We start from the raw sequence: 57,671 nt of genomic DNA, 5'->3' as shown, positions 1-57,671 counted from the left end.
CGTCAGCTGATACGGGTCCGAGGAGTCCGTCAGCTTCCCGCCCGTCGCCTGGAGCAGCGGGTCGGCGCCTTCCCGCAGCCGCAGCCGCAACCGGCCCGACTTCTTGCCCTGCTCGAAGGCGATGCCCGCCAACGCCCCCAGGGGGACGCTCAGTTCGCCCAGAGTCGCGCGCAACAGGGACACGCTCTTGTCGCGTCCGGGCACGAGGCGCAGCGTCTTCCCGTCGAAGGTCCAGGTCCCGTCGCGCTGGATGATTTCCGCCATGCAGGGATTCTCGCACCGACCTCTCGGATAACTGGTCTACACCCCTTGACCCCTTATGGGGCCCGGGTTACCAAGGAGGATCGTTCGATTGCGATGCACCACAGATGCGCCCGAAGGGACCCGCTCGTGAGATCGCACAGCAGATCGACACGCATCCTCGGCTCGCTGCTGCTCGTCGCGGCCGCCGGAATCTCCTCGTTCGCCGCGGCGCCCACCGCGAGCGAGGCGAGGGCCCCCGCCGTCACCCCGCTCGGCCAAGTCGTCCCCGCGCCCCTGGCGGCCGAGGCGGGCGGCGCCGGATACGAGATCACCGCCAAGACCCGGATCCGCGTGGGCAAGGGCAGCCCCGAGGAACGGCGCGTCGGCGAGTACCTCGCCGAGGTGCTGCGCCCCTCCACCGGCTACAAGCTGCCCGTCACCACCGGCGAGGGCCGCGACGGCATCCGGCTGCGCATCAGCGCCGAACCGGCGAACAAGGCACTCGGCGACGAGGGATACCGCGTCATCTCCGCGCGCGGCTCCCTCACCATCACCTCATGGACCGGCGCAGGGCTCTTCCACGGCGTACAGACCGTCCGCCAGCAACTGCCCGCCGCCGTCGAGAAGAAGACGAAGCAGCCGGGCCCCTGGCGCATCGCGGGCGGCACCGTCAAGGACATGCCGCGCTACGGCTACCGCTCCACGATGCTCGACGTGTCCCGGCACTTCTTCACCGTCGACCAGGTCAAGCGGACCATCGACCAGGCCGCCCTCTACAAGATGAACAAGCTCCACCTGCACCTCAGCGACGACCAGGGCTGGCGCATCGCCATCGACTCCTGGCCGCGCCTCGCCACGTACGGCGGCTCCACGCAGGTCGGCGGAGGCAAGGGCGGGTACTACACGAAGGCGCAGTACAAGGAGATCGTCGACTACGCCGCCTCGCGGTACGTGGAAGTCGTCCCCGAGATAGACATGCCGGGGCACACCAACGCCGCGCTCGCCTCGTACGCCGAACTGAACTGCGACGGCGTCGCCCCGCCGCTCTACACCGGTACCGAGGTCGGCTTCAGCTCGCTGTGCGTGAAGAAGGACGTGACGTACGACTTCGTGGACGACGTGATCCGCGAGCTCGCCGCGATGACGCCCGGCAAGTACATCCACATCGGCGGCGACGAGGCGCACTCCACCAGCCACGAGGACTTCGTCGCCTTCATGGACAAGGTGCAGCCGGTCGTCGCCAAGTACGGCAAGACGGTGATGGGCTGGCACCAGCTGGCCGGCGCCAACCCGGCCAAGGGCGCCGTCGCGCAGTACTGGGGCTACGACAGGACCGGCGCCGCCGAGCGCGAGCAGGTCGTGAACGCCGCGAAGAACGGCACCAAGCTGGTCCTCTCGCCGGCCGACCGCTCCTACCTCGACCACAAGTACACGAAGGACACGCCGCTCGGGCTGTCCTGGGCGGGCTATGTCGAGGTGCAGCGCTCCTACGACTGGGACCCGGCCACGTACCTCAAGGGCGCGCCCGCGGACTCGATCCTCGGCGTCGAGGCGCCGCTGTGGACGGAGACGCTGTCGACCTCCGCACACCTCGACTACATGGCGTTCCCGCGGCTTCCCGGCATCGCCGAGCTCGGCTGGTCGCCCGCGGCCACGCACGACTGGGAGAAGTACAAGGCGCGGCTCGCCGCGCAGGCCCCGCGCTGGGACGCGCTGGGCATCGGCTACTACAAGTCGCCGCAGGTGCCCTGGCCCGTCGAGTAGGCGGCGGACCGGGCACGTTCAGGAGCGGGGCTCCCGAGGACCGTCTCGGGAGCCCCGCTCGGTCAGGGGGCGGACAGGGCCCGCAGGTCGTACCACTCCACGAGGAACGACGGCACGCCCTCGCACAGGCCGAGGTAGGCCTCGCGGTGGCCGGAGGCCGCGATCGCCATGTAGGCGCGCTCGACGTCCGTCAGGGTGGCGTCCCGCGTCATCCAGTGCTCCGCCCGGGGGTCCGTCACCCAGGAGTGCAGCAGCTCGGAGTCGGTCAGGGGGTCGAGGGTCCGGAGCGTGAAGTCGGGGCTCCCGCGGCCGGGGCTCACACGGCCTGGGCCCACACGGCCGGGGCTCACACGGTCGAGGCGTCCGGTGGGCAGGTGGAGGTCAGCAAGCACGGTCAAGGCGCTCTCCCAGGTACCGCTCGGCGTGGCCGGCGATCAGGTCGAGGACGGCCGTGATGTCCGCGACGGTCGTCCCGGGGTCGAGGAGCGTGCACTTCAGGAACTGCCGGCCGCCCACCTCGACGCCCGCCACCACCGCGTCCCCGGAGGCACACAGGGCCTTTCGCGCGTAGAGGTTGGCGCGGTCGATCACGGAGGGGGCGCAGATCCGCGCGGGGATGTAGCGGAAGACGAGCGTGGACAGCTGCGGCTCGGCCACCACGTCGAAGCGCGGGTCGGCGACGAGCAGTTTCCAGCCGCGGGTGGCCAGGTCGCAGACCTCGTCGAAGAGGTCGCCGACGCCGTTCGCGCCCACCACGCGGAGCGTCATCCACAGTTCCAGGGCGTCGAAGCGCCGACCGGTGGCGAGGAGGGACCTGGCGCCCGGGGCACGCACCAGGACCGCCGACGAACTCGCCGGCTGGAAGAAGGCCTTGCGGTAGTCCACGGTCACGGAGTCGGCGCGCTCGATGCCGTCCAGGAGGTGCCGGTTCCTGCGCGAGGCGAGCAGCCCGCCGCCGTACGCGGCGTCCACGTGCAGCCAGGTGTCGTACTGCGCGCAGAGCGCGGCGATCTCGGGCAGCGGGTCGATGGACCCGAAGTCGTCGGTGCCCGCGGTGGCGACGACCGCCATGGGGGAGAGGTCGTCGCGCACGCAGCGCTCAAGCGCCCGGGCGAGGGCCACGATCTGCATGCGCCCGCTCCGGTCGGTGCGGACCGCCACGACGGCTTCGTCGCCGAGGCCGAGCGACCGGGCCGTCCGGCGCACGCTGGGGAGAGCGGCCTCGGAGGTGAGGATCCGCAGGGAGGCGGGGTCCCGCTCCCCGGCCGCCTCGCGAGCGAGCAGCAGCGCCTGGAGGTCTGACTCGGCGCTGTCGCCGGTGAACACCCCGTCGGCGTCCGGCCCGAAGCCGATCCGTTCGGCGGTCCAGCCGATGACGCGGCGCTCGACGGGGACGCCTTCGGTCACGGAGCTGCGGTACCGCTCCGCGGTGGTGCCGTTGAGCAGGTGCGAGCGCATGAGCTGTCCTCCGGGTGAGGGGTTGACTTAGGTAAGCCTAACCTAACTACACCCGTCTTTGGTGGCCGGGCTCGATGTGAGCGCGTAGAGCGGTGGCTTCCTATCCGCCGAGCGCGCTGTTGACGGCTGCCGTACCGGCTGCCTGCAACCACTGGGCGGCAACCGAGTCCGGGGCCCTCCCCAGCGTGCGCATGACGGCGTCGTGCGCGCGGCGCAGGGCAGCACGGTTCGGCTGCTGAGCCGACGCTTCGTCACGCAGTGCTGTGGCTTCTTCAGTGAGCTCGGCCTCGGCGGTGTCGTCGAGGCCGAGCTCCGGAATCCTCGCCAGCGCATCCTCCGCGAATTGCAGCAACGCGTCCGGCTCCAGCCCCCATGTGTTGTTCATGGTGTTCTGGCGTCCGCCTACTTGGGTGCCCCGGGCCTCGGCTTGGAACGTCGTGTTGTAGATGTCGCCCGTCGACGTGGGCCTGGGGTAGAGAAACTCCGACACGGCCATCCCGCTTTCTGCGCAGTCAAGTCCGAGGCGCGTCAGGGAAATCTTGTGCGCGGTATGGATTTCCCGATGACCTGGATCCGTCCAGTTCATCTTGTGGATCACTTCCACAAGGTCTCGTTCGGCGAGCCACTCCATGGCCTCCCGCACGTCTTCGAGCTCCAGTGGAATGCCTTCGAGCGAGGCGTCGAGAGATCCCATGAAGGCATTGCAGACCGGAGTCCGGTGACCGTGGTGGTACTGCCGATGCATCCAGTGCAGGAGAGCGTTCCGTGTGTGGACGGCACGCGCGGTCGGATCCTGAGCGGCGCGGGCGACGCGCAGCGCCTCACGTTCTGCCGCTTCCTGTCGCCTTTCCGCAGCCCGTTTCGCCTGTTCGGCCCGCGATGGGGTGGCGGCTGTGGCCGCCGCCAGCAAGATGCGGCCGATTCCGTCGAGACCTCGGCGTAGGCCGGTCGGCTGCTCGTTGGAACTGTCGCGGTCCACCGGGGCCCTCCCCCCCCCTCGGCAGTCACGTTCGCTGTCACGCCGGTCCTCGATTGTCTTCTCGCGCCTTCACTCCGCGCAGCTGTACGAACCGGGACTCACTCGAACGGGTGAGTTCGCCACAAGATCGCCGCTGTTTGCCGCCGATGGCGATCCTGCTGGCTTATTCCGTGCCCGGCGGGGCTGGCGGCTCGTTGGTCGGGACAGCAGCGGCCGTCTTGGCGATCCCGGTCGCGGGTGGGGTGTGGAATGTCGATGCGGCCGAGGCCGTGGCCGACCGTGCCTGAGCTGACCGCGCAGGTGGCGCGGGCGGTGGCGGCACAGGGCCCGTACCCGTTGGCGATGTGGGTCCGTGACGAGCTGGGCGAGTTGTTCGCGGACGCCGAGTTCGCCGAGGCGTTCGGGTCCAGAGGGAGGCCGGGCTGGTCACCGGGCCAGCTGGCGCTGGTGCCCGGGGCCTGGTGAAGGCGGGAGGCAGGCAGCGCACCGACTCCAACCCGCGTGCTGGCGGCGGTCCGCGACCTGAACAGGCTGGAGCTGGCCGGGGAAACACTGCGGGCCACGCTGGAGGCGCCGGCCCTGTGCGGCCCCGGACTGGCTGGCCGGGGCGGTGTCCGTTCGGGAATGGGCCGACCGCTACGGCCCACGGACTCACTCCCGGCATCCGTCGGCTTCCACGAGCAAGCGCGAGGAGATGGCTCTGGTCTACGGCCGGGACGGGTTCGCGCTGCTGGAGGCGGTGCATGCCCCTGATGCTCCGTCCTGGCTGCGCGAACTCCCGGCGGTGCAGGTCCTGCGCACGATGTGGGTGCAGAACTACCACCGCACCGTGTCCGAAGCCGGAGCGGAGGTGAAGCGGCGGGAGAGCAAAGATTCAGTGAGTCCTGCGACGATGCCGATGATTTGGACGCGGCTACCGGCCAGGCGACGTCCCTTGGAGCCGACGGACCGCCGCCGCGCTTGATCACCAGCATCGCGACCACCGACGCCACTGTGACCGATGCGGAAATGACCGAACCGGTCCATCACATGCTCGCCGCCCGCGATCTCCTGCCCGCCGAGCACTTCCTCGACTCCGGTTACGCCTCCGCCGAGTTGATCGTGGGCATGAAGAAGAACTTCGGAGTCACCCTGGTCACCCCGGTCCTGATGAACAGCTCACCTCAGGCGCGTGCCGGCGCCGGGTTCGACCGCACCGCGTTCACCATCGACTGGGACAAGCGGCAGGCCACCTGCCCACGCGGAGACACGAGCACCTGGTGGAGCCCCGCCACCCTGCGCGGTACCAAGGCCATCGTCATCAAGTTCGACAAGGAGACATGCCGCCCCTGCCCGGTGCGCGACCAGTGCACCCGCTCGAAGACCGGCGGCCGGACCCTCTCCCTGCAACCCCGCGAGCGCGGGCATCGAGGGAACCATCCACCAGGCCGTCGCGGTCACCGGGATGAGACGTGCCCGCTACCTCGGTCTCCAGAAGACCCACCTGGAGCACGTCTTCTCCGCCGTTGCGCTCAACCTCATCCGCCTCGATGCCTGGTGGAACGGCCACCCGCTCGAAGGGGTCTTACTGGTGTGATCGCCTAATCAACTGTCGCCGGTTTCCCGAGGAACCCAGCCAGTCGGTGACCGACTGTGGTTGCCAACGGCGTATCGGCTCCGGGTCCCACCGGCCTCGTTGCGGAGCCGGGTGGTGGTCTTGTCGTGGTAGCGAGAGCGTCTGCGGCGACGGGCGCGGGATTCGGCACGAGGTGGGAGAACAGCTGCGAACGGCGGGTGTTAACTTCCTTCCCGTGGCGGAGCACCAGGACGAGACCAGGGCGGCCTACGACGGGGTCGTCGAGCTGTATGCGTCGATGTTCGCGGACCGGCTGGAGACGCAGCCGTTCTCGCGGAACATGATCGGCACCTTCGCCGGGCTCGTGCGCGGGACGGGGAACCCGCGGGCGGCCGATGTCGGCTGCGGGCCCGGACATCTGACGGCCATGCTGCATGATCTGGGGCTGGATGCCTTCGGGCTCGACCTCTCCCCAGCCATGGTCGACCACGCCCGGCGGGCCCATCCGGCGCTGCAGTTCGACGAGGCGCGCATGGAGGCCCTGCCAGTCGAGGACGGCGCGCTCGGCGGCGTGCTGGCCCACTACTCGATGATCCACACCCCGCCTGGGGAATTGCCCGCGCTGCTCGCCGAGCAGGCGCGTGTCCTGGCACCAGGGGGCCTGCTCCTGGTGTCCTTCTTTGGGACCGAGGGGCCCGAGCCGGTCCGCTTCGACCACAAGGTGACGCCCGCCTATAGCTGGCCGGCGGACCGGTTCGCCGAGCTGCTGGCCCGGTCCGGGCTCGTCACGTTCGCGCGGCTGCTCCACGACCCGGCCTCTGAGCGGGGCTTCCTCGACGCCCACTTGCTGGCCCGCAAGTCGGAGGACACCGTCGAGGCCACCGCACAATAAGCCGGCAGGATCGATGGCGGAGTTCTTACCGGCACCCCAAAACGAAACCGCCCCCTCCGTGAGCGAAGGGGGCGGCGTGTCGACGGCGATTAAGGCGTGGGCTACTTCAGCTTCTTCGCCTTTTCGATCGCGTCCGCGAGGTTCTCCAGGATCGGTGCGCACTTGTCGTACGAGAAGATCGGCTCCGTCACGCGCGGGATGACCTGGCCGGCCTTGACCGCGGGCAGCTTCTTCCACGTCGGCTTGGACTTGTCGAGGTCGGCGGGCTGGATCGCGGAGGTGCGGTTGTCCATCATGATGATGTCCGCGTCGTACTTGTCGACGTTCTCCCAGCTGAGGTTCTCGAACCAGCCGCCGGACTCCTTCTTGGCCTTCTCCGGCGGCTCGATGATGTTCACGCCGAGCGCCTTGAAGTACTCCAGGTCGACCGAGAGGTTCGTGCCCGAGACGTAGAACAGCTCCTGGCTCGCGGAGCCGACCAGGATCTTGATGTCCTTGTGCGCCTTGGCGACCTTGCGCAGCCGCTCGGACGCGTCCTCGAAGCGCTTCTTCGCCTTGACGACCTTGTCGGACTTCACGTCCGCGCCCAGCGACTCGGCGAGTTCCAGGATGCGCTGCAGCGGGTGCGTGAGCTGCCGGTCGTAGACGCTGATGCCGACGCTCGGGGCGAGCTTGAGGATCTTGTCCTTGCTCTCCTCGGGGACGTACCAGAGGGTGCCCTGGCCGTCGAACATCGTGGAGATCAGCACGTCGGGCGCGAGGGCCGCGTACTTCTCGATCTTGAACTGACCCCATTCGTTGCCGATGATCGTCAGCTTGCTGATGTCCATGTCGCCGGCCTGGACGTCGGGCTTGCCGTCCTTGGTCTTCGTCGGGCCGAAGACGCCCTTGACCTCGATGCCGTAGTCGTAGAGGGCCGCGGCGACACCCGTGAACGCCACGATGTTCTTCGGCGTCGCGTCCTTCTCGGCCGTCTTGCCGCGGTCGTCCTTGAAGCTCCACGGGCCCGACTTGCCCGCGCCGCCCTCGGCCGTGCCGGACCCGTCCTTTTTCTCGCTGCCGCAGGCCGCCAGGACGGCGGTGAGGCCGAGGGCGCCGCCGGCGGCGAGGATGCCGCGGCGGGAAGGCTGGGGGAGGCGGGCCTGGGGCATGGGGGTCTCTGCTTTCGTGACGTACGGCGGCGGGGCCGCTGGCCGGAATTAGAGCTTAGGTTAACCTAAGCTAACTCTGGCTCGGCGGACCCCTCATGCCCGCCGTACGTCACGTCACGTCACGACCGGCTCAGCTCGCGAAGCCCAGCTCCCGGGCGATCAGCATGCGCTGCACCTCGCTCGTGCCCTCGCCGATCTCCAGGATCTTCGAGTCCCGCCACATGCGGGCGACCGGATACTCGTTCATGAAGCCGTACCCGCCGTGGATCTGGGTGGCCTCGCGGGCGTTGTCCACGGCGACCGTCGAGGAGTAGAGCTTGGCGATGGCCGCCTCCTTCTTGAAGGGCTCGCCCGCGACCAGGCGCGACGCCGCGTCGTACCACCCGACGCGGGCCATGTGCGCCCGTGTCTCCATGTCGGCGATCTTGAACTGGATCGCCTGGTTCGCGCCGATCGGCTTGCCGAAGGCGTGCCGCTCCTTGGCGTACTTCACGGACTCGTCCACGCAGCCCTGCGCGAGCCCGGTGGCGAGCGCGGAGATCGCGATCCGGCCCTCGTCGAGGATGCGCAGGAACTGCGCGTACCCCCGGCCCTCCTCGCCGAGGAGGTTCGCCGCGGGCACCCGGACGTCGGAGAAGGACAGCTCGCGGGTGTCCGATGCGTTCCACCCCACCTTCGAGTAGGGCGCGGCCACCGTGAAGCCGGGCGTCCCGGACGGCACGATGATCGAGGAGATCAGCGGGCGGCCGTCCGCCTTGCGGCCGGTGACGGCGGTGACCGTGACCAGGCCGGTGATGTCCGTGCCGGAGTTGGTGATGAAGCACTTGGAGCCGTTGATCACCCAGTCGTCGCCGTCGCGCACCGCCGTCGTGCGCGTGCCGCCCGCGTCCGAGCCGCCGTCCGGCTCGGTCAGGCCGAACGCGCCGAGCATCTCGCCCGCGCACAGCCGCGGCAGCCACTGGCGCTTCTGCTCCTCCGTGCCGAAGAGGTGCAGCGGCATCGCGCCGAGCGAGACGCCGGCCTCCAGGGTGATCGCCACGGACGAGTCGACGCGGGCGAGCTCTTCGAGGGCGATGCCCAGCGCGAAGTAGTCACCGCCCATCCCGCCGTACTCCTCGGGGAAGGGCAGGCCGAACAGGCCCATGCGGCCCATCTCGCGGACGATCTCGTAGGGGAACTCGTGGCGCTCGTAGAAGTCGCCGATCTTGGGGGCGACGACGTCGTGCGCGAACGCCTCTACCGTGCGGCGCAGTTCCTCGTGCTCGGGGCTCAGACGGTGGTCCATCGTTCTTCACTGCTCCTGGTGGGAGGCGGTCGCGGTCTGCTCGTCGTGGGAGCGGGCCGTGAGGGCGCGGACGGTGCGGGAGGGGCTGGGCCGGCCCAACTGGTCGGCCATCCAGGCGCTGGTGGCGCTGAGCCGGACGAGGTCGACCCCGGTGTCGATGCCGAGGCCGTGCAGCATCCACACGAGGTCTTCGGTGGCGAGGTTCCCGGTGGCGCTCTTCGCGTACGGGCAGCCGCCGAGGCCGCCCGCGGAGGCGTCCACCGTCGTCACGCCGTGCTGCAGGGCGGCGAGGGTGTTGGTGAGCGCCTGGCCGTACGTGTCGTGGAAGTGGACGCCGATGCGGTCGGTCGGCACCTGGACGGCGTTGAGCGCGGCGAGCATCGCGGAGACGTGGCCCGGCGTGGCCACGCCGATGGTGTCGCCGAGGCTCAGCTCGTCGCAGCCCATGTCGATCAGGGCGCGGGCGACGCGGACCACCTTGGAGATGGGCACGGCGCCCTCCCAGGGGTCGCCGAAGCACATCGAGAGATAGCCGCGGACGTGCACGCCCTGCTCACGCGCGCGGGCGACCACCGGGGCGAACATCGCGAGGGCCTCGTCCACCGTGCGGTTGAGGTTGGCCCGGGAGAACGACTCGGTGGCGCTGGCGAAGACCCCGACGCGGTGCGCGCCGAGTGCGAGGGCGCGGTCCAGGCCGCGTTCGTTCGGCACGAGGACCGGCAGGTGGACGCCCTGGAGGTCGCCGAGGAGCGGGAACAGCTGCTCGGCGTCGGCCAGTTGGGGCACCCACTTGGGGTGCACGAAGCTGGTCGCCTCGACGGTCGTGAGGCCCGCGTCGGCGAGGCGGTGGATGAACTCCGCCTTGATCTCCGTGGGGAGAGCCGTCCTCTCGTTCTGCAGGCCGTCGCGGGCGCCGACCTCGTGGATGCGGACGTGGGAGGGCAGGCCGCGGGTCGGGACGACCATGGGGAGCGGCGCGTCCCCGAGCTCCAGGGGCTCGGACTGGGGGGCCGGTTCGGTGCTGGTCATTCCTGCTCCTCCTCGGGGGTGACGACGGCGAGGACCTGGTCCATGGCGACGGTCGTGCCCGGGGTGACGTCGAGCTCCGTGACGGTGCCGGCGTGCGGGGCGGAGATGACGTGCTCCATCTTCATCGCCTCGACCACCAGCAGGCTCTGGCCCGCGTCCACCCGGTCGCCGGGGGAGACCTTCACGACGGTGACGGTGCCGGGCATGGGGGCGGTGAGCGCGTCCGCCCCGGCGTGCGCGGCGCCGGTGAGGGAGGCCGCGACGGGGTCGTGGTCCTGGATGTGCCAGGCGTCGCCGTCGCGGCCGAGCCAGTCGGCGGCGCGCCGGAAGGTGTGCCGGGTGCCGTCGACGGTGACGTGCACGCGGTCGGGGGTGACCGTGCGGTCGGTGCCCCGCAGGCGGTGGGCGACGGGTTCGAGTCCGGCTGCCCTGAGCCAGTGCGTCACGGGCGTCGGGGTGCCCCCGAGGCGCCAGCCGCTCGGCACGGAGAAGGGGTCGGTCCAGCCGTCCGCCGGGGGCCGGAGCGCGGCCTCGCGCACGGCGGCCGCCGCCTCGTACACCTCCTCGGGCACGCCGTCCGGGACGAGGGAGTCCGCCTCGCGCTCCACGAGGCCGGTGTCCAGCTCGCCCGTGACCACGGACGGGTGGGCGAGGAGCCTGCGCAGGAAGCCCGCGTTGGTCGGGACGCCGAGGGTGACCGTGTCCGCGAGGGCGGCCCGCAGCTTGCGGAGCGCCGTCGCACGGTCGGGGCCGTACGCGATGACCTTCGAGAGCATCGGGTCGTAGAGGCTGCCGACCTCGGTGCCCTCGCTCAGGCCGGAGTCGGTGCGCACACCGTCGCCCTGCGGCTCGTGCAGGGCGAGGACCGTGCCGCCGGAGGGCAGGAAGCCGCGGGAGGGGTCCTCGGCGCAGACACGGGCCTCCACGGCGTGCCCGGTGAGGGTGATGTCGTCCTGGGTGAAGGGGAGTTCCTCGCCCGCGGCGACCCGCAGCTGCCACTCCACCAGGTCGAGGCCGGTGACGAGCTCGGTGACCGGGTGCTCCACCTGGAGGCGGGTGTTCATCTCCATGAAGTAGTACGAGGAGGGGTCCTTGCCCGGCACGATGAACTCCACCGTGCCCGCGCCCGCGTACCCGCAGGAGCGGGCGGCCTGGACCGCGGCCTCGCCCATCGCCGCGCGCGTGGCCTCGTCCAGGAGGACGCTGGGCGCCTCCTCGATGATCTTCTGGTGGCGGCGCTGGAGGGAGCACTCGCGCTCGCCCAGGTGCACCACGTGCCCGTGGCCGTCGGCGAGGACCTGGATCTCGATGTGCCGGGGGCGGTCGACCCAGCGCTCCACGAGCAGGGTGTCGTCGCCGAAGGAGGCGCGGGCCTCGCGGCGGGCCGCCGCGATCTCGTCGGCGAGGAGCGTCTCGTCCCGCACCAGGCGCATGCCCTTGCCGCCGCCGCCCGCGCTGGGCTTGAGCAGCACGGGGGTGCCGATCTCGCGTGCCGCGTCGACCAGTTGGGCGTCGGTCAGGCCGCTGCCGGAGGAGCCGGGGACGACCGGCACGCCGGCCGCCTTCACGGTCTCCTTGGCGCGGATCTTGTCGCCCATGAGGGCGATGGCGGCGGCGGGCGGGCCGATGAAGGTGAGTCCGGCGTCGGCGCAGGCCTGGGCGAACTCGGCGTTCTCCGCGAGGAAGCCGTAGCCCGGGTGGACCGCCTGGGCGCCGGACTTCGCGGCCGCCTCCAGGATGCGGTCCACGCGCAGATAGCTCTCGGTGGCGGGCGCGGGGCCGATCCGCACCGCCGTGTCGGCCTCGCGCACGTGCCGGGCGTCCGCGTCCGCGTCGCTGAAGACGGCGACCGAGCGGACGCCGAGCGCCCGCAGCGTGCGGATGACGCGGACCGCGATCTCGCCTCGGTTGGCGACAAGGACCGTGTCGAACATCGTCATTTGTTCCTCACATCCGGAAGACGCCGAAGGCGGGCGCCGCGGGGTCCTTTTCGGGAAGCGGGGCGTTCGCACACGCCGTCAGGGCCAGTCCGAGCACCTGCCGGGTGTCCAGGGGGTCGATCACGCCGTCGTCCCAGAGGCGGGCCGTGGCGTAGTACGCGTTGCCCTGTTCCTCGTACTGGGCGCGGATCGGGTCCTTGAAGGCCTCTTCGTCCTCGGCGGTCCACTGCTCGCCGCGCGCCTCCAGCTGGTCGCGCTTGACCGTGGCGAGGACGGACGCGGCCTGCTCGCCGCCCATCACGGAGATCTTGGCGTTCGGCCACATCCACAGGAAGCGGGGGCTGTAGGCCCGGCCGCACATGGAGTAGTTGCCCGCGCCGTACGAACCGCCGACGACGACGGTCAGCTTCGGCACGCGGGTGCAGGCCACGGCCGTCACCATCTTCGCGCCGTGCTTGGCGATGCCGCCCGCCTCATAGTCCCGGCCGACCATGAAGCCGGAGATGTTCTGCAGGAAGACCAGCGGGATGCCGCGCTGGTCGCAGAGCTCGATGAAGTGGGCGCCCTTCTGGGCGGACTCGGAGAACAGGATGCCGTTGTTCGCGACGATGCCGACCGGGTGGCCGTGGATGTGGGCGAAGCCGGTGACGAGGGTCGTGCCGTACTCCGCCTTGAACTCGGCGAAGCGGGAGCCGTCGACCACGCGCGCGATGACCTCGCGGACGTCGTAGGGAGTGCGGGAGTCCGTGGGCACCGCGCCGTACAGCCCCAGCGGGTCCACCTTTGGCTCCTCCACCGGCTGCACGGACCACGGCAGCGGGCCGCGCTCGGGGAGCGTGGAGACGATGGTGCGCACGATGCGCAGGGCGTGGGCGTCGTCCTCGGCGAGGTGGTCGGTGACTCCGGAGGTCCGCGAGTGGACCTCGCCGCCGCCGAGCTCCTCGGCGGTGACGACCTCGCCGGTGGCGGCCTTCACCAGCGGCGGGCCGCCGAGGAAGATCGTGCCCTGATTGCGCACGATCACCGCCTCGTCGCTCATCGCGGGGACGTACGCCCCGCCGGCCGTGCAGGAGCCGAGGACGGCGGCGATCTGCGGGATGCCGGCGCCCGACATCCGCGCCTGGTTGTAGAAGATCCGCCCGAAGTGCTCGCGGTCGGGGAAGACGTCGTCCTGCATCGGCAGGAAGGCGCCGCCGGAGTCGACCAGGTAGAGACACGGGAGGCGGTTCTCCAGGGCCACCTCCTGGGCGCGCAGGTGCTTCTTCACCGTCATGGGGTAGTACGTGCCGCCCTTGACGGTGGCGTCATTGGCGACGATCACGCACTCGCGGCCCGAGACGCGGCCGATGCCGGCGATGACACCGGCGGCCGGCGCGCCGCCGCCATACAGCCCGTCGGCCGCGAGGGGGGCCAGCTCCAGGAAGGGTGAGCCGGGGTCGAGGAGCGTGTCGACCCGGTCGCGGGGCAGCAGCTTGCCGCGCGCCACATGGCGGTCCCGCGCCCGCTCGCCGCCGCCGAGCGCGGCTGCCGCGAGCTTGGCCCGCAGCTCGTCGACGAGGGCGGTGTGCGCCTTCTCGTTCGCCCGCCATGCCTCGGACGCGGGGTCAGCCGCGCTCGTCAGCACTGGTGCCTGCCGCATCAGTCGAGCCCCCTTGCTCGGTCCACTCGGTTCACTCGGTCGACCTCTGATCGGTTAATGAGCGTTAACGCGTTTCCTCCAGGTTAACGAGCGCTAACGGGCCTGTCTAGAATCAATTCCATGGCCACCAGAACCGACGCCCCCACCCGTCGCGAGCAGATCCTCAAGGAAGCCGCCCGGCTCTTCGCCGAGCGGGGCTTCCACGGGGTCGGCGTGGATGAGATAGGAGCCGCCGTCGGTATCAGCGGGCCCGGTCTCTACCGGCACTTCGCGGGCAAGGACGCGATGCTCGCCGAGCTGCTCGTGGGCATCAGCGGGCAGCTCCTGACGGGCGGCAGGCACTGTGTGGCCGATGTGGACGGCTCGCCCGAGCGGGTCCTCGACGCGCTGATCCAGGGGCACATCGACTTCGCGCTCGACGACCGCTCCCTGATCACCCTGCACGACCGCGAGCTGGACCGCCTGCGGGACAGCGACCGCAAGCTGGTCCGCCAGCTCCAGCGGCAGTACGTGGAGATCTGGGTCGACGTCGTCCGCAAGGTCTACCCGGACCTCGCGGAGAACGCGGCGCGGGTGGCCGTCCACGCCGTCTTCGGCCTGCTGAACTCCACGCCGCACCTGAGCCGCCGCGACGCGCTGCCCAGCAGGGGCGCCATGGCGGAACTCCTGCACCGCCTGGCCCGGGGGGCGTTCGCGGCCGCCGCGGAGTGACACGCGTCTCTGGACGCTCTCGTGACCGCCGGGTAACCTGCCTCTGAGCAAGCGCTTAGTCGATGCAGGCAGCTGTTGGCAGAGGGAGTTCTCCGTGCGCCGTACCGTTTTCAATGAGGACCACGAGGCGTTCCGGGAGACCCTGCGCGCCTTCATCGAGGCCGAGGTCGTCCCCGTCCACGACGAGTGGTTCGCCGCGGGTCAGGTGCCGCGCGAGTTCTACTACAAGCTCGCCGAGCTCGGCCTCTTCGGCATCAACGTCCCCGAGGAGTTCGGCGGCGCCGGCCTCGACACGCACAAGTTCGAGGCCATCCAGTACGAGGAGACCGCCCGCGCGGGCGTCTCCTTCGGCGGCTCCGGCGTCCACGTGCTGCTCGCCCTGCCGTACATCAAGATGCTCGCCACCGACGAGCAGAAGAAGCGCTACCTGGAGAAGTTCGTCTCCGCCGAGGAGATGTGGGCCCTCGCGATGACCGAGCCGGGCACCGGCTCCGACGTCGCGGGCATGAAGACCACCGCCAAGCTCTCCGAGGACGGCACGCACTACGTCCTCAACGGCGCCAAGACCTTCATCACCGGCGGCGTCCACGCCGACCGCGTGATCGTCTGCGCCCGCACCTCCGCGCCCACCGCCGAGGACCGCCGCTTCGGCATCTCCCTCTTCGCCGTCGACACCAAGTCCGAGGGCTACTCCGTCGGCCGCAAGCTCGACAAGCTGGGCCTGAAGACCTCCGACACCGCCGAGCTGGCGTTCGTCGACGTCAAGGTCCCGGTCGAGGACCTCCTCGGCGAGGAGAACAAGGGCTTCTACTACCTCGGCAGCAACCTCCCCTCCGAGCGCTGGGGCATCGCCTTCGGCGCCTACGCGCAGGCCAAGGCCGCCGTCCGGTTCGCCAAGGAGTACGTCCAGGACCGCACGGTCTTCGGCAAGCCGGTCGCCTCCTTCCAGAACACCAAGTTCGAACTGGCCGCCTGCCAGGCCGAGGTGGACGCCGCCGAGGCTGTGGTGGACCGCGCCCTTGAGGCCCTGGACGCCGGTGAGCTGACCGCCGCCGAGGCCGCGTCCGCGAAACTCTTCGCCACCGAGGTCGCGCACCGCGTCATCGACAAGTGCCTCCAGCTGCACGGCGGTTACGGCTTCATGAACGAGTACCCCATCGCCCGCCTGTACGCGGACAACCGCGTCAACCGCATCTACGGCGGCACCAGCGAGGTCATGAAGATGATCATCGCCAAGAACATGGGCCTGTAGGGGCTCCCTCCGTAGAGGCCCGGTAGAACTACCTTCATGAACCAGGCACTTGAGGACCTCCTCGATCTGCTCGACCTGGAGCAGATCGAGGAGGACATCTTCCGGGGCGTGAGCCGCTCGGCGCTCGTGCCCCGCGTCTTCGGCGGCCAAGTCGCCGCACAGGCGCTCGTCGCGGCCGGACGCACCGTCCCCGATGACCGGCCTGCCCACTCCCTGCACGCGTACTTCCTGCGCCCCGGGGACCCCGGCGCGCCCATCGTGTACTCCGTGGACCGCATCCGCGACGGCCGCTCCTTCACCACGCGCCGCGTCGTCGCCGTCCAGCACGGGCAGCCGATCTTCCACCTCTCCGCGTCCTTCCAGACGTACGAGGAGGGCCTGGAGCACCAGTCCGGCATGCCGGAAGCGCCCGACCCGGAGACGCTGCCCACCGCCGCCGAGACGCTCCCGCGCCACCTCCCGCCCGAGGTCGCCGACCGGCTCCTGGAGACCCGCGCCGCCGTCGACCTGCGCTATGTGGACGACCCGCCCTGGGCCACCGTCGGACAGCCGCGCGAACCCCGCTCCCAGGTGTGGTTCCGCACCGACGGCAAGCTCGCGGACGACTCCCTGCTGCACGTCTGCCTCGCCACGTACGTGTCCGACATGACCCTGCTCGACTCCGTGCTGCTCGCGCACGGCCGGGGCGGGTGGGCCGTCGGCGACGTCGTCGGCGCTTCGCTCGACCACGCCATGTGGTTCCACCGGCCCTTCCGCGCGGACGAATGGCTGCTGTACGACCAGGAGTCGCCGTCGTCGTCCGGCGGGCGAGGGCTCGGCCAGGCGCGCATCTGGACACAGGACGGCCGGCTCGCGGTGACCGTCATCCAGGAAGGCGTCGTTCGCGTTCCCCGCTGATCGGACATACCGTCCGATACATGTCGGAGCAAGTGGAACAGAAGGACAACGGCGAGAGCACGTTCACCGTCATCGTCGCCGCCGTCGCCAACCTCGGGATCGCCCTTGCCAAGGCCGTCGCGGGAGTCATCAGCGGCTCCAGCGCGATGCTCTCCGAAGCGGCGCACTCCGTGGCCGACACCGTCACCGAGCTGATGCTGCTCGTCTCCCTGAAGGCCAGTGACAGACCGGCCGACGAGGAGCACCCGCTCGGCTACGGAGGCGCCCGCTACATCTGGGCGCTGCTCGCCTCCGTCGCCACCTTCGTCGGCGGCGGCGTCTTCGCCGTCTACGACGGCATCCACACCCTCACCCACGGGGAGGAGCCGGGCGACCCCCTCATCTCGTACATCGTGCTCGCCGTCGCCTTCCTCCTTGAGGGCTACTCCCTGCGCACCGGACTCAAGCAGGCGCGCGGCGAGGCCGACCGCTTCGGAGTCCACCTCAAGCGCTACCTGCGCCACACCCCCGACACCGCGGTCAAGGCCGTCGTGATGGAGGACTCGGCGGCGCTCGCGGGCCTCGTGCTCGCCGCGGCCGGACTGCTCGGCGGACAGCTCACCGGGTCCGGCGTGTGGGACGGCGTCGCCTCGCTCTGCATCGGCGTGCTGCTCGTGTACGTCGCCTGGGTCCTCGGGCGCGCCAACTCCGAGCTGCTCATCGGGCGTCCGCTGCCGCCGGAGATGCGGGCCGCGGTCCGCGCCGAACTGCTCGCCGACCCGCACGTCGTGGACGTACTGGAGCTGACCACGCTCCTCCAGGGGCCCAAGGAGGCCCTGGTCGCCGCGAAGATCGACTTCCGCGACGTGTCGACGGCCGGGGACATCGAGCGCGCCTGCGACCGGATGGCGCAGCGCATCCAGGAGCGGTTCCCCGCCGTCCGGCGGGTCTACCTGGACCCGACGCCGGGCCCGGCTCAGGAGGCGGGTGTCAGCCCCGCCGCGTCGAGCAGGTAGGCCGTCAGCGGGTCGTAGTGGCGCGGGCTCGTGACGTGGTCGTCGAGCGGCACCGTCACCTGCACGGTGCCCTCGGCCTCGCCGATGAACAGCGCCGGGTCGTTGCAGTCCGCGTACCCCACGGAGTCCAGGCCGCGCTGGCCCGCGCGCCCCGCCCAGCCGTGGTCGGCGACGACGAGGTCGGGCTGCGGGCGGCCCTCGCGCTCCAGGCCGTCCAGGATGGCGTTCATCGGCTCGGGGGAGTGGGTGTGCCACAGCGTCGCGCCGCGCTCGAGCACCGCCACGTCCGCGAACTGGAAGACCATGCCCTCGTCGGCCATCAGGCCCTCGGGGATCACGACGATTTCGCAGCCCGCCGCGCGCAGGGCCGCGGCCGTCGCCCGGTGCACGTCGAGCAGCCCTCCGGGGTGGCCGGTCGCGAAGAGCACGCTCTCCTTGCCGGCGGCGGCCTTGCGCAGGCGCGCCGCCATCCGCTCCAGGGCGTCGACCGTCAGCTCCGGGTCGATGGTGTCCTGGCCGTGCCGGTACTGCGGGTCGTCGATGACGCCGCAGCGCTCCGCCATCACCGCGAGGACGTCCTGCTCGTCGGTCCACCGGTCGCCGAGCTCCAGACCGAGCCAGTAGTGGCGGTCGCCGTTCGCGAGCTTCCTGTAGTGGCTGAGGTTGTTGTCACGGGGCGTGGCGACGTCACCCGCGATGCGGGTGCGGACGAGATGGTCGACGAGCGCGGCACGGCTGGGTATCGGCATGGGTCCCATTCTGCCGTCGGTGACGGTCCAGCGGTGGGCCGTCCCGAACCCCGGACCTGTGACCTCTGCCCCTTCCGCCTCAGGACACACGGCTCAGCGCGAACCACAGCTCCATGCGCACGTCGGGGTCGTCCAGGTCCGCGCCGAGCAGTGCCGCGCAGCGCGTGATCCGCTGGCGCACCGTGTTGCGGTGCACCCCGAGCGCGACCGCCGTGCGGTCCCAACTGCCGTGCAGGGAGAGCCAGGTGCGCAGGGTGGTGATCAGTGCCTCGTTTCCGGCCAGAGGGGCGAGCAGCACGCGCGCGTGGGCGTCGGCCTCCTCGGGGGCGAGCAGGGCGGCGAGGCCGTTCTCGTGGTGGCGGACGAGGGGCTGCCGGGTGGCCTCCGCGCGGCGCAGGGCGCGGGCCGCGCGGGCGTCGGCCGCGGGCAGGTCGCCGGGGGCCGCAGGGGCGGCGACGCCCAGTGTCCAGCCGTCCGTCGCGGTCACCTCTTGGCCGGCGGGGACCAGGAGGCGTACGGCGTCGTCGTCATCCCTCGGGTCGACCAGGCCGGTGCCCAGCGCCGCGGCGAGGGCGGCCGCGGCCAGCGGGGTGCGCTCCCCGCGCGCGTGCACCACGGTCCACAGCTCGCTCCCCAGGAGAGGGACGGTCTCCTCCGGGGGCGCCCCGAGGAGCAGCCGCACCAGCGCCGCCGAGCGGGCCGCCTCGGAGGCGCCCTGGTGTTCGCCGGTGAGCAGCGAGAGCAGGACGACCGCCGCCCCGGCGATGGTGTGGTCGCCCGGCTCGCGGCGCTCCGTGGCGACCCCGAGCGCGAAGCCGCGGCCACCGCCCAGGGCGTAGGCGGCCAGGTGCGTGGTCCCTGCCGTGTCGGCGGCGGACGCCGGGGCGGCGGGCGCGGGGCGGCGCACGACTTCGGTCAGCTCCCGCAGCGCGTCACGCGCGGCGTCCCGCGCCTGCCCCGCCGCCTGCAGCTCCGCCCCGTCCGGCCCGTACAGCACCGCGGACCCGCCGAGCCTGGCCGCCAGCTGGCGCAGCACGGCCGGCACCGGGTCGGGCCGTGCCGCGGCCGTGGCGAGGCCCTGCTGCGCCTCCGTCACCCGGCGCAGCTCCGCGTGCCTGGCCTCGGCCATCAGCCGCCACACGGCCCGCGCGACGCCGCTGAAGGTGGTCCGCGGCGGGACCTCGACGAGCGGCAGGCCGTACCGGTCGCAGGCCTCGGCGAGGGCGCGCGGCACCGTGTCGTGCACGGGCGCGACGCCGAAGCCGAGGGCCGCGCCGCCCGCCGCGAGGATCCGGGTCACGTAGGCGTCGAGGTACGCGGCCGGGCCCGTCGGGTCCGTGAGGTGCACGCCCGCGGTGAGGAGGAGCTCGCCGCCGAGCAGGTAGGGGTACGGGTCGGCCATCTCCGAGGTGTGCACCCACTGCACGGCCGTGCCCGCGGTCCGCGCGTCGGGGCCCGCGATCTGGCGCAGGCCGAGGTCCTCGCGGGCGAGGAGCGCGGCGAGCGGGACGGGCGGGGTGGGGGGTGCCGTGGGGTCGGCCATGGTGGACGTTCCATCCGTCTGGGGCGCGGAGAGTGGAGGAAACGTACACTTCAGCGTTGCTTTCCGGCCACTTAAGGTCGTGCCGACCGCAGGCCTCGGGTACGGGCGGATGTCCCCGCGGCCGGTCCTCACCCCCATCTGCACGACACGCCACCGAGGTGCGCGAAGGAGGCCCCCCTTATGGCCGTCGACTACACAGTGATCGTGGTCTATCTCGCCGGGATGCTGGCCATGGGCTGGTGGGGCATGCGCCGCGCCAAGTCCAAGGCCGAGTTCCTGGTCGCCGGGCGCCGCCTCGGGCCGTGGATGTACTCCGGCACCATGGCCGCCATCGTCCTCGGTGGCGCCTCCACCATCGGCGGCGTCGGCCTCGGCTACCAATACGGGCTCTCCGGCGCCTGGATGGTCTTCACCATCGGCCTCGGGCTCCTCGCGCTGAGCGTGTTCTTCTCCGCCCGCATCGCGCGCCTGAAGGTGTACACCGTCTCCGAGATGCTCGACCTGCGCTACGGAGGGCGCGCGGGCGTCATCTCCGGAGTGGTCATGTGGGCGTACACGCTGATGCTCGCGGTCACCTCGACCATCGCGTACGCCACGATCTTCGACGTCCTCTTCGACCTGAACCGCACCGTGGCGATCGTCCTCGGCGGCTCGATCGTCGTCGCCTACTCCACGCTCGGCGGCATGTGGTCCATCACGCTCACCGACATGGTGCAGTTCGTGGTGAAGACGATCGGCGTGCTGCTGCTCCTGCTGCCCATCGCGGTCGTCAAGGCCGGTGGCTTCGGCGAGATGAAGGAGAAGCTGCCCACCGAGTACTTCGACCCGCTCGGCGTCGGTGGCGAGACGATCTTCACGTACGTGCTGATCTATACGTTCGGCATGCTCATCGGGCAGGACATCTGGCAGCGCGTCTTCACCGCCCGCAGCGACAAGGTCGCCCGCTACGGAGGCACCGTCGCCGGCACGTACTGCCTGGTCTACGCGATCGCGGGCGCCGTCATCGGCACCGCCGCCAAGGTCATGTACCCGAAGCTGCCGAGCGCCGACGCGGCCTTCGCGACCATCGTCAAGGACGAACTCCCCATGGGCGTGCGCGGCCTCGTCCTCGCCGCCGCGCTCGCCGCCGTCATGTCGACGTCCTCCGGAGCGCTCATCGCCTGCGCGACCGTCGCCAACAACGACATCTGGTCGCGGCTGCGCGGCGCGGTCACCAAGGGCGGCGACGAGCCGCACGACGAGGTCAAGGGCAACCGCGCCTTCATCCTCGTCATGGGCGTCGCTGTAATCGTCATCGCCATCGCGCTCAACGACGTCGTCGAGGCCCTGACCGTCGCGTACAACCTCCTCGTCGGCGGCCTGCTCGTGCCGATCCTCGGCGGTCTGCTGTGGCGCCGCGGCACCGCGGCCGGCGCGCTCGCCGCGGTCGCCGCCGGCGGGCTGTCCGTCATCGGGCTCATGTGGGGGTACGGGATCCTCGCCAACGAGCCCGTCTACTACGGCCTGCTGACCTCACTCGCCGTCTACGTAGTGGTCTCCTTCGCGACGAAGCCCACCGACGCCGCGGTCCTCGCCGCTTGGCGCGAACGCCTCGCCGGGCGCGGCGCCGATCCCGAGCCCGAGACCGAACCGACCCCCGTACCTCAGTAAAGTCAGAAAGCGCCCACAAAGCGCATCGAAGCGTAAAAAGGAAGGCACTCCCCACCATGAGCAGCAACGAGACGCCCCGCGGCCCCGTCGACTCCTCCCGCATCCCCCGGTACGCGGGCCCGGCGACGTACGCCCGGCTGCCCCGCCTCGACGAGGTCGGCGGCAAGGCGGACATCGCGGTGGTCGGCGTGCCCTTCGACTCCGGCGTCTCGTACCGCCCCGGCGCCCGCTTCGGCGGCAACGCGATCCGCGAGGCCTCCCGCCTCCTGCGCCCCTACAACCCGGCGCAGGACGTCTCGCCCTTCGCGCTCGCCCAGGTCGCCGACGCGGGCGACATAGCGGCCAACCCGTTCAACATCAACGAGGCCGTGGAGACCATCGAGGCCGCCGCCGACGACCTCCTCGGCACCGGCGCCCGCATGATGACCCTCGGCGGCGACCACACCATCGCGCTGCCGCTGCTCCGCTCGGTCGCCAAGAAGCACGGCCCGGTCGCGCTGCTCCACTTCGACGCGCACCTGGACACCTGGGACACCTACTTCGGCGCCGAGTACACGCACGGCACGCCGTTCCGCCGCGCCGTCGAGGAGGGCATCCTCGACACCGAGGCGCTCTCCCACGTCGGCACGCGCGGCCCGCTGTACGGCAAGAAGGACCTCACCGACGACGAGAAGATGGGCTTCGGCATCGTCACCTCGGCGGACATCTACCGCCGCGGCGCCGACGAGGTCGCCGACCAGCTCCGCCAGCGCATCGGCGACCGCCCGCTCTACATCTCCATCGACATCGACTGCCTCGACCCGGCCCACGCGCCCGGCACCGGCACCCCCGAGGCGGGCGGCATGACCTCCCGCGAGCTCCTGGAGATCCTGCGCGGCCTCTCCTCCTGCAACCTCGTCTCCGCGGACGTCGTCGAGGTCGCCCCGGCCTACGACCACGCCGAGATCACGGCGGTGGCGGCCTCCCACACGGCGTACGAACTGACGACGATCATGTCCCGCCAGATCGCGGAGGCCCGCGGGACGGGGAGCACACAGTGACCCACGACCACGACCTGGTGCTGCGCCCCACGCCGCGCCAGACCGAGGCGGCCCTGAACCCGCCGCCGGGCCGCAACGGCGGCGACCTCGTCGTCGAGACCCTCGCCGGCCTCGGCGCGACCACCGTCTTCGGCCTGCCCGGCCAGCACGCGCTCGGCATGTTCGACGCGCTGCGGCGCTCCTCGCTCTCGTACGTCGGATTCCGCGTCGAGAACAACACGGGGTTCGCGGCGGACGCCTACGGCCGGATCACCGGCGAGGTCGCCCCGCTGCTGCTCTCCACCGGGCCCGGCGCGCTCACCTCGCTCGCCGCGCTCCAGGAGGCGGCGGCGGGCTCCTCGCCGGTCCTCGCGATCGGCAGCCAGGTCCCGGTCGCCGGGCTCGGCGGCGGCCGCCACGGCTATCTGCACGAGCTCCGCGACCAGCAGGCGTCCTTCCGCGACGTCGTGAAGTCCGTCCACACGGTCCGCACGGCCTCGCAGATCCCCTCCGCGATCGCGGCGGCCTGGGAGTCGGCGCTGACGGCCCCGCACGGTCCCGTCTGGGTGGAGATCCCGCAGGACGTGCTGCTCGCCGGGACGACGCTGCCGGTCGTCACGGCGATGGACGCGACCCCCGAGGAGGTCGTGCCGCGCCCCGAGCTGACCGCCGTCGCCGCCGACCTGCTGTCGCGCGCCGAGCGGCCCGCGATCATCGCGGGCGGCGGCGTCGTCCGCTCGGACGCGAGCGGCAAGCTGCTCGCGCTCGCCGAGCTGGTCAACGCCCCCGTCGTCACGACCTTCGGCGGCAAGGGCGCCTTCCCCTGGGAGCACCCGCTCTCGCTCCAGTCGTGGCTGGAGGACCGCCACACCACGGACTTCCTGGAGGACGCCGACGTCCTGCTGGTGGTCGGCTCCGGGCTCGGCGAACTCTCCTCGAACTACCACACGTTCAAGCCCCGCGGCCGGGTCATCCAGATCGAGGCGGACGCCGGGAAGCTGGAGTCCAACCACCCCGGGCTCGGCATCCACGCGGACGCCCGGATCGCCCTGTCGGCGCTCCTGGAGACGATCGAGACGCCCAGGGAGGACGCCGAGGCCCCCCAGAGGGTGGCCGCTCTCCTCGGCAAGGTCCGCGAGCGGATCGCCGCGCAGGACCTCACCCTGGAGCAGCAGGTCCTCACCGCCGTCCGCGATGCCCTGCCCGACGCGGCACCGTCCTTCTGGGACATGACGATCCTCGCGTACTGGGCGTGGTCGGCCTTCGACGCGCGGCGGCCGAACACCATGCACTCGGCGCAGGGCGCGGGCGGCCTCGGCTACGGCTTCCCCGCGGCGCTCGGCGCGGCCGTCGCGGACCCCTCGCACCCGGTCCTCGCCGTCTCCGGCGACGGCGGCGCGATGTACTCGATCGCGGAGCTGGCCACGGCGAAGCAGTACGACCTGCCGGTGACCTGGCTGATCGTCGACGACGGCGGCTACGGCATCCTGCGCGAGTACATGTCCGACGCCTTCGGCGAGGCGACCGGCACGGAGTTGGCGCGGCCCGACTTCGTGAAGCTCGCGGAGTCCTTCGGGGTGCCGGGCGTCCGGACGACCCCCGAGACGCTCCGGGACGACCTGGCGAAGGCACTGGCCGAGCCGGGGCCTTCGGTCGTGGTGCTGCCGGCGGTGCTGCGGATGTTCGCGCCGACGCATCTGGGCTGACCGACCGAGAGCTCGACCGGCCAATGGCTTAGCCGGTCGAGATTTTCATATAAGTCATACAACCCTTCACCGGTACCGGTGAGTCATGTGAAGCGAGCGCGTCGGGGGACGCGCTTGTACGGGCCCCGAGGGTCTTGTACAGACCCAAGGGGATGGGAAGAACTCCATGACTCACCCGGTATCCGGGATATCCCGGCGCGCCCGCATGCTCTCGGCCGGACTCGCCGCCGGAGTGCTCGTGCCGCTCGGCACGGCCGCGACCGCGACGCCCGCCGTCGCCGCGCCGGCACCCACGGTCACCTGCACCTCCGCGCAGGCCGGCCTGGCCGCCAAGCTCACCAAGGACATCACCGCCGCGCTGAAGAACCGCAAGGGCACCGTCGCGGTCGGCCTCCACGACCGCACCACCGACACCACCTGCACCCTGCGCGCGGGCACCTCCTTCGACTCGGCCAGCGTCGTCAAGGTGACGGTCCTCGCGGCGCTCCTGTGGGACGCGAAGAAGACCGAGCGGAAGCTGACCGAGCGCGAGTCGAACCTCGCGCACGCCATGATCACCACGTCGGACAACGCGGCGACCAGCACGCTCTGGCGCCAGCTCGGCACGGAGAAGATCAAGGGCTTCCTCAAGGCCGCCAAGATGACGAAGACCGTGCCGGGGTCCGGCGGCTACTGGGGTCTGACCCGCATCAACGCGACCGACGAGCAGAAGCTGCTCGCCCTGGTCACCGCCAAGAACACCGTCCTCAGCGACAACGCCCGCGCCTACATCCTCAAGCTCATGGGCAAGGTCGTCTCCTCGCAGCGCTGGGGCACCCCGGCGGGCGCCCCGTCCGCCGTCAAGATCCACGTCAAGAACGGCTGGCTGCAGCGGTCGACCCACGGCTGGCGCGTGCACAGCATCGGCGCGTTCAAGGGCGGCGGCCACGACTACACGATCTCCGTGCTCACGCACGGCAACAGCACGATGAACTACGGCGTCGCCACGATTCAGGGGGTGGCCAAGGCCATCCACAAGGACCTCGCGCCCGGCGTCGCCGCGGCGAACCGGTACGTGCCGACGGACACGCCCCGTGAGGCATTCGTGGCGGTGCCCGGCGCCTGAGCCCCCACAGGCCCGCGCCCCCGACGGGGCGCGGGTTTGTTGCGGCGGGATGAAAATCGCCTCCCGCCGTGTTGGGCCTCTCGGCAGGTCAGGTCGACGGGAGGCAAGTGGTGGCGGAGCAACGGGGCTGGGCCAAACGGCTGACGGGATACGCATGGCGGTATCCGAAGGACGTCGTGCTCGCGCTCGGCTCCTCGCTCGGCGGCATGGCCGTCATGGCCCTCGTGCCGCTGATCACCAAGGTGATCATCGACGACGTCATAGGCCAGGACGGCCAGGGCGGCGGCCGGTCCATGGGGCCCTGGGCCGGCGCGCTCATCGGCGCCGCCGTCGTCGTCTACGTCCTCACCTACATCCGCCGCTACTACGGCGGCCGCCTCGCCCTCGACGTCCAGCATGACCTGCGGACCGAGATGTACGGCACGATCACCAGGCTCGACGGACGGCGGCAGGACGAGCTGTCCACCGGGCAGGTCGTGGGGCGGGCGACGAGCGACCTCCAGCTCATCCAGGGGCTCCTCTTCATGCTGCCGATGACCATCGGCAACATCCTGCTCTTCGTGATCTCCCTCGTGATCATGGCGTGGCTCTCCCTGCCGCTCACCCTCGTCGCGCTCGCCGTCGCCCCCGCCCTCTGGTTCATCGCCCGCCGCTCCCGCACCCGGCTGCACCCCGCCACCTGGTACGCGCAGGCCCAGGCCGCCGCCGTCGCCGGAGTGGTCGACGGCGCCGTCAGCGGCGTACGCGTCGTGAAGGGCTTCGGGCAGGAGGACCAGGAGACCGGCAAGCTCAGGGAGGTCGGGCGCAAGCTGTTCGCCGGACGGCTGCGGACCATCCGCCTCAACTCCCGCTACACGCCCGCCCTCCAGGCCGTCCCCATGCTCGGCCAGGTCGCCATGCTCGCCGTCGGCGGCTGGCTCGCGGTCGAGGGGGACATCACCCTCGGCACGTTCGTCGCCTTCTCCACCTACCTCGCCCAGCTCGTCGGACCCGTGCGCATGCTCGCCATGGTCCTCACCGTCGGCCAGCAGGCCCGCGCCGGCGTCGAGCGCGTCCTCGAACTCATCGACACCGAGCCGAGCATGCAGGACGGGACGAAGGAGCTGCCCGCCGACGCCCCCGCCACCGTCGAGTTCGACGACGTCGGCTTCGCCTATGAAGACGACCGGCCCGTCCTCAGCGGCCTCTCCTTCGAGATCCGCCCCGGCGAGACCCTCGCCGTCGTCGGCTCCTCCGGAAGCGGCAAGTCCACCGTCTCGCTGCTCCTGCCGCGCTTCTACGACGTGACGCACGGCGCCGTCCTCATCGGCGGCCACGACGTGCGCGAGCTGACCCTCGACTCCCTGCGGTCCGCCATCGGGCTCGTCCCCGAGGACTCCTTCCTCTTCTCCGACACCGTGGGCGCCAACATCGCCTACGGCCACCCGGACGCCACCCGCGAGGAGATCGAGACCGCCGCCCGCGCCGCCCAGGCCCACGGCTTCATATCCGACCTGCCCGAGGGGTACGACACCAAGGTCGGCGAGCAGGGCCTCACCCTCTCCGGCGGTCAGCGCCAGCGCATCGCGCTCGCCCGCGCCATCCTCACCGACCCCCGCCTCCTCGTCCTCGACGACGCCACATCGGCGGTCGACGCGCGCGTGGAGCACGAGATCCACGAGGCGCTGCGCAGCGTCATGGCGGGGCGCACCACCCTCCTGATCGCCCACCGCCGCTCCACGCTCGGCCTGGCCGACCGCATCGCCGTCCTCGACGGCGGACGCCTCGCCGACCTCGGCACGCACGAGGAGCTGGAGGAGCGCTCCGCCCTCTACCGGCGGCTGCTCACCGACCCCGACGAGCTGGGCGGCGTCTCGCCCGGCCACGCGCTCCCCGCCGACCTGCCCGAGGACACCTCCGTACGCGACGAGCTCGACGCCGAGTTCGACGCGGAGCGCGGCATCACGCCCGCGCTGTGGACCGGCGACCGGGAGCCGAAGGACACCACCCTCGCCGGGATGCCGTCCACGCCCGAACTCCTCGCCCAGGTCGAGGCGCTGCCCCCGGCCACCGACACCCCCGGCATCGACGAGGCGCGGGCCGTCACGCCCGAGGAGTCGTACGGCCTGCGCAGGCTGCTCGCCGGGTTCGGGGTGCCGCTCCTGTTCAGCCTGCTGCTCGTCGCCGTCGACGCGGGCGTGGGGCTGCTCCTTCCCGTCCTGATCCGGCACGGCATCGACGAAGGCGTCAACGAACTCGCGCTCGGCGCCGTCTGGGCCGCGGCCGGGCTCGCGCTCGCCGCCGTCGTCGTGCAGTGGGTGGCGCAGACCGGCGAGATGCGGATGACGGGACGGACCGGCGAGCGGGTGCTCTACTCGCTCCGGCTGAAGATCTTCTCGCAGCTCCAGCGGCTCGGACTCGACTACTACGAACGCGAGTTGACCGGGCGCATCATGACCCGGATGACGACCGACGTCGACGCGCTCTCCACGTTCCTGCAGACCGGACTCGTCACCGCGTTCGTCTCCGTCGTCACCTTCTTCGGCATCATGGCCGCCCTGCTCGTCATCGACGTGGAGCTGGCCCTCGTCGTCTTCGCGACACTGCCGCTGCTGATCGTCGGCACGTACTTCTTCCGCAAGGCCAGCGTGAAGGCGTACGAACTGGCGCGCGAGCGCGTGTCGGTCGTCAACGCCGACCTCCAGGAGTCCGTCGCCGGACTGCGCATCGTGCAGGCCTTCCGGCGCGAGCGCGCGGGCGCCGAGCGGTTCGCGGAGAACAGCGACAGCTACCGCAAGGCCCGCATCCGCGGCCAGTGGCTGATCTCCGTGTACTTCCCCTTCGTGCAGTTCCTGTCGTCCGTCGCCGTCGTCGCCGTGCTGATCGTCGGCGCGGGCCGGGTCGAGGCGGGCACGCTCACGACCGGCGCGCTCGTCGCCTACCTCCTCTACATCGACCTGTTCTTCGCGCCCGTGCAGCAGCTGTCGCAGGTCTTCGACGGCTACCAGCAGGCGTCCGTCTCGCTGGGCCGCATCCAGGAACTGCTCCAGGAGCCCACGTCCACGGAGGCCGCGAAGGAGCCGATGGAGGTGCTCTCGCTGCGCGGCGAGATCGCCTTCGAGGACGTCGACTTCGCGTACGCGGCCACCGGCGACGGCGACCCCGAGGAGGCGCTCAGCGGCGTACGCCTGCGCATCCCCGCCGGGCAGACCGTCGCCTTCGTCGGCGAGACCGGCGCGGGCAAGTCGACGCTCGTGAAGCTCGTCGCCCGCTTCTACGACCCCACCGGCGGCCGCGTCACGGTCGACGGCACGGACCTGCGCTCCCTCGACCTCACCTCGTACCGCCACCGCCTCGGCGTCGTGCCGCAGGAGGCGTACCTCTTCGCCGGCACGGTCCGCGACGCCATCGCCTACGGCCGTCCCGACGCCACCGACGCCGAGGTCGAGGCGGCCGCCCGCGCGGTCGGCGCGCACGACATGATCGCGACCCTGGAGGGCGGCTACCTCCACGAGGTGAGCGAGCGGGGCCGCAACCTCTCCGCGGGACAGCGCCAGCTCATCGCGCTGGCCCGCGCCGAACTGGTCGACCCCGACATCCTGCTCCTCGACGAGGCGACGGCCGCGCTCGACCTCGCCACGGAGGCGCAGGTCAACCAGGCCACCGACCGCATCGCGGGCAAGCGCACGACCCTGGTCGTCGCCCACCGGCTGACCACGGCGGCCCGCGCGGACCGGGTCGTCGTCATGGACCACGGCCGGGTCGCGGAGGACGGCACGCACGAGGAGCTCCTCGCGCTCGACGGGCGGTACGCGCGGCTGTGGCGGACCTTCGTGGGGGAGCCGGTCGAAGCGGCCTGAGACCGTCGGCGGACGGCGCACGGGGGAGCGCGCCGCGAAAGCGCGGGAAAAGGCGGGGTTTCCCTGCAACCGCAAGGGGTCGGGGCTGCGTCCGTACACCAGTACGCTGAGGCAGGAGTGGCGGGAGGGGCAACCGTGAGCAGTGAGCGGAGCAGTGGCCGGATACGACGGCGGCTGACGCTCGGCACCGCCGTGCTCGCCGCCGCCGTGCTCTTCGCCCTCGCGGGCCCCGGCACCGCGTCCGCGGAGGCCGTCACCGGCCTCTGCGGCGGCCGCAAGGTGCGCACGCTCCCCTTCAGCACCGGCCGGGTCGACGTCTTCAAGACCCGCGGCTACGTCTGCGCCGTGGCCTTCGCCAAGCACACCGGCACCCGCAAGACGATGTCCGTCAGCGTCCAGGCCCGCGGCAGCAGGCCCGCGCGCGACAAGGGCCGGTACTCCCACCACGCGGGCCCGGTGACGGTCCACGCGGGCCACCGCTGCGTGTGGGTGAAGGGGAAGGTCGGCGGACACGGGGTCAGTTCGGGCTGGATTCTCTGCTGATCCCGTCGGCCGGAGCGCAACTCCCTCTGGTGCGGACCCAGTTGCTTCGTTAGGTTCCGGGGCATTGCTGTGTCGACAGGGGAGGGTGCATGCGCAAGACGCTCAGATGGGTGCTGTCGCTCGTGGTGCTGATAGGCACGGCGGGCGCGGCAGGAGCGACGTCCGGAGCGGCCACCGCCGCGGAACCGGGCAGGGCCGACAGTGCGCACAGCACTGACATCAAGGACAGGCTGCTCGCCATCCCCGGCATGAGCCTGATCGAGGAGAAGCCGTACCCCGGCTACCGCTTCTTCGTCCTCAACTACACCCAGCCGGTCGACCACCGGCACCCGTCCAAGGGCACCTTCAAGCAGCGCCTCACCGTGCTGCACAAGGACACCAGCCGCCCCACGGTCTACTACACCAGCGGCTACAGCGTCTCCACGAACCCCGGCCGCCGCGAGCCGACACAGATCGTCGACGGCAACCAGGTCTCCATGGAGTATCGATTCTTCACGCCGTCGCGCCCCGACCCCGCCGACTGGTCGAAGCTCGACATCTGGCAGGCCGCCACCGACCAGCACCGCATCTATCAGGCGCTCAAGCCCATCTACGGCAAGAAGTGGCTGGCCACCGGCATCTCCAAGGGCGGCATGACCGCGACGTACTACGAGCGCTTCTACCCGCGCGACATGGCGGGCATCGTCGCCTACGTAGCGCCCAATGACGTCGTCGACAAGGAGGACTCGGCCTACGACGAGTTCCTCGCGGGCGTCGGCACCAAGGAGTGCCGCGACCGGATCCAGGCCGTGCAGCGCGAGGCGCTGGTGCGCAGGGAACCGCTGTCGGCGAAGCTCGCGGCGTACGCGGAGGCGGAGGGCTACACCTTCAAGACCGTCGGCACGCTGGACAAGGCCTTCGAAGCCGTCGTCATGGACCTGGTGTGGGGCTTCTGGCAGTACCAGCCCGCCGCCACCGCCTGCGGAAAGATCCCGGACGCGGCCACCATGACCGACCAGGCCCTCTTCGACTACGTCGACACGGTGGGCGGCTGGTCCTCCTACACCGACCAGGGCCTCGCCCCCTACACGCCGTACTACTACCAGGCAGGCACCGAACTCGGCGCGCCCACCATCGAGCAGCCCTGGCTCGGCGACCTGAGCCGGTACGGCTACCAGCCGCCGCGGAACTTCGTGCCGCGCGAGATCCCGATGAAGTTCAAGCCGCACGCGATGCGGGACGTCGACCGCTGGGTGCGGCACAACGCGCACCGGATGATGTACGTGTACGGCGAGTACGACCCGTACGGCGCCGAGCAGTTCCGCCCCGCGCGGGGCGCCAAGCACGACAGCCACGTCTTCACGGCGCCCGGCGCCAACCACGGGGCGACCGTGGCGCAGCTGGTCGCCGACCAGAAGACGAAGGCCACGCAGCGGATCCAGGCGTGGGCCGGGGTGCCCTCCGACTCAGGCAAGCCGCTGGCCGCGTACGACAAGAAGCTCGACCGGCGTGACGTGCGGGAGGAGCGGACGCTGCGGCCGTAGGACGGCTGTGGCGGGGCGGACGGCTCAGTACGTCAGGCCGTACCCGATCGGGTACAGCACCTGCGCCGGGTCGTCCGCCCGCCGCACCGGCACGGGAAGCCGGCCCCGGGGCGCGACCCGGCCCGCGATGACCCGTGCGGCGGCGCGCAGCTCGACGTCCGTCCAGGAGTACGAGGCGAGGGCGGCGTCGACGGGGGGCAGGTGGGCGATGTCGTAGGGGTTGCGGATCGCGAGGGTGATGACGGGCAGGCCGGTGGTCTTGAGCGCTGCCACGAGGGTGGCCTGGCTGGTGTCGTCGGGGTGATCGGTGGCTCGGTGCGCCCGGGCGCGGGTGTTGTCCAGGGTCGTGTTCGCCGCCTGGGTGTTGTCCCTCGTGGTGGCGTGCGTGGTGATGTTGTACGTCGTCACGAGGACGGCGTCCGGGCCTCCCTGTGCGGCCGCCACGGCCTTCTCGACCGCCGCCTCGTCGGGGGCGGTGCCGGTCGGCAGGGCCGTGGCCCGGAAGCCCAGGGCGTCGAGGGCGTCCGCGAGGACGGTGGTCGGCGGACCCGTGGTCCCGGACGGCGAACGGGGGTCGGCGCCGACCACCAGGATGTTGGGGTGGGTGGCGGGCGACAGGGGGAGGAGCCCGTCGGTGTTGACCAGGAGGGTCGTGGTGGCTTCGGCGATGCGGTCGGCGGCGGCGAGGTGGGCGGGGGTGCCGACGGCGGGGAGTGCCGATGCCAGGTCTGCGGTGGTGGGCTCGTCGTCGCTCAGGAGGCCCACTTTCGCCTTCATGCGGAGTACGCGCAGGACCGACTCGTCGATGCGGTCCTCGGTGAGTTCGCCGCTTCTGACCGCGTCGATGACCGCGTGCCACGCGACGTCCGGGCGGGGCGGGTTCAGGAGCTGGTCGGCGCCCGCCTTGAGGGCGAGTACGGCCACGCGGTCGTCGCCGTACTTCGTACGGACACCGCGCATCGCGAGCGAGTCCGTGGCGATCACGCCGTCGAACCCGAGCTCCTCGCGCAGGACGCCGGTGAGGATCGGGTGGGAGAGCGTCGCCGGGTCGCCCGAGGGGTCGAGGGCGGGCACCACGATGTGCGCGGTCATGACGGAGTCGACGCCCGCGGCGATTGCGGCGCGGAACGGGGGCGCGTCGTAGCGGTCCCACTCCTCGCGGGTGTGGTGGATGTGCGGGAGCTCGGTGTGGCTGTCGTCCGTCGTGTCGCCGTGCCCGGGGAAGTGCTTGGCGGCTGTGGCGATGCCGGCGCTCCGATAGCCCTCGATCTGCGCGGTCACGAAGCCGGCGACGGCGTCGGGGTCGGCGCCGAAGGAGCGGACGCCGATGACGGGGTTGGCGGGGTTCACGTTCACGTCGGCGTCCGGGGCGTGGTCCTGGCGGATGCCGAGGGCGCGCAGCTCGGTGCCGGCGATGCGGGCGGCCTCGCGGGCGTGCTCGTGCGAGCCGGACGCGCCGAGGGCCATGGCGCCGGGGAGCAGGGTGGCGGGGGCGCCGACGCGGGCGACGACGCCGTGCTCCTGGTCGACGGAGATGAGGACGGGGACGGCCGGTGCCGCCTGCTGGATGCCGCGGGAGAGCTCGGCGATCTGCTGGGGGTCGCGGGTGTTGTGGGCCCAGCCGAAGTAGATGATGCCGCCGAGGCGGTAGCGGGCGATCAGCTCGGCGGCGTCGCGCACGCCGAGCTCCCGGAGGTTCGTGTCGATGTCGGCCGGGTCGGGGTCGGTCGCGCTGTGGCCGTACACGTGCATCACGAAGAGCTGGCCGACCTTGTCCTCCAGGGACATGGAGCCGACGAGGTCGCGGAGCCTGCGGTCGCTGTCGTCGGGCTGCTGCACGTGGGCTCCTGCGGTTCGGAGGAAACTTTCAGGAGTTACGGATATCCCGAAGATTTCTGCCGGTCAAGGGAGGAGCGCGGGCCGTCACCGGCGCTTGGAAGGGGGGCGCACCGGTGACGGCGGGCTGCCGACCGCGGGCGGCGGAGAGGGTGGTCAGCGTTCGCAGCCAGCAGCGATGCCGACACCGCCTCGCGGGGACTCACCGGCAGCGTGCCGGTTGGACGGCGGGGATGCCGGGCGGGTTCCCGCCGGCCCCCGAAATCCCGGAAGTCGGGGCGAGGGAGAGAAGGGGGGAGAAGGGTGCAGCGAGCGGGCTAGGACGGCCAGTGGGACTGGAGGGTGTGGACCGTCTCGGCGATGGCGGGGCGGCGGGAGGCTCCCGTGCGCCACAGGGCGTAGAGGCGGCGGACAGGAACGGGGTCGAGGGGGACCGTGACCGCGCCGGACGGGATGGGGCCGCGGCCCAGGCGGGGGATGAGCGCGATGCCGAGCCCCGCGGCGACGAGCGCGACCAGGGTCGGGTTCTCCTCGGCCTGATGGGCGATGTCGGGCTCGCACCCGGCCTCGCGGAGCGTCCGGATCAGCCACTCGTGGCAGACGAGCCCCGGAGGCTGCGTGATCCAGCGTTCCGCTTTCAGCTCCTCGCGGCGCACGGATGCGCGCCCCGCGAGCCAGTGGCCCTCGGGGACCACGAGGTCGCAGAAGTCGTCCCCGATGACGGCCTGTTCGACGCCGGGCGGCGTCGGGAGGGGCGCGATGTCCCAGTCGTGGACGACGGCCACGTCGATCGCGCCCTTGGCCACGAGGTCGACGGACAGATGCGGGTCGATCTCCGTCATGCGGGCGTCCAGGGCGGGGTGCCGGCGCGCCAGGTCGGCGAGGACGGAGGGCAGGAGCCCTCGTGCCGCCGAGGCGAACGCGGCGATCGTCAGGCGCCCGGCGGGCACTCCGCGCCGCTCCTCCAGCTCTGTCTCCGCGCGCTCGACGATGGCCATCAACTGGCGTGCCGTCTCGGCGAGATGAAGCGCTTCCTCGGTGAGGGCGACGCCTCTGCCGCGGCGTTCCAGGAGCGTCGTGCGGGTCTCCCGTTCCAGCTTGGCTATCTGCTGGGAGACCGCGGACGGCGTATAGCCGAGCGCGGTCGCGGCGGCGCCCACCGTGCCGTGCACGGAGACGGCGTGCAGCGCGCGGAGCCGGGCGAGATCGAGCACGCGGTCCTCCCTCTTCATGAGTGTCGCTCTTCGTAAGCGTCGCTCTTCGTAAAGCGTCGCCATTCGTAAGCGTTGCTTCATCCAATCATGCAGAGATCCGCGCTGGTCCTACATGGTCGGGGCGGGTGATCCTCGACGCATGCGACCTGCACACATCTGTCTGGCTGTCCTCGTTGCCGCCGTCTGGGGCGTCAACTTCGTGGTGATCGAGGTGGGGCTCGGCCACTTCCCGCCGCTGCTCTTCTCCGCCTTGCGCTTCCTCGTGGCGGCGCTGCCCGCCGTCTTCTTCGTGGGGCGGCCGAAGGTGGCGTGGAAGTGGGTGATCGGGGTGGGCCTCGTGCTGGGCGTGGCCAAGTTCGGGCTGCTCTTCATCGGGATGGACGCCGGGATGCCCGCCGGTCTGTCCTCGCTCGTGCTGCAGGTGCAGGCCGTGTTCACCGCCCTGTTCGCCTTCGTGCTGCTGGGTGAACGGCCGGGTCGTGTACGGGTGGTGGGCATGGCCGTCGCCCTCGCGGGGATCGCGGTCGCGGGCGTCGACGAGGGCGGAACCGGCCCGCTCACCGCCTTCGCGCTGCTTGTGGCCGCCGCGGCCTGCTGGGGCGTCTCCAACATCCTCACCCGCAGGGCGTCGCCGCCGGACGCCCTGAACTTCATGGTGTGGGTGAGTACGGTGCCGGTGCTGCCGCTGCTCGGCCTCTCCCTGCTCTTCGAGGGGCCGTCCCGGGATCTGGCGGCCCTGCGCTCCCTCGACTGGTCGGGCGCGGGCATCATCCTCTACGTCGCCTGGGTCACCACGGTCTTCGGCTTCGGCGCCTGGGGTTATCTGCTGCGGCGACACCCGGCGTCCACGGTCGCCCCGTTCTCCCTGCTCGTGCCGGTCTTCGGGATGTCGTCGGCCGCCCTGGTCCTGGGCGAGTCGGTGAGCGGGCTGCGGTGGTGCGCGGCGGCGCTGCTGGTGGGCGGGGTCGCGCTGACCTCGTTCGCGAGGACGGGCGGTCCGGCCCGCGCCCGGGTCGGCCGGAGCGGGTCGCCTGTCGTTGCCGACGGGGTCAGCGGGAGCGGGTCACCAGCCGTTGCCGACGGGGTCAGCCGGAGCGGGTCACCAGCCGTTGCCGACGGGATCAGCCGGAGCGGGTCACCAGGCGGGACAGGAGTTCACGGCCCGGGCCCAGCAACTCCGGCAGCGGTGCCGCCCCCTCGTACCAGCGCTTCTCGTACTCCCAGCACAGCCACCCCTCCCACTTCTCCGCGCTGAGCAGCGCCACGCACTCGGCGAGCGGCAGCGCGCCGGCGCCGAGGGCCAGCGGGGTCTTGTCGTCGGCGGACGCGATGTCCTTCACCTGGACGTAGCCGAGGTAGGGGGAGAGCGCGGCGAAGGTGTCGGTGACGGACTCGCCGCCGAGCCAGGTGTGCATCAGGTCCCACAGGGCGCCGACCTGGCGGTGCCCGACCGTTCCGAGGACGCGGGTGGCGGCGGCGCCCGTGCGGTGCGAGTCGTGGGTCTCCAGGAGGATGCGTACGCCGGCGTCGGCGGCGTGCCGGGCGGCGGTGCCGAGCCGCCGCGCGGCCGTCGCGTCGGCTTCTTCCGCGCTCTGTTCGGTGCCGCCGCCGGGGAAGACGCGGACGAAGGGGGCGCCCACGTCGCGGGCGAGGTCGACGAGGGACCGTATCTCGTCGAGGACGGGACCGTCCTCGCCGGGCGCCGCCACGCGCGCATACCCGGAGATGCCGAGGATCTCGACGCCGGCCGCCTTGAACTCGGCGGCCACGTCGGCCCGTTCGACGAGTCCGAGCCCCGGGTGCACCGGCTCCTCGGGGTGCGCGCGGAGCTCGACGCCGTGGTAGCCGTGGGCCGTGGCGAGCCGCAGCACGTCGGGGACGGGCAGGCCGGGGACGCCGAGGGTGGAGAAGGCGAATTTCATGGTCCCGACAGTAGGCGGCGCGCGGGCAAGGTCAACCCCGCCTCGGCGGGGGCGTCACGCGGGCCGCCCGTGCAGCGGAAGCAGCCAGTCCTGTCCCACGAGGTCGACGCCGAAGGAGCGGTGCGGCTTCTCGGAGACGAGGACGAAGCCGTGCCGCTGGTAGATCCCGCGGGCCGACGCGAGGACGTCGTTGGTCCATAGGGTCAGCTCGCGGTAGCCGACGCCGCGCGCGAACTCGACGCAGGCGGCGACCAGTTGGTCCCCGATGCCGAGGCCGCGCGCGTCGGGTTCGACGAGCAGGAGGCGCAGCCGGGCCGTCCCGGGCGCCTCGTCCCGTACGCACATCACGCACCCCACGGGCCGCCCGTCGAGCTCGGCGATCCACACGCGCTCCAGGTGGGGGTCGTGGTCCTCGGCGAAGTCGGCGACGATGCGGGCGACGAGGCCCTCATAGTCGGTGTTCCAGCCGAACTCGGCGGCGTACACGGCGGCGTTGCGCTGCACGATCCACCCGAGGTCGCCCGGCCCCGGCTCCCTGAGCAGGACGTCCGCGCGCTTCCCGCGGCGGTGGGGCCGTCCGCGGCCGCCCCCGAGGATCTCCCGCACCGTACGCATGGCCGCCGCGAGGCGGGCGCGGTCCGCGGCGGGCACCTCGGCGAGCAGCGAGCCGACGGCTTCCCGCGACCGCTCGTCGAGCAGCTCGGCGGCGTCGCGCCCGCGCGCGGTGAGCGTGATGCGCTGCCGTCGCGGGTCGGCCGCCGAGGGCGCCCGCTCGACGAGCCCGTCCCGCTCGAACTTGGCAAGCAGTCGGCTCAAGTACCCGGCATCGAGCGAGAGTTCGGCGCGCAGATCGGCCGCGTCGGTACGCGCCGCGTGCGCCAGTTCGTACAGGACGCGGGACTCGGTGAGGGTGTACGGGACGTACAGGTGGCGGCTGTAGTCCAGCGCGCCGATGAGGTTCGTATAGAACCGGTTGAAGGCACGCATCTCTTGGACGGGGGCACGCGACACCACGCGCGCCGGGGCTTCTCGCGGGGGCTTCGTCATGCGGATCACTCCGGGTCACCTTTGACTGAGTCAACGGTACGCCGGGCCGCCGAGGCTGGGAACCCCCGCATCGGCCGAACGGCTCACCACCCGGACGCCGACCGTCTCAGAGGAACGCCAGGCGTGCGCCCAGAGCCGCGAACGCCACGGCGAAGGTGCGGCGGAGCCAGCCGACCACGTGGGGGCGGGAGATGACGTGGTTGCGCATGGCGGCGGCGAACCGGCCGTACGCCGCGAAGACCAGGAACGTGATCAGCATGAAGTAGGCGCTCAGCTCCGTCATGCGCAGGGCGGCGTACGGCTCGTCGGTGTTCACGAACTGCGGCAGGAACGCGAAGAAGAACAGCGTCAGCTTCGGGTTGAGGATGTTGATCAGTACGCCCGTCAGGATCGTGCGGCCCGCCGAACGCGGCTCGCTCTCCTCTTCGGCGGTGAGCTCGCTCTTGTCCCGCAGCGTGCTCCACGCCATGTACAGCAGATAGGCCACGCCCAGGTACTTGAGCGTCTGGAAGGCGACGGCGCTGGTGTTCAGCAGCGCCGCGAGGCCAGTGATCGCCGCCACCATGTGCGGGACGACCCCCAGCGTGCAGCCGACGGCCGCGATCAGGGCGGCGCGGGTGCCGCGCGAGAGCCCGGCCGCGATGGTGAACAGGGCGCCGGTGCCCGGCGTCACGCAGACGACCAGGGAAGTGAGCAGAAATTCCATGCCCCCGACCCTCCCGCCACAATGGTTCCATGAACAGGTCCATTGGATCTCCTCCCCACAGGTCCATAAGTGCGGTCGGGGCAGTCGACTTCCTCCAGCTCGACATCGGTGACGCCCCCAGGGGCGGGCTCTCCGACTGGCTGGCGCGGCAGATCAGGGGCGCGATCGCCGACGGCCGCCTCGCCGTCGGCAGCAGGCTCCCCGCCACCCGCACCCTCGCCGGTGACCTGGGCGTGTCCCGCGGCGTCGTCACCGAGGCCTACCGCCGCCTCACCGAGGACGGACACGTCGCGGGGCGCGGCCGGGGCGGCACCGTCGTCGTGGCCGTGCCCCATGCGCGGGGCGTGGGCTCGCGGGCGTCGACCACCGCCGCGGACAAGGCAAAGGCGAGCGGAGCGCCTTCACCCTCCCCCTCCACCACCACCCTCTTCACCACCCCTCCCGACCTCGGCGTCTTCGACGCCATCCGTTCCGCGCCCGCCCGCATCGACCTGTCGCCCGGCCTGCCCGACCTCGCCGCCTTCCCGCGGGCGGCCTGGCTGCGCGCCGAGCGCTCCGTGCTCGCCGGGCTCTCGCCGGCGGACTTCGGATACGGCGACCCGCGCGGCACCCCCGCCCTGCGCGGCGCCGTCGCGCACTGGCTCTCCCGCAACCGCGGGATCCTCGCCGCCCCGGACGACGTGCTGATCGTCAACGGCACGGCCCAGGCGCTGCGGATGCTCGTCGACGTCCTGCGCGCCGACGGGATCACCCGTGTGGCGGTGGAGGAGCCGGGGTCGCTAGGCGTACGACAGCACCTGCGGCCGCTCGACACCCCGCCCGTGCCGGTCGACGCCCACGGCATCCGCGTCGACGCGCTGCGCGCCACGGGGGCCCCGGCCGTCCTGCTCACGCCCGCCCACCAGTTCCCCACCGGAGTCGTCCTCGGCGGCGAACGGCGCCGCGAGCTGATGGACTGGGCCCGCGACGGCGGCCTCGTCATCGAGGACGACTACGACGCCGAACACCGCTACGACCGGCCCGCCGTCCCCGCCCTGCGCGCCCTGCTCCCCGAACACGTCTGCTACGCGGGCAGCGTCTCCAAGCTCCTCGCGCCCGCCCTGCGCCTGGGCTGGCTGCTGGCCCCGCCCGCGTACCGGGAGGCACTCGTGGACGCCAAACGCCTCATCGACCTCGGCAGCCCGGCACTGCCCCAACTCGTCCTCGCCCACCTCATGGAGTCGGGCGAACTGGAACGCCACCTGCGCCTCATCCGCAGGCACCACCGCCGACGCAGGGACGCGATGATCGGGGCGATCCGGGAACACCTGCCGGGAGCGGTGGTGCACGGCGCCGCGGCGGGCCTGCACCTGATGATCACGTTCGGCACGGAGGCGCGCGGAGGCCCTTACGCCGACCTCTCCGACGCGGAGCTCGCCACCGCGGCCCTCGCCCAAGGAGTCAAGGTCCACCCCTTGTCCTGGCACACCCAACGCCCCCAGCCCCCCGGCCTGGTCCTCGGCTACGCGGCGACCGGCACCGCGGAGATCGCGGAGGGGGTGGCGGTACTGGGAGGGCTGGTGTGAGGACCTCATCCACAGCGGCTGCGCTGGCTGCTCCGGCCGCTCCAACTGCCCCGGCCCTTCCGGCCACTCCGGCCGCCCCGGCCATCCTGGCTACTTCAGCCGCTCCAGCTGGCCTAGGCACCCTTGGTGCCCTGGCAGCCACGGGCGCCACGGCCGTCCTGGCCGTCCAGGTCGCCCAGCCGCTCCGGTCGCCGGCCCCCGGGCCCCCCGGGTCGCCCCAGCCGCTTCAGTCGCCGGCCACTCGGCCCCCCGCCCGCCCAGGACCACCCCAGCCACCCCGCTAGCCCCAGCCGCCTCCGAACCCCCTACCGCGGCCCCGCCGTAGACCCCCGCACCATCAGCTCCCCGTGCACCGTCGCCACCCCGCCCGGCGGAGCCTTCTCCTTGCCCATCGCGATGCGGCCGGCGCGGGCGCCCGCCTCGTGGAGGGGGAGGCGGACCGTCGTCAGGGCGGGGACGGCGTCGATGCTGAACGGGAGGTCGTCGAAGCCCGCCACCGACACGTCGTCGGGGATGCGCAGGCCCTTGTCGCGCAGTGCCGCGCAGGCGCCGAGTGCCACCGTGTCGTTGGCGGCGACGACGGCCGTCAGGTCGGGGGCGCGGCGCAGGAGTTCGGCCGTGGCGTCGTAGCCGGACCGGCGGTCGTACGGGCCGTGGACCGTCAGCGCCGGGTCGTCCGCGATGCCGCGCGCGGCAAGGGCGGCACGGTGCCCCTCAAGACGGTGCCGGGTGGTCGTGCGCTCCTCCGGACCCGCGATGTAGCCGATACGACGGTGCCCGAGGCTCAGCAGATGTTCCGTCAGCTGCTGCCCGCCGCCCCGGTTGTCGAAGGTGAGCGCCACCGCGTCGGTGTCCGGCGAGGGCGGCCGGCCGCACAGCACCACCCGCGTGCCCGCCTCCGCGAGGCGCCGGAGCTTTCCCGCGATCGCGGCGGCGTGCTCGGCGTCCTCGATCGCGCCACCCGTGAGGATCACTGCGGCGGCGCGCTGCCGCTGGAGGAGCGTGAGGTAGGTCAGCTCGCGCTCCGGGGAGCCGCCGGTGTTGCAGACGACGGCCATCCGCTCGCCGCCCGCGCGGCCGCCGGGCCCGCCGATCTCGGACTGCACCGCGCCCGCCATGATCCCGAAGAAGGGGTCGGCGATGTCGTTGACGAGGATGCCGACCAGGTCGGAGGTGGCCGCGGCGAGCGCGCTCGCGGGACCGTTCAGGACGTAGTCGAGGTCGTCCACGGCGCGCAGGACGCGCTCGCGCGTGGCGGCCGCCACGGGGTAGTTGCCGTTCAGCACGCGAGAGACGGTGGCGGGCGACACCTGCGCGCGGGCCGCCACGTCCGCCAGGGTCACGGTCACGTCGTACTCCTCCGGTTGCCCATGCCCATGCCCATGCCCACGCCCCTGCCCATCACGTACTCCTCCGGTCGTCCCTCACACGCGCCCCTCCGGCCGCCCGGACCAGGCCCCAGCACACACCGCCCCCGGTCACCCATTTGTCCTCGCCCGGTCGTCGCTCTCCACCGGAACCCTTGTCCGAACCTTGTCCGGCAGGCTAGCTTGCCCCAAATAGAAAGCGCTTGCTACTCGCCTCGCTCCCAGCTCCCCGCTCCCCGCTCCTACGGAGGGACTTCCGTGACACGCAAGACGGTGCGCATCGCCATGAACGGCGTCACCGGACGCATGGGCCACCGCCAGCACCTGGTCCGCTCGATCCTCGCCCTCCGCGAACAGGGCGGCCTCGATCTGGGCGACGGCACCGTGCTGTGGCCCGAGCCCGTCCTGGTCGGCCGCAGGGAGCACGCGCTGCGCGCGCTCGCCGCCCAGCACGGCCTGGAGCACTTCTCGACCGACCTGGACGCCGTCCTCGCCGACCCGACCGTCGACATCTACTTCGACGCGCAGGTCACCTCCGCGCGCGAGGACGCCATCAAGCGGGCCATCGCCGCCGGCAAGCACATCTACACCGAGAAGCCGAGCGCCACCGGGCTCGACGCCGCCCTCGGGCTCGCCCGGCTCGCCGAGGCCGCCGGCATCAAGCACGGCGTCGTCCAGGACAAGCTCTTTCTGCCGGGGCTGCTGAAGCTGAAGCGGCTCATCGACGGGGGCTTCTTCGGCCGGATTCTCTCCGTCCGCGCGGAGTTCGGGTATTGGGTCTTCGAAGGCGACTGGCAGAGCGCCCAACGCCCCTCCTGGAACTACCGCGCCGAGGACGGCGGCGGCATCGTCGTCGACATGTTCCCGCACTGGGAGTACGTCCTGCACGAGCTGTTCGGCCGCGTGCGCACCGTCCAGGGCCTCACCGCCACCCACATCCCGCAGCGCTGGGACGAGCGCGACAAGCCCTACGACGCCACCGCCGACGACGCCGCGTACGGCATCTTCGAGCTGGAGGGCGGCGCCGTCGCGCAGATCAACTCCTCCTGGGCGGTGCGCGTGCACCGCGACGAGCTCGTGGAGTTCCAGGTCGACGGCACCGAGGGGTCGGCGGTCGCCGGGCTGCGCAACTGCCGCGTACAGCACCGGAGTACGACACCGAAGCCCGTCTGGAACCCGGACCTGCCCGTCACCCACTCCTTCCGCGACCAGTGGCAGGACGTGCCCGACAACCAGGCCGACGGGTTCGACAACGGCTTCAAGGCGCAGTGGGAACTCTTCCTCAGGCACGTGTACGCCGACGCGCCCTACCGCTGGGACCTCCTCGCGGGCGCGCGCGGCGTGCAACTCGCCGAACTGGGCCTGAAGTCCTCCGCCGAGGGCCGCCGCATCGAGATCCCGGAGATCGCGCTGTGACCCGCCCCCCTCAGGTGCTGCTGCCGGACGCGGGAGGCGGCACGCGCGCGTACACCCCGCGCGAGGCACCGCCGCGCATGACCGTCGGCGGGCCCCCGCTCACCTCCCGCACCGTCTTCTCGGCCGCCCACGTGGTCGCCGACCCGTACGCGGACGTCTCACCGGACGGCCCCGCCGCCGTCGACTGGGACGCCACCCTCGCCTTCCGCCGGCACCTCTGGGCGCACGGCCTGGGCGTCGCCGAGGCCATGGACACCGCCCAGCGCGGCATGGGCCTGGACTGGGCGGGCGCGGCCGAGCTGATCCGCCGCTCCGCCGCGGAGGCGAAGGCGTCCGGCGGGCGGCTCGCGTGCGGGGTGGGAACCGACCAACTCACCCTGCCCGCAAGCCTTCCGCAGGTCAGGGACGCGTACGAGGAGCAGCTCGCCCTCGTCGAGTCGGTCGGCGCCCAGCCGATCCTCATGGCGTCCCGCGCCCTCGCCGCCGCGGCCACGTCGCCGGACGACTATGTGGAGACGTACGGCCATCTCCTGCGCCAGGCCACCGAGCCCGTGATCCTGCACTGGCTCGGCCCCATGTTCGACCCCGCCCTGGAGGGCTACTGGGGGTCGGCCGACCTCGACACGGCCACGGAGACCTTCCTGGAGGTGATCGCCGCCCACCCCGAGAAGGTCGACGGCATCAAGGTCTCGCTCCTGGCCGCCGACCGCGAGATCGCCCTGCGCCGCCGACTGCCGGACGGCGTCCGCTGCTACACCGGCGACGACTTCAATTACCCCGAGCTGATCGCGGGCGACGACCACGGCTTCAGCCACGCCCTGCTCGGCATTTTCGACCCGCTGGCCCCGGTCGCCGCGGAGGCCGTACGCGTCCTGGACACCGGCGACGTGAAGGGCTTCCGCGCCCTCCTCGACCCCACCGTCGAACTGTCCCGCCACCTCTTCCAGGCCCCGACCCGCTACTACAAGACCGGTGTCGTCCTGCTGGCCTGGCTGGCCGGACACCAGACGCACTTCACCATGGTCGGCGGCCTCCAGTCGGCCCGCTCGCTGCCCCACCTCGCCCGCGCCTACGAACTCGCCGACGGCCTCGGCCTGTTCCCCGACCCGGCCCTCGCGGCCGCCCGCATGCGATCCCTGCTCACCGTCCACGGAGTCCCGCAATGAGCCCCGAGCCCGCTCCCGTGCCGCTTTCGCTGTCGCTTTCGCGGCTGAGTGTGAACCAGGAGACCATCAAGCAGTGGTCGCTCCCCGAGCTCGCCGAGGGCTGCGTCAAAGAGGGCATCGGAGCGGTCGGCCTGTGGCGGGCGCCCGTCCAGGAGTACGGGGTCGAGCGCGCCGCCCGCCTGATGCGGGACGCAGGCCTCACGGTGACGAGCCTGTGCAGGGGCGGCTTCCTCACGGACGTCGAAGAGGCGGCACGCGCGCGTGCCCTCGACGACAACCGTGCGGCCGTCGACGAGGCGGCGGCCCTCGGCACGGACACGCTGGTCCTGGTCTCGGGCGGCCTGCCGCCCGGCAGCAAGGACCTGTCCGGCGCGCGCGAGCGGATCGCGGACGCGCTCGCCGTCCTCGGGCCCTACGCCGAGGAGCGGAGCGTGCGCCTCGCGATCGAGCCGCTGCACCCGATGTTCGCGTCGGACCGCTGCGTGGTCTCCACCCTCGGCCAGGCTCTCGACATCGCGGAGCGCTTCCCCGCGCAGCAGGTCGGCGTGGTCGTCGACACGTACCACGTGTGGTGGGACGACCGGGCGCCCGAGCAGATCGCGCGGGCAGGGGCCGCCGGGCGGCTGCACGCCTTCCAACTTGCCGACTGGATCACGCCGTTGCCCGCGGGCGTCCTGCTCGGCCGTGGACAACTGGGTGACGGCAGCGTCGACTTCCGGGCCTTCCGCGGCCTCGTCGACGCCGCCGGGTACCGCGGGCCGATCGAGGTGGAGATCTTCAACGAGGGGCTGTGGGCGCGTGACGGGAGCGAGGTGCTGAGGGAGACGGCGGAACGCTTCCGCGCGTACGCGTAGCGGTCTGCTTCCCGCGCTCCCGGTCTACTTCCCGCGGCCCGCGCCCTTGGGGCCCGCGCCGCCCTTGCCCTTCGTGCGCGCGGCCCGCTTGGAGAGCACGGTCAGGACCACAGGGACGCCCACCTCGATCGCGCGCGTGACCGTCGGCACGGGAATGCCGGTCTTCTTGGAGACGGCCTTGGCCACCGGCTTGCTCAACTTCGCGAGGACACCGAACATCATTCCTCCTCAGTCATGCGTCAAACGCTACCTATGCCCCGCTTTGTCAGCACCTGGAGGCCCGCCAAAAACTTTTGGGCAACACCGTGCAACCCTTCGGGCACGACGCGTGTCGTATATGGCGTCAGAGCTTCTGAGGGGGGAAATCCAGGATCTGGGGGGATCCGGGGGATCCGGGGGGATCGCGAGGTTCTGACAGGGGAGGGGAAACCCGAAGGGGTCTGGTCCACGGGGCCAGGCCCCTTCGAAGTTGCCGCGGGCACGGACGTTGTCCACAGGCCCCCCGCCCGGCGTGCGGAAGCGTGCGGAAGTTGTCCACAGGCCCGCCGCGTTGTCGGTGCCGGGCGGTAGCGTCGGATCATGTCGAGTCCAGCTGCAGCGATGGCGGTGCTCGAGGGGGTCCTCGAGCGCATCACGTACGCCAATGAGGAGACCGGGTACACGGTCGCGCGTGTCGACACCGGCCGCGGCGCCGGTGACCTGCTCACCGTCGTCGGCGCGCTGCTCGGCGCGCAGGTCGGCGAGTCGCTGCGGATGCACGGCCGCTGGGCCTCCCACCCGCAGTACGGCAAGCAGTTCACCGTGGAGAACTACACGACGGTGCTGCCCGCCACCGTCCAGGGCATCCGCCGCTATCTCGGCTCCGGCCTCATCAAGGGCATCGGACCCGTGATGGCCGACCGGATCACCACCCACTTCGGCGTCGACACCCTCGACATCATCGAGACCGCGCCGAAGCGGCTCGTGGAGGTGCCCGGCCTCGGACCCAAGCGGACGAAGATGATCGCCGCCGCCTGGGAGGAGCAGAAGGCCATCAAGGAGGTCATGGTCTTCCTCCAGGGCGTCGGGGTCTCCACCTCCATCGCCGTCCGGATCTACAAGAAGTACGGCGACGCGTCCATCTCCGTCGTGAAGAACGAGCCCTATCGCCTCGCCGCCGACGTCTGGGGCATCGGCTTCCTCACCGCAGACCGCATCGCCCAGTCCGTCGGCATCCCGCACGACAGCCCGGAGCGCGTCAAGGCCGGTCTGCAGTACGCCCTTTCGCAATCCACCGACCAGGGCAACTGCTATCTGCCCGAGGAGCGCCTCATCGCGGACGCGGTGAAGCTGCTCCAGGTCGACACGGGCCTCGTCATCGACTGCCTCGCCGAACTGGCCGGGGAGGAAGAGGGCGTCGTCCGCGAATCCCTGCCCGACCCGGACGGCGGGGACGACATCGCGGCCGTCTACCTCGTCCCCTTCCACCGTGCCGAACTGTCCCTGGCAGGACAGCTGTTGCGGCTCCTGAAGACCACGGACGACCGCATGCCCGCCTTCCGGGACGTCGCCTGGGACAAGGCACTCGCCTGGCTCTCGGACCGCACAGGGGCCGAGCTCGCGCCCGAGCAGGAGGAGGCGGTCCGGCTCGCGCTGACCCAGAAGGTCGCCGTCCTGACCGGCGGCCCCGGCTGCGGCAAGTCCTTCACGGTCCGCTCCGTCGTCGAGCTGGCCCGCGCCAAGAAGGCCAAGGTCGTCCTCGCCGCCCCCACAGGCCGCGCCGCCAAGCGCCTCGCCGAGCTCACCGGCGCGGAGGCCTCCACCGTCCACCGCCTGCTCGAACTGCGGCCCGGCGGCGACGCGGCGTACGACAAGGACCGGCCGCTCGACGCCGATCTGGTCGTCGTCGACGAAGCCTCGATGCTCGACCTGCTGCTCGCCAACAAGCTGGTGAAGGCCGTGCCGCCCGGCGCCCACCTGCTCTTCGTGGGCGACGTGGACCAGTTGCCGAGCGTCGGCGCCGGCGAGGTGCTGCGGGACATGCTCAGCGACGAGAGCCCGATCCCCGCCGTCCGGCTCACCCGCATCTTCCGGCAGGCCCAGGAGTCGGGCGTCGTCACCAACGCCCACCGGATCAACTCCGGGGTCCCGCCCATCACCCAGGGCATGAAGGACTTCTTCCTCTTCGTCGAGGAGGAGACCGAGGACGCGGGCCGCGTGACGGTGGACGTCGCCGCGCACCGCATCCCGAAGAAGTTCGGCCTCGACCCGCGCCGTGACGTGCAGGTGCTGGCCCCCATGCACCGCGGCCCGGCCGGCGCCGGCAATCTGAACGGCCTCCTCCAGCAGGCCATCACCCCCGCCAGGCCCGACCTGCCGGAGAAGCGGTTCGGCGGCCGGGTCTTCCGCGTCGGCGACAAGGTCACCCAGATCCGCAACAACTACGAGAAGGGCCAGAACGGCGTCTTCAACGGCACGGTGGGCGTCGTCACCGCCCTCGACACCGACGAGCAGCGGCTCACCGTCCGCACCGACGAGGACGAGGAAGTCCCGTACGACTTCGACGAACTGGACGAGCTCGCCCATGCCTACGCCGTGACGATCCACCGCTCCCAGGGCAGTGAATATCCGGCCGTGGTGATCCCGGTCACCACCGGCGCCTGGATGATGCTGCAGCGGAATCTGCTCTACACCGCCGTGACACGCGCCAAGAGGCTGGTCGTCCTGGTCGGTTCGCGCAAGGCTCTGGGACAGGCAGTGCGCACGGTCTCCGCGGGAAGGCGCTGCACGGCCCTGGATTACAGGCTTTCCGGGCCTGTCGGCCGCCGCGGAGCAGGCCCTGGAACATTTTGATCGATCAAACGAGTAGGAAAGCTCACACAGTACTTCCGGAACCGGGGCGAAGGGGGCAGGATGAGCAGGTTGGCGGCACTGAGTGCCGCCAATAGGCCCAATGGTCGACCCCGAGTGCACTCTCCAGGGCCAAATGGGGGATGGTAGAGACAGTCAGGGCACCTCGAAGAAGAGGCACAACGTCGGTGAGGGATGACGTGAGCGAGAACGCTAACAACGGTGTAGTACTGCGGTACGGCGACGACGAGTACACCTACCCGGTGATCGAGTCGACCGTCGGCGACAAGGGCTTCGACATCGGGAAGCTCCGCGCCCAGACCGGTCTGGTGACCCTGGACAGCGGCTACGGCAACACCGCCGCCTATAAATCCGCCATCACCTATCTCGACGGTGAACAGGGCATCCTCCGGTACCGCGGCTACCCGATCGAGCAGCTGGCCGAGCGCTCCACCTTCACCGAGGTGGCGTACCTCCTGATCAACGGCGAGCTGCCGAAGGTCGACGAGCTGGCCACCTTCAAGAACGAGATCACGCAGCACACGCTGCTGCACGAGGACGTCAAGCGGTTCTACGACGGCTTCCCGCGCGACGCCCACCCGATGGCGATGCTGTCGTCCGTGGTCAGCGCGCTGTCGACGTTCTACCAGGACAGCCATAACCCGTTCGACGAGAAGCAGCGTCACCTCTCGACGATCCGCCTGCTCGCCAAGCTTCCGACGATCGCGGCCTACGCGTACAAGAAGTCGCAGGGCCACCCGGTCGTCTACCCGCGCAACGACCTCGGCTACGTCGAGAACTTCCTGCGCATGACCTTCTCGGTGCCCGCCGCCGAGTACGAGCTGGACCCGGTCGTCGTCGCGGCGCTCGACAAGCTCCTGATCCTGCACGCGGACCACGAGCAGAACTGTTCGACCTCCACCGTGCGTCTGGTCGGCTCCTCGCAGGCGAACATGTTCGCCTCGATCTCCGCCGGCATCTCGGCCCTGTGGGGCCCGCTGCACGGCGGCGCCAACCAGTCGGTCCTGGAGATGCTGGAAGGCATCCAGGCCTCCGGCGGCGACGTCGACACCTTCATCCGCAAGGTGAAGAACAAGGAAGACGGCGTGAAGCTCATGGGCTTCGGGCACCGCGTCTACAAGAACTTCGACCCCCGGGCGAAGATCATCAAGGCGGCGGCGCACGACGTCCTCTCGGCCCTCGGCAAGTCCGACGAGCTGCTCGACATCGCGCTGAAGCTGGAAGAGCACGCGCTGGCCGACGACTACTTCGTCGAGCGCAAGCTCTACCCGAACGTGGACTTCTACACGGGCCTCATCTACCGCGCGATGGGCTTCCCGACCGAGATGTTCACCGTCCTCTTCGCCCTCGGCCGACTGCCGGGCTGGATCGCCCAGTGGCACGAGATGATCAAGGAGCCGGGTTCCCGCATCGGCCGCCCGCGCCAGATCTACACGGGCGAGGTGCTCCGCGACTTCGTGCCGGTCGAGGGTCGCTGACCCCGGGCCGCACAAGCGGAAAGCGCCCCGCCGCCGATCCCCCCACGGGTCGACGGTCGGGGCGCTTCCCTTTTTCCCGGTGCGGATTCCCCCCACGGGATCCGGCCGGGCGTCTGTGGCGGCCCTGCGGTCTGCCGGGACGCGTACGTACGGGAGGGCCGCTCAAAGCTCCCCGGTGCACGTGCCCCGGCAACGCAATTTCCAGGAACATCCCCCAAGATGTCCCCTGATGTCAGAAGACGTCCCCCAAGACATCTTCCTGCATCGCCCCATTAGACTCTCGTCCCCCCTCAATGGTTACGTTCGGATCACTGTGATCTGCGTCTCTTGCATATGTCCAGTACATGCGCAAGGGCCCCGATATGGGGATTTCGGGACTGGCGTGAGGATGCTGAAACGACCTTGTGAAGGGGTTATGTGAACGTCCTCAGACGGAGACTGTTGGTCACCACGAAGACCGAGGAGAACGCCATCGCGGCGCCCGCGATCATCGGGTTCAGCAGACCGGCCGCCGCGAGCGGCAGCGCGGCCACGTTGTAACCGAAGGCCCAGAAGAGATTGCCCTTGATGGTGGCGAGGGTTTTTCGGGAGAGCCTGATGGCGTCGGCCGCGACCCGCAAGTCCCCGCGCACCAATGTCAGGTCGCTCGCCTCGATGGCGGCGTCCGTGCCGGTGCCCATCGCGAGCCCCAGATCGGCGGTGGCGAGCGCGGCCGCGTCGTTCACGCCGTCCCCGACCATCGCCACGACCTTGCCCTCGCCCTGCAGCCTGCGTACGACATCGACCTTGTCCTGCGGCAGGACCTCCGCGAAGACGGAGTCCGGGGCGATGCCCACCGCGCGGGCGACCGTGTCGGCGACGGCCTTGTTGTCGCCGGTCAGGAGCACCGGCGTGAGACCGAGCGCGCGCAGCTCGCGCACCGCTTCCGGGCTGGTCTCCTTCAGCGCGTCCGCGACCGCGAGGACCCCGCGCGCGGCGCCGTCCCAGGCGACCAGGACCGCCGTGCGCCCGGCGGCCTCCGCGTCGTCCCGCAGCTTGGCCACCGCGTCGAGGCCCGTCACCCCCGCGTCCGCGAGGAGCCGCTCCCGGCCGACGAGCACCTCGTGCCCGTCCACCGTGCCGCGCACCCCGGACCCGGCGACGTTCTCGAACCCCTCCGGCGCCGGCAGCTCCCCGGCCGCGATCCCGAGGCGTTCGGCGGCGCCCGCCGTGACGGCACGGGCGACCGGGTGCTCCGAGGCGTGCTCCAGGGCGCCCGCGAGCCGGAGCAGCAGCTGCTCCTGCGCGTCCCCGGCGAGGTGCACGTCCGTCAGCTCCATGCGGCCCGTCGTCACCGTGCCGGTCTTGTCGAGGACGACGGTGTCGACGCGGCGGGTGGACTCCAGGACCTCGGGGCCCTTGATGAGGATGCCGAGCTGGGCGCCGCGCCCGGTGCCGACCATCAGGGCCGTCGGCGTGGCGAGGCCGAGCGCGCAGGGGCAGGCGATGATCAGTACGGCGACGGCGGCGGTGAAGGCGGCGGTCACGTCGCCGGTGGCGCCCAGCCAGCCGCCGAGCGTGCCGATCGCGATGAGCAGCACCGCGGGCACGAAGATCCCGGCGATACGGTCGGCGAGCCGCTGCACCTGGGCCTTGCCGGTCTGCGCGTCCTCCACGAGCCGCGCCATCCGCGCCAGCGAGGTGTCCGAGCCGACGCGCGTCGCCCGCACCACGAGGCGCCCGGAGACGTTCACGGTGCCCCCGGTCACGACGGCGCCCGTCCCCACGTCCACCGGCACGGACTCGCCGGTGAGCATCGAGGCGTCGATCGCGGACGCGCCCTCGACGACGGTGCCGTCGGTGGCGACGGTCTCCCCGGGGCGTACGACGAAGTGGTCCCCGACGGCCAGTCGCCCGACCGGCACCCGCTGCTCCGTGCCGTCCCGCAGCACCGCCACGTCCTTGGCGCCCAGTTCCAGCAGGGCGCGCAGCGCGGAGCCCGCCTTCCGCTTGGAGCGGGCCTCCAGCCAGCGGCCGAGCAGGATGAACGTGATGACGCCGGAGGCGACTTCGAGATAGATGGTGGAGGCCCCGTCACCGGGCGAGGCCGTGAAGTCGAAGCCGTGCCGCATCCCCGGCATCCCGGCGTCCCCGACGAACAGCGCCCACAGTGACCAGCCGAAGGCGGCGAGCGTGCCGACGGAGACGAGGGTGTCCATGGTCGCGGCGGCGTGCCGCAGGTTGGTGAACGCCGCCCGGTGGAAGGGCAGACCGCCCCAGACGACGACGGGCGCGGCCAGCGTCAGCGAGAGCCACTGCCAGTAGTCGAACTGCAGGGCGGGGACCATCGCGAGCAGGACGACGGGCAGGGACAGGACGGCGGAGACGATCAGGCGCTGCCGCAGGGTGTCGGGCTCGGTGATGTCGGCGGTGGTGGGGGCCGGGGGGCCGTCGGCGGCGGGGGAGAGGGGTTCCGGCGGCGCCGGCACGATCTCCTCGGCCGTGTAGCCCAGCTTCTCGACCAGGGCGATCAGCTGGTCGACCGCGACCCCCTCGCCCTCGTCGTACGAGACTTTCGCCTTCTCCGTCGCGAGGTTGACCGTGGCGGTCACGCCCTCCACGCGGTTGAGCTTCTTCTCGATGCGCGAGGAGCAGGAGGCGCAGGTCATCCCGCCGACGGCGAGTTCGACTTCGGTCATGACTCTTTCGTACTGCTTCCGGGTGGGGACACGGCGGCGGGCCCTGTGGTGTCGGCGCCGACACCACAGGGCCCGGGGTACCCGGCGGACCGCCGGGCAGACGTCGCGGCGGGCGCGGCGGCCTCAGGCCTTGGTCGAGACGAGCTCGTATCCGGCCTCGTCGACGGCGGCGCGCACGGCGGCCTCGTCCAGCGGCGCGTCGGAGACCACGGTGACCCGGCCCGTGGCGGCGACGGCCTTGACGGAGGTGACGCCCGCGATCGCCGAGATCTCCTCGGACACCGCGCCCTCGCAGTGCCCGCAGGTCATCCCCGTCACCTCGTACTCGGTGGTGACGGCGCCCTGCGGCGTCTCGGCGGCGTCGGAGTGGCAGGAACCGCTGGGGGAGCAGCAGGACCCGGTCGTCTCGGACGCGGCCTGCGGGAGCTCGGTCTGGGCGCTCATGTCGTTCTCCTCGGGGAGGGATGTGTACGTATGCGGCGTAGCGTGCTGGAGGTGGTCCCGGGAGCCCCGGCGACCTCCTCGCCCCACACTCCGAGACTATACCCCTAGGGGGTATTACTCAACGAGGAGGGGCCGCGGCGGCGGCCGCGGCCCCGTGGACTCAGCCTCTGCGGCCCCGATTGCCGGGCCGGGCGGCCACCCAGGCCCGGACGGTGTCCGCGTACCAGTAGGGCTTGCCGCCCTCGACGTGGTCGGGGTCCGGCAGCAGTCCGTGCTTGCGGTAGGAGCGGACGGTGTCGGGCTGCACACGAATGTGCGCGGCGATCTCCTTGTACGACCAGAGCCTGCGGTCGGTCATCGGTGGCACCTCCCTGCGCGCGCCCAGGGCGACCGGAGAGGCCGACGGGGGAACTGGGCGGGACGCGTGGCGATCACTCAGCCTGTGCCCGGTGCAACGACGCAGGGTGACCACCGGGGGGCGACTGTCGACCGCCTGTGACGCAAGCCCCGCGTTCGTGAGACATGTGTGACAGGACGGGAGTGTTTGTGACAGAAGAGACGCATGCGGAAGCTGTGCGGTCCGGCTGTCCGTTCCCTCTCTACGCGCCGCACGACCTCAGGTCTCTACGCGCCGCACGACCTCAGATAGGAGCGGGTGCGGCGGGCGACCGGCAGTGGCCTGTCCGGCTCGCACGGGTACATGTCCTGCTCCACGATGGCGAACAGCTCCACGCCGAGCTTCTGGGCCGCGTCGAGGACGGGCCCGAGGGCGGGCACCCCGGCGGGCGGCTCGCACATCACGCCGCGCGCCACCGCGGGCCCGAACGGCACCTCCTGGGCCCGCACCTCCGCGAGGATCTCCGGGTCGACCTGCTTGAGGTGCAGATAGCCGATGCGTTCGCCGTACGTCTCGATGAGCTTGACGCTGTCGCCGCCGCAGTAGGCGTAGTGGCCGGTGTCCAGGCAGAGCGAGACGAGGTCCGGGTCGGTGGCGTCGAGGAAACGGGTGACGTTCTCCTCGCTGTCGATGTGGGTGTCGGCGTGCGGGTGGACCACGACGCGCAGGCCGTACCGCTCGCGGACCTCGTGGGCCAGGCGCTCGGTCTGGGTGGTCAGTTCGCGCCATTGTGCGGGCGTGAGGACGCGGTCCTCCAGGACCTCGCCGGTCTTGTCGTCGCGCCAGAAGGAGGGGATGACGACCAGGTGCTCGGCGCCCATGGCCTGGGCGAGCGCGGCGTTGTCCGCGACGTGCGCCCAGGTCTTCTCCCAGACGGCGGGCCCGTGGTGCAGCCCCGTGAAGACCGTGCCCGCGGACACCTTGAGGCCGCGGCGGGCCGTCTCCGCGGTCAGTTCGGCCGGGTCGGTGGGCAGATAGCCGTACGGGCCGAGCTCGATCCACTCGTACCCGGACTCCGCGACCTCGTCGAGGAAGCGCCGCCAGGGGACCTGCCGAGGGTCCTCGGGAAACCAGACGCCCCACGAGTCGGGCGCCGAACCGATCCGGATACGGGACAGCGTCGTCATGCCAGCCAGACTCCAGGCCGTCTCGGAAGAGTGTCAAGCAGTGGTCCGAATGTAAGGACAAAATGTTGACAGGGTTCCTGGGGCGGGATTAGACCTGGGGACACACGAACGCGAGGAAGGGGCGTGCAGGGTGTCCGATCCGTACGACGTCATCACGATGGGCCGGATCGGGGTGGACCTGTATCCCCTGCAGAGCGGGGTGCCTCTCGCCGAGGTGACCGCGTTCGGGAAGTTCCTCGGCGGCTCCGCGAGCAACGTCGCGGTGGCCGCCGCCCGCCTCGGCCGCCGCGTCGCCGTCGTCACCCGCACAGGCCAGGACCCCTTCGGCGACTATCTGCACGGCGCGCTGCGGGAGTTCGGCGTCGACGACCGCTGGGTGAGCCCGGTCGCGCACCTGCCGACGCCGGTGACGTTCTGCGAGATCTTCCCGCCGGACGACTTCCCGCTGTACTTCTACCGGCTGCCGAAGGCGCCCGACCTGGAGATTTACGAGGCCGAGCTCGACCTCGACGCGATCGCGGCGGCGCGGATCTTCTGGATGACGGGGACGGGGCTGTGCGCGGAGCCGAGCCGGTCGGCGACGCTGGCGGCGCTCGCCCACCGCGCGCGGTCCGGGATCACCGTCTTCGACCTCGACTGGCGGCCGATGTTCTGGGCCGACCCGGAAGAGGCGCGGCCGCACTACGCCGCCGCCCTCGCCCACGCCACCGTCGCCGTCGGCAACCTCGACGAGGTGGAGATCGCCACGGGGGAGCGCGAACCGCTCGCGGCCGCCCGGGCGTTGCTCGACGCCGGGGTCGAACTGGCCGTCGTCAAGCAGGGCCCCGAGGGCGTCCTCGCCATGAACCGTGAGGGGGAGTGCGTGCAGGTGCCGCCGGTGCCGGTGAAGGTCCTCAACGGGCTCGGCGCGGGGGACGCGTTCGGCGGGGCGCTCTGTCACGGGCTGCTCGCGGGCTGGGACCTGGAGCGGATCATGCGGTACGCCAACGCGGCGGGGGCGATCGTCGCCTCCCGCCTGGAGTGTTCCTCCGCGATGCCGTTTCCCGGCGAGGTCGAGGAGGCGCTGGGGGATGCAGCCCGTCCGGCGTTTGAGGACGAACTCGGCGGAGCCGGTGATCTGCGGGAACAGGGGCAGGGCAGGCATGAATAGCGGCTTGGACGTCTCCGCCCTGGTCAGGACCAGGGCCCGCCACCCCGAAGCCATCGCCGAGGCCGCCGTCAGGCGCCGGCGGCGCCCGCTGCTCGGGGACAGCGGGCGGCTGATGATCGTCGCCGCCGACCATCCCGCCCGCGGCTCCCTCGGCGCGGGCGGCGCGCCCTTCGCCATGGCCAACCGCGCGGACCTGCTCGAACGGCTCTGTCTCGCCCTGTCGCGGCCCGGCGTCGACGGGGTCCTCGCCAGCGCCGACGTCCTGGACGACCTGCTGCTGCTCGGCGCCCTCGACGGCAAGGTCGTCATGGGATCGATGAACCGCGGCGGCCTCGCGGGCGCCGCCTTCGAGCTGGACGACCGGTTCACCGGGTACCGGCCCGAGGACATCGAGCGGCTCGGCTTCGACGCGGGCAAGCTGCTGCTCCGCGTCGACTACGACGACCCGGGGTCGCTGCGGACCCTGCACTCCGCCGCCCGGGTCGTCGACGCCATGGCCGAGCGCAGGCTGCCCGTCTTCGTCGAGCCGTTCCTCACCGGACGCGACGGGACGGGCCCACCCCGCAACGACCTGAGCGCCGAGGCCGTCACGCGGTCCATCGCCATCGCCTCCGGCCTCGGCGGCACCTCCGCGTACACCTGGCTGAAGGTCCCCGTCACCGAGAACCCCGACGACATGGCCCGCGTCATGGAGACCTCGACGCTGCCCGCGGTGCTGCTCGGCGGCGACATCGGGGGAGAGGCCGGGGACGCGGACGCCGCGTTCGAGAAGTGGCGCGGCGCCCTGCAACTGCCCACCGTGCAGGGGCTCGTCGTCGGCAGGGCGCTGCTGTATCCGCCCGACGGTGATGTGGCGGGGGCGGTCGACACTGCCGTAGGACTGCTGTAGCGGGGCGGACAGGCCGAGGAGGCCCACATGACGTACGTACCGAAAGGGAGTGCGGCCGACGGTCCGTACGCCCTGGACATCGATCCGAAAAAGGCCGGTTGGACCTATTCCCACCTGCGCGTCGTCGAGCTCGGACCGGGCGGGCTGCACTCCTTCGCCACCGGGGAGAGTGAATGGATCGTGCTCCCGCTGACCGGCGGCTGTACGGTGCAGACAGCAGACGGGATCATCGAACTGCTGGGCCGCGAGAGCGTGTTCAGCGGAGTCTCCGACTTCGCTTACGTGCCCCGTGACGCCCGGATCCAGATCGCCTCCGGCGCGGGAGGCCGCTTCGCCCTGGCAGGAGCGAAGTGCGAGCGTCGACTCCCCGCCCGCTACGGCTCCGCGCCGGAGGTACCCGTCGAGAGCAGAGGCAGCGGCGGCTGCGCCCGCGAGGTGCGCAACTTCGCCTCGGCGGACGCCTTCGACTGCGACCGGCTCATCGCCGTCGAGGTGATCACGCCCGGCGGCAACTGGTCCTCGTACCCGCCGCACAAGCACGACGAGCACCGCCCCGGCGTCGAGGCGGAGCTGGAGGAGATCTACTACTTCGAGATCGAGGCGCCGGAGGGCCGCGACGGCTTCGGGTACCAGCGCGTCTTCCCGTCGCGGGAAGGCGGCACCGACGTCCTCGCCGAGGTGCGCACCGGGGACGCCGTGCTGGTGCCGGACGGCTGGCACGGCCCGTCCATCGCCCAGCCGGGGCACGCGATGTACTACCTGAACGTGATGGCGGGCCCCGGCCAGGAGCGGGAGTGGCGGATCTGCTTCCACCCCGACCACACGGAGGGATACCGATGACACAGGTCAAGACGGGCCATGTGCGGCTCACCACCGCGCAGGCGCTCGTGCGCTTCCTGTCCCGGCAGTACACCGAGCGGGACGGCACGCGGCAGCGGCTGATCGGCGCGACCTGGGGCATCTTCGGCCACGGCAACGTGGCGGGCATCGGGCAGGCACTCGTCGAGCACGCCGACGAGATGCCCTTCCACCAGGGCAGGAACGAACAGGCCATGGTGCACGCCGCCGTCGGCTACGCCAGGCAGTGCGGCCGCCTCGCCACCCACGCCGTCACCACCTCCATCGGCCCCGGCGCCACCAACCTCGTCACCGGCGCCGCGCTCGCCACCGTCAACCGGCTGCCCGTCCTCCTGCTGCCCGGCGACACCTTCGCGGCCCGGCCCGCCGACCCCGTCCTCCAGCAGCTCGAAGTGCCCTACGCCGGCGACGTGTCGGTCAACGACTGCCTGCGCCCGGTGTCGAGGTACTTCGACCGCGTGACCCGGCCCGAGGCGCTGATCCCCGCCGCGCTCGCCGCGGTGCGGGTGCTCACCGACCCGGCGGAGACCGGTGCGGTCACGCTCGCCCTGCCGCAGGACGTGCAGGCGGAGGCGTACGACTGGCCGGACGAGTTCTTCGCCGAGCGGACGTGGACCGTCCGACGCCCGGCCCCCGATCCGCGCGAACTGGCCACCGCCGTGGCCGTGGTGCGCGCGGCCCGCCGCCCCCTGGTCGTGGCGGGCGGCGGCGTCCACCACAGCACCGCAGAGGACGCGCTGCGGGACTTCGCCGACGCCACCGGGATTCCCGTCGCCTCCACCCAGGCCGGCAAGGGCTCCCTGCGCCACGACCACCCGGCGGACGTCGGCGGCATCGGGCACACCGGCACGGCCACAGCCGACGAACTCGCCCGCACCGCAGACCTGGTGATCGGCGTCGGCACCCGCTACACCGACTTCACCACCGCGTCCGGCACGCTCTTCGAGGCGCCCGGAGTGCGCTTCCTCAACCTCAACATCGCGCCCTTCGACGGCCACAAGCTGGCCGGCGACACCCTGATCGCCGACGCCCGCGCCGGACTCGAAGCGCTCACACAGGCGCTGCACGGCCATCGCGTCGAGCCCGCGTACGCCGTCGAGTACACGGACGACAAGGAGCGCTGGGAGCGGCGCGTCGACGCCGCGTTCCAGGCGGACGAGCCGGACGTGCGCCCGACGCAGGCCCAGGTCGTCGGCCTGCTCGACGCGCTGGTGACGGACGAGGACGTGATCATCAACGC

General features: G+C 71.6%; 46 protein-coding genes and 2 pseudogenes (2 of these 48 running past the window's edge). 26 read left to right on the top strand and 22 right to left on the bottom strand.

Annotated elements, in window-relative coordinates; translation table 11 throughout:
• Positions 1-264: the start of a DUF4429 domain-containing protein gene (locus tag ACZ7LU_RS35850; protein WP_471919144.1), read on the bottom strand. The gene continues 618 nt to the left of window position 1, outside the view; 264 of the gene's 882 nt are visible here — the first part of the coding sequence; its start codon is at positions 262-264; the stop codon falls past the left edge of the window.
• 93 nt (positions 265-357) lie between these two features.
• On the opposite strand from ACZ7LU_RS35850, the gene ACZ7LU_RS35845 reads away from it, so the two are divergent.
• Complete coding sequence (locus ACZ7LU_RS35845) at positions 358-2,007, top strand: beta-N-acetylhexosaminidase (RefSeq protein ID WP_471919143.1); 1,650 nt, start codon at positions 358-360, stop codon at positions 2,005-2,007.
• Between the two features lie 62 nt (positions 2,008-2,069).
• Here the strand turns inward: ACZ7LU_RS35845 and ACZ7LU_RS35840 are convergent, their stop codons facing one another.
• From ACZ7LU_RS35840 to ACZ7LU_RS35830, 3 genes and pseudogenes are all read right to left on the bottom strand, one after another.
• Positions 2,070-2,399 carry a GNAT family N-acetyltransferase gene (locus tag ACZ7LU_RS35840; protein WP_471919284.1) on the bottom strand — a complete coding sequence of 110 codons (330 nt, stop codon included), beginning with the start codon at positions 2,397-2,399 and terminating at the stop codon, positions 2,070-2,072.
• A pseudogene (locus tag ACZ7LU_RS35835) lies at positions 2,389-3,405 on the bottom strand (pyridoxal phosphate-dependent decarboxylase family protein); the annotation flags it as partial. The pseudogene ACZ7LU_RS35835 and the gene ACZ7LU_RS35840, both read right to left, overlap by 11 nt.
• 160 nt (positions 3,406-3,565) lie before the next feature.
• Positions 3,566-4,444: a hypothetical protein gene (locus ACZ7LU_RS35830; RefSeq protein WP_471919142.1), complete on the bottom strand. Its 879-nt coding sequence runs from the start codon at positions 4,442-4,444 to the stop codon at positions 3,566-3,568.
• Between the two features lie 279 nt (positions 4,445-4,723).
• On the opposite strand from ACZ7LU_RS35830, the gene ACZ7LU_RS35825 reads away from it, so the two are divergent.
• The 3 genes from ACZ7LU_RS35825 (at position 4,724) to ACZ7LU_RS35815 (ending at position 6,891) form a co-directional block, all read left to right on the top strand.
• Positions 4,724-4,909 (top strand): hypothetical protein, encoded by a 186-nt coding sequence (locus tag ACZ7LU_RS35825; RefSeq protein WP_471919141.1) that lies wholly within the window; start codon positions 4,724-4,726, stop codon positions 4,907-4,909.
• A gap of 495 nt (positions 4,910-5,404) precedes the next feature.
• Positions 5,405-6,028, top strand: a complete 624-nt coding sequence (locus tag ACZ7LU_RS35820) for a transposase (protein ID WP_471919140.1) — start codon at positions 5,405-5,407, stop codon at positions 6,026-6,028.
• Positions 6,029-6,234: 206 nt separating this feature from the next.
• Positions 6,235-6,891 carry a class I SAM-dependent methyltransferase gene (locus tag ACZ7LU_RS35815; protein WP_471919139.1) on the top strand — a complete coding sequence of 219 codons (657 nt, stop codon included), beginning with the start codon at positions 6,235-6,237 and terminating at the stop codon, positions 6,889-6,891.
• A 101-nt stretch (positions 6,892-6,992) separates the two neighbouring features.
• Here the strand turns inward: ACZ7LU_RS35815 and ACZ7LU_RS35810 are convergent, their stop codons facing one another.
• The 5 genes from ACZ7LU_RS35810 to ACZ7LU_RS35790 form a co-directional block, all read right to left on the bottom strand.
• Positions 6,993-8,042, bottom strand: a complete 1,050-nt coding sequence (locus ACZ7LU_RS35810) for an ABC transporter substrate-binding protein (protein ID WP_471919138.1) — start codon at positions 8,040-8,042, stop codon at positions 6,993-6,995.
• 130 nt (positions 8,043-8,172) lie between these two features.
• Complete coding sequence (locus ACZ7LU_RS35805; protein ID WP_398297995.1) at positions 8,173-9,327, bottom strand: acyl-CoA dehydrogenase family protein; 1,155 nt, start codon at positions 9,325-9,327, stop codon at positions 8,173-8,175.
• A gap of 6 nt (positions 9,328-9,333) precedes the next feature.
• Positions 9,334-10,356, bottom strand: coding sequence for a hydroxymethylglutaryl-CoA lyase (locus tag ACZ7LU_RS35800; RefSeq protein ID WP_471919137.1), 1,023 nt, complete (start codon positions 10,354-10,356; stop codon positions 9,334-9,336).
• The gene (locus ACZ7LU_RS35795; protein WP_471919283.1) at positions 10,353-12,290 is read right to left on the bottom strand and encodes an acetyl/propionyl/methylcrotonyl-CoA carboxylase subunit alpha; all 1,938 of its coding nucleotides are present in this window, start codon (positions 12,288-12,290) and stop codon (positions 10,353-10,355) included. The genes ACZ7LU_RS35800 and ACZ7LU_RS35795 overlap by 4 nt, the downstream gene beginning before the upstream one ends.
• A gap of 13 nt (positions 12,291-12,303) precedes the next feature.
• Positions 12,304-13,935, bottom strand: a complete 1,632-nt coding sequence (locus tag ACZ7LU_RS35790) for a carboxyl transferase domain-containing protein (RefSeq protein WP_468082849.1) — start codon at positions 13,933-13,935, stop codon at positions 12,304-12,306.
• A 120-nt stretch (positions 13,936-14,055) separates the two neighbouring features.
• Here ACZ7LU_RS35790 and ACZ7LU_RS35785 point away from each other — a divergent pair, with 120 nt between their 5' ends.
• The 4 genes from ACZ7LU_RS35785 to ACZ7LU_RS35770 all read left to right on the top strand — a co-directional run bounded on the left by ACZ7LU_RS35785 (position 14,056) and on the right by ACZ7LU_RS35770 (position 17,790).
• Entirely contained in the window at positions 14,056-14,646 is a 591-nt protein-coding gene (locus ACZ7LU_RS35785) for an SACE_7040 family transcriptional regulator (protein WP_398297989.1), read from the top strand.
• A gap of 94 nt (positions 14,647-14,740) precedes the next feature.
• Positions 14,741-15,898: an acyl-CoA dehydrogenase family protein gene (locus tag ACZ7LU_RS35780; protein ID WP_398297987.1), complete on the top strand. Its 1,158-nt coding sequence runs from the start codon at positions 14,741-14,743 to the stop codon at positions 15,896-15,898.
• A gap of 36 nt (positions 15,899-15,934) precedes the next feature.
• Positions 15,935-16,795, top strand: coding sequence for an acyl-CoA thioesterase (locus tag ACZ7LU_RS35775; RefSeq protein ID WP_398297985.1), 861 nt, complete (start codon positions 15,935-15,937; stop codon positions 16,793-16,795).
• Between the two features lie 20 nt (positions 16,796-16,815).
• Positions 16,816-17,790: a cation diffusion facilitator family transporter gene (locus ACZ7LU_RS35770; protein ID WP_471919136.1), complete on the top strand. Its 975-nt coding sequence runs from the start codon at positions 16,816-16,818 to the stop codon at positions 17,788-17,790.
• Here ACZ7LU_RS35770 and ACZ7LU_RS35765 read toward each other — a convergent pair.
• Positions 17,751-18,539, bottom strand: coding sequence for a phosphatase (locus ACZ7LU_RS35765; RefSeq protein WP_398297981.1), 789 nt, complete (start codon positions 18,537-18,539; stop codon positions 17,751-17,753). The two genes, ACZ7LU_RS35770 and ACZ7LU_RS35765, sit on opposite strands and share 40 nt — an antisense overlap.
• A 79-nt stretch (positions 18,540-18,618) precedes the next feature.
• On the bottom strand, positions 18,619-20,082 hold the full coding sequence (locus ACZ7LU_RS35760; RefSeq protein WP_471919135.1) for a helix-turn-helix domain-containing protein: 1,464 nt from the start codon (positions 20,080-20,082) through the stop codon (positions 18,619-18,621).
• Positions 20,083-20,262: 180 nt separating this feature from the next.
• Between ACZ7LU_RS35760 and ACZ7LU_RS35755 the strand changes: the two genes are divergently transcribed.
• From ACZ7LU_RS35755 to ACZ7LU_RS35725, 7 genes are all read left to right on the top strand, one after another.
• Positions 20,263-21,732 carry a sodium:solute symporter gene (locus ACZ7LU_RS35755; protein ID WP_398297977.1) on the top strand — a complete coding sequence of 490 codons (1,470 nt, stop codon included), beginning with the start codon at positions 20,263-20,265 and terminating at the stop codon, positions 21,730-21,732.
• 56 nt (positions 21,733-21,788) lie between these two features.
• Positions 21,789-22,772, top strand: a complete 984-nt coding sequence (gene speB / locus ACZ7LU_RS35750) for an agmatinase (protein ID WP_471919134.1) — start codon at positions 21,789-21,791, stop codon at positions 22,770-22,772.
• Positions 22,769-24,457 carry a thiamine pyrophosphate-binding protein gene (locus tag ACZ7LU_RS35745; protein WP_471919133.1) on the top strand — a complete coding sequence of 563 codons (1,689 nt, stop codon included), beginning with the start codon at positions 22,769-22,771 and terminating at the stop codon, positions 24,455-24,457. Before speB ends, ACZ7LU_RS35745 begins: the two co-directional genes overlap by 4 nt.
• Positions 24,458-24,662: 205 nt before the next feature.
• Positions 24,663-25,562: a serine hydrolase gene (locus ACZ7LU_RS35740; protein ID WP_471919282.1), complete on the top strand. Its 900-nt coding sequence runs from the start codon at positions 24,663-24,665 to the stop codon at positions 25,560-25,562.
• Positions 25,563-25,672: 110 nt separating this feature from the next.
• On the top strand, positions 25,673-29,401 hold the full coding sequence (locus tag ACZ7LU_RS35735) for an ABC transporter ATP-binding protein (protein WP_471919132.1): 3,729 nt from the start codon (positions 25,673-25,675) through the stop codon (positions 29,399-29,401).
• A gap of 135 nt (positions 29,402-29,536) precedes the next feature.
• Positions 29,537-29,944, top strand: a complete 408-nt coding sequence (locus ACZ7LU_RS35730; protein ID WP_471919131.1) for a hypothetical protein — start codon at positions 29,537-29,539, stop codon at positions 29,942-29,944.
• 89 nt (positions 29,945-30,033) lie between these two features.
• Positions 30,034-31,467, top strand: a complete 1,434-nt coding sequence (locus tag ACZ7LU_RS35725; RefSeq protein ID WP_471919130.1) for an aminopeptidase — start codon at positions 30,034-30,036, stop codon at positions 31,465-31,467.
• A gap of 24 nt (positions 31,468-31,491) precedes the next feature.
• Here ACZ7LU_RS35725 and ACZ7LU_RS35720 read toward each other — a convergent pair whose 3' ends face one another.
• On the bottom strand, positions 31,492-33,255 hold the full coding sequence (locus ACZ7LU_RS35720) for a glycoside hydrolase family 3 protein (protein WP_471919281.1): 1,764 nt from the start codon (positions 33,253-33,255) through the stop codon (positions 31,492-31,494).
• 365 nt (positions 33,256-33,620) lie between these two features.
• Positions 33,621-34,517 (bottom strand): LysR family transcriptional regulator, encoded by an 897-nt coding sequence (locus ACZ7LU_RS35715; protein WP_468083908.1) that lies wholly within the window; start codon positions 34,515-34,517, stop codon positions 33,621-33,623.
• Positions 34,518-34,656: 139 nt separating this feature from the next.
• On the opposite strand from ACZ7LU_RS35715, the pseudogene ACZ7LU_RS35710 reads away from it, so the two are divergent.
• Positions 34,657-35,505: pseudogene (locus tag ACZ7LU_RS35710) on the top strand (EamA family transporter); the annotation flags it as partial.
• Positions 35,506-35,638: 133 nt separating this feature from the next.
• Here the strand turns inward: ACZ7LU_RS35710 and ACZ7LU_RS35705 are convergent.
• From ACZ7LU_RS35705 to ACZ7LU_RS35695, 3 genes are all read right to left on the bottom strand, one after another.
• Complete coding sequence (locus ACZ7LU_RS35705; RefSeq protein ID WP_471919129.1) at positions 35,639-36,439, bottom strand: sugar phosphate isomerase/epimerase family protein; 801 nt, start codon at positions 36,437-36,439, stop codon at positions 35,639-35,641.
• 54 nt (positions 36,440-36,493) lie between these two features.
• Positions 36,494-37,486: a bifunctional helix-turn-helix transcriptional regulator/GNAT family N-acetyltransferase gene (locus tag ACZ7LU_RS35700; RefSeq protein ID WP_471919128.1), complete on the bottom strand. Its 993-nt coding sequence runs from the start codon at positions 37,484-37,486 to the stop codon at positions 36,494-36,496.
• A 106-nt stretch (positions 37,487-37,592) separates the two neighbouring features.
• Positions 37,593-38,192 carry a LysE family translocator gene (locus ACZ7LU_RS35695; RefSeq protein WP_468716884.1) on the bottom strand — a complete coding sequence of 200 codons (600 nt, stop codon included), beginning with the start codon at positions 38,190-38,192 and terminating at the stop codon, positions 37,593-37,595.
• Positions 38,193-38,221: 29 nt separating this feature from the next.
• On the opposite strand from ACZ7LU_RS35695, the gene pdxR reads away from it, so the two are divergent.
• Positions 38,222-39,757, top strand: a complete 1,536-nt coding sequence (pdxR, locus tag ACZ7LU_RS35690; RefSeq protein ID WP_471919127.1) for a MocR-like pyridoxine biosynthesis transcription factor PdxR — start codon at positions 38,222-38,224, stop codon at positions 39,755-39,757.
• Between the two features lie 305 nt (positions 39,758-40,062).
• On the opposite strand, the gene ACZ7LU_RS35685 is transcribed toward pdxR, so the two are convergent.
• Complete coding sequence (locus ACZ7LU_RS35685; RefSeq protein ID WP_398297958.1) at positions 40,063-41,106, bottom strand: LacI family DNA-binding transcriptional regulator; 1,044 nt, start codon at positions 41,104-41,106, stop codon at positions 40,063-40,065.
• A gap of 276 nt (positions 41,107-41,382) precedes the next feature.
• On the opposite strand from ACZ7LU_RS35685, the gene ACZ7LU_RS35680 reads away from it, so the two are divergent.
• Genes ACZ7LU_RS35680 through ACZ7LU_RS35670 form a run of 3 tightly spaced genes read left to right on the top strand, consistent with a single transcriptional unit; the run spans position 41,383 to position 44,560 of the window.
• The gene (locus ACZ7LU_RS35680) at positions 41,383-42,540 is read left to right on the top strand and encodes a Gfo/Idh/MocA family protein (RefSeq protein ID WP_471919126.1); all 1,158 of its coding nucleotides are present in this window, start codon (positions 41,383-41,385) and stop codon (positions 42,538-42,540) included.
• The gene (locus tag ACZ7LU_RS35675) at positions 42,537-43,706 is read left to right on the top strand and encodes a dihydrodipicolinate synthase family protein (RefSeq protein WP_471919125.1); all 1,170 of its coding nucleotides are present in this window, start codon (positions 42,537-42,539) and stop codon (positions 43,704-43,706) included. Before ACZ7LU_RS35680 ends, ACZ7LU_RS35675 begins: the two co-directional genes overlap by 4 nt.
• Entirely contained in the window at positions 43,703-44,560 is an 858-nt protein-coding gene (locus ACZ7LU_RS35670; RefSeq protein WP_471919124.1) for a sugar phosphate isomerase/epimerase family protein, read from the top strand. The genes ACZ7LU_RS35675 and ACZ7LU_RS35670 overlap by 4 nt, the downstream gene beginning before the upstream one ends.
• A gap of 24 nt (positions 44,561-44,584) precedes the next feature.
• Here the strand turns inward: ACZ7LU_RS35670 and ACZ7LU_RS35665 are convergent, their stop codons facing one another.
• Complete coding sequence (locus tag ACZ7LU_RS35665) at positions 44,585-44,782, bottom strand: hypothetical protein (protein WP_468560349.1); 198 nt, start codon at positions 44,780-44,782, stop codon at positions 44,585-44,587.
• Between the two features lie 378 nt (positions 44,783-45,160).
• Here ACZ7LU_RS35665 and recD2 point away from each other — a divergent pair, with 378 nt between their 5' ends.
• Complete coding sequence (recD2, locus tag ACZ7LU_RS35660; RefSeq protein ID WP_398298515.1) at positions 45,161-47,392, top strand: SF1B family DNA helicase RecD2; 2,232 nt, start codon at positions 45,161-45,163, stop codon at positions 47,390-47,392.
• A gap of 197 nt (positions 47,393-47,589) precedes the next feature.
• A complete protein-coding gene (locus tag ACZ7LU_RS35655; RefSeq protein ID WP_398297948.1) occupies positions 47,590-48,888 on the top strand; it encodes a citrate synthase in 1,299 nt (432 codons plus the stop codon).
• A 413-nt stretch (positions 48,889-49,301) separates the two neighbouring features.
• On the opposite strand, the gene ACZ7LU_RS35650 is transcribed toward ACZ7LU_RS35655, so the two are convergent.
• From ACZ7LU_RS35650 to ACZ7LU_RS35635, 4 genes are all read right to left on the bottom strand, one after another.
• Positions 49,302-51,566, bottom strand: coding sequence for a heavy metal translocating P-type ATPase (locus ACZ7LU_RS35650; protein ID WP_471919123.1), 2,265 nt, complete (start codon positions 51,564-51,566; stop codon positions 49,302-49,304).
• A 123-nt stretch (positions 51,567-51,689) separates the two neighbouring features.
• Positions 51,690-52,010 carry a heavy-metal-associated domain-containing protein gene (locus ACZ7LU_RS35645; RefSeq protein ID WP_398297944.1) on the bottom strand — a complete coding sequence of 107 codons (321 nt, stop codon included), beginning with the start codon at positions 52,008-52,010 and terminating at the stop codon, positions 51,690-51,692.
• 160 nt (positions 52,011-52,170) lie between these two features.
• Positions 52,171-52,368: a MerR family transcriptional regulator gene (locus tag ACZ7LU_RS35640; protein ID WP_150168108.1), complete on the bottom strand. Its 198-nt coding sequence runs from the start codon at positions 52,366-52,368 to the stop codon at positions 52,171-52,173.
• A 266-nt stretch (positions 52,369-52,634) separates the two neighbouring features.
• Complete coding sequence (locus ACZ7LU_RS35635) at positions 52,635-53,534, bottom strand: sugar phosphate isomerase/epimerase family protein (RefSeq protein WP_398297942.1); 900 nt, start codon at positions 53,532-53,534, stop codon at positions 52,635-52,637.
• Positions 53,535-53,691: 157 nt separating this feature from the next.
• Between ACZ7LU_RS35635 and iolC the strand changes: the two genes are divergently transcribed.
• The 4 genes in view from iolC to iolD are tightly spaced (at most 27 nt apart) and all read left to right on the top strand, a layout consistent with a single transcriptional unit that may run on beyond the window.
• Complete coding sequence (iolC, locus tag ACZ7LU_RS35630) at positions 53,692-54,684, top strand: 5-dehydro-2-deoxygluconokinase (RefSeq protein ID WP_471919280.1); 993 nt, start codon at positions 53,692-53,694, stop codon at positions 54,682-54,684.
• Entirely contained in the window at positions 54,677-55,573 is an 897-nt protein-coding gene (locus ACZ7LU_RS35625) for a Cgl0159 family (beta/alpha)8-fold protein (protein WP_468082875.1), read from the top strand. Before iolC ends, ACZ7LU_RS35625 begins: the two co-directional genes overlap by 8 nt.
• Positions 55,574-55,600: 27 nt before the next feature.
• Complete coding sequence (iolB, locus tag ACZ7LU_RS35620) at positions 55,601-56,413, top strand: 5-deoxy-glucuronate isomerase (RefSeq protein ID WP_471919122.1); 813 nt, start codon at positions 55,601-55,603, stop codon at positions 56,411-56,413.
• Positions 56,410-57,671, top strand: partial view of a 3D-(3,5/4)-trihydroxycyclohexane-1,2-dione acylhydrolase (decyclizing) gene (gene iolD / locus ACZ7LU_RS35615; protein WP_471919121.1) — the 5' portion only. 628 nt of this gene lie beyond the right edge of the window; only the first 1,262 of its 1,890 coding nucleotides appear in the window; its start codon is at positions 56,410-56,412; the stop codon falls past the right edge of the window. The genes iolB and iolD overlap by 4 nt, the downstream gene beginning before the upstream one ends.

Source organism: Streptomyces sp. NPDC039462 (assembly GCF_055639375.1).
The sequence above is the reverse complement of the archived record's forward strand: the minus strand, read 5'-3'. Positions and strand labels throughout refer to the sequence as shown.

Coding starts and splice junctions, on each gene's coding strand:
- ACZ7LU_RS35845 (WP_471919143.1), top strand. CDS start 358: ATGCACCACAGATGCGCCCGAAGGGACCCGCTCGTGAGATCGCACAGC.
- ACZ7LU_RS35810 (WP_471919138.1), bottom strand. CDS start 8,042: ATGCCCCAGGCCCGCCTCCCCCAGCCTTCCCGCCGCGGCATCCTCGCC.
- ACZ7LU_RS35805 (WP_398297995.1), bottom strand. CDS start 9,327: ATGGACCACCGTCTGAGCCCCGAGCACGAGGAACTGCGCCGCACGGTA.
- ACZ7LU_RS35800 (WP_471919137.1), bottom strand. CDS start 10,356: ATGACCAGCACCGAACCGGCCCCCCAGTCCGAGCCCCTGGAGCTCGGG.
- ACZ7LU_RS35795 (WP_471919283.1), bottom strand. CDS start 12,290: ATGTTCGACACGGTCCTTGTCGCCAACCGAGGCGAGATCGCGGTCCGC.
- ACZ7LU_RS35790 (WP_468082849.1), bottom strand. CDS start 13,935: ATGCGGCAGGCACCAGTGCTGACGAGCGCGGCTGACCCCGCGTCCGAG.
- ACZ7LU_RS35785 (WP_398297989.1), top strand. CDS start 14,056: ATGGCCACCAGAACCGACGCCCCCACCCGTCGCGAGCAGATCCTCAAG.
- ACZ7LU_RS35775 (WP_398297985.1), top strand. CDS start 15,935: ATGAACCAGGCACTTGAGGACCTCCTCGATCTGCTCGACCTGGAGCAG.
- ACZ7LU_RS35770 (WP_471919136.1), top strand. CDS start 16,816: ATGTCGGAGCAAGTGGAACAGAAGGACAACGGCGAGAGCACGTTCACC.
- ACZ7LU_RS35765 (WP_398297981.1), bottom strand. CDS start 18,539: ATGCCGATACCCAGCCGTGCCGCGCTCGTCGACCATCTCGTCCGCACC.
- ACZ7LU_RS35760 (WP_471919135.1), bottom strand. CDS start 20,082: ATGGCCGACCCCACGGCACCCCCCACCCCGCCCGTCCCGCTCGCCGCG.
- ACZ7LU_RS35755 (WP_398297977.1), top strand. CDS start 20,263: ATGGCCGTCGACTACACAGTGATCGTGGTCTATCTCGCCGGGATGCTG.
- speB (WP_471919134.1), top strand. CDS start 21,789: ATGAGCAGCAACGAGACGCCCCGCGGCCCCGTCGACTCCTCCCGCATC.
- ACZ7LU_RS35740 (WP_471919282.1), top strand. CDS start 24,663: ATGCTCTCGGCCGGACTCGCCGCCGGAGTGCTCGTGCCGCTCGGCACG.
- ACZ7LU_RS35725 (WP_471919130.1), top strand. CDS start 30,034: ATGCGCAAGACGCTCAGATGGGTGCTGTCGCTCGTGGTGCTGATAGGC.
- ACZ7LU_RS35720 (WP_471919281.1), bottom strand. CDS start 33,255: ATGTCCCTGGAGGACAAGGTCGGCCAGCTCTTCGTGATGCACGTGTAC.
- ACZ7LU_RS35705 (WP_471919129.1), bottom strand. CDS start 36,439: ATGAAATTCGCCTTCTCCACCCTCGGCGTCCCCGGCCTGCCCGTCCCC.
- ACZ7LU_RS35700 (WP_471919128.1), bottom strand. CDS start 37,486: ATGACGAAGCCCCCGCGAGAAGCCCCGGCGCGCGTGGTGTCGCGTGCC.
- ACZ7LU_RS35695 (WP_468716884.1), bottom strand. CDS start 38,192: ATGGAATTTCTGCTCACTTCCCTGGTCGTCTGCGTGACGCCGGGCACC.
- pdxR (WP_471919127.1), top strand. CDS start 38,222: ATGAACAGGTCCATTGGATCTCCTCCCCACAGGTCCATAAGTGCGGTC.
- ACZ7LU_RS35670 (WP_471919124.1), top strand. CDS start 43,703: ATGAGCCCCGAGCCCGCTCCCGTGCCGCTTTCGCTGTCGCTTTCGCGG.
- ACZ7LU_RS35665 (WP_468560349.1), bottom strand. CDS start 44,782: ATGATGTTCGGTGTCCTCGCGAAGTTGAGCAAGCCGGTGGCCAAGGCC.
- recD2 (WP_398298515.1), top strand. CDS start 45,161: ATGGCGGTGCTCGAGGGGGTCCTCGAGCGCATCACGTACGCCAATGAG.
- ACZ7LU_RS35650 (WP_471919123.1), bottom strand. CDS start 51,566: ATGACCGAAGTCGAACTCGCCGTCGGCGGGATGACCTGCGCCTCCTGC.
- ACZ7LU_RS35645 (WP_398297944.1), bottom strand. CDS start 52,010: ATGAGCGCCCAGACCGAGCTCCCGCAGGCCGCGTCCGAGACGACCGGG.
- ACZ7LU_RS35640 (WP_150168108.1), bottom strand. CDS start 52,368: ATGACCGACCGCAGGCTCTGGTCGTACAAGGAGATCGCCGCGCACATT.
- ACZ7LU_RS35635 (WP_398297942.1), bottom strand. CDS start 53,534: ATGACGACGCTGTCCCGTATCCGGATCGGTTCGGCGCCCGACTCGTGG.
- iolC (WP_471919280.1), top strand. CDS start 53,692: ATGGGCCGGATCGGGGTGGACCTGTATCCCCTGCAGAGCGGGGTGCCT.
- ACZ7LU_RS35625 (WP_468082875.1), top strand. CDS start 54,677: ATGAATAGCGGCTTGGACGTCTCCGCCCTGGTCAGGACCAGGGCCCGC.
- iolB (WP_471919122.1), top strand. CDS start 55,601: ATGACGTACGTACCGAAAGGGAGTGCGGCCGACGGTCCGTACGCCCTG.